This window comes from Halobacillus sp. A5, from assembly GCF_024189315.1.
GTDB lineage: Bacteria > Bacillota > Bacilli > Bacillales > Halobacillaceae > Halobacillus_A.
This window is the reverse complement of record NZ_JAIZEO010000006.1, coordinates 170,879-228,549: the sequence shown is the minus strand read 5'-3', so window position 1 is coordinate 228,549 and position 57,671 is coordinate 170,879. Positions and strand designations below refer to the sequence as shown.

General features: G+C 43.2%; 53 protein-coding genes and 8 tRNA genes (2 of these 61 running past the window's edge). 43 read left to right on the top strand and 18 right to left on the bottom strand.

Translation table 11 applies throughout. The annotated features are described in order from the left end of the window. The 11 genes from LF822_RS21240 to rocF form a co-directional block, all read left to right on the top strand. Positions 1–3,860, top strand: the 3' portion of a protein-coding gene (locus tag LF822_RS21240) for a S8 family serine peptidase (protein ID WP_253926096.1). Its footprint begins 490 nt before the window's first position; the window shows 3,860 of its 4,350 coding nt (coding positions 491–4,350); its start codon lies off the left edge, out of view; the stop codon is at positions 3,858–3,860. A gap of 168 nt (positions 3,861–4,028) precedes the next feature. Further along, positions 4,029–4,103 (top strand) — tRNA-Glu (locus LF822_RS21235). 35 nt (positions 4,104–4,138) lie between these two features. Next, positions 4,139–4,214 (top strand) — tRNA-Val (locus tag LF822_RS21230). Between the two features lie 4 nt (positions 4,215–4,218). Further along, positions 4,219–4,294 (top strand) — tRNA-Thr (locus tag LF822_RS21225). Between the two features lie 17 nt (positions 4,295–4,311). After that, a tRNA-Tyr gene (locus LF822_RS21220) sits at positions 4,312–4,397 on the top strand. Positions 4,398–4,455: 58 nt separating this feature from the next. Continuing rightward, positions 4,456–4,530, top strand: a tRNA-Gln gene (locus LF822_RS21215). A 102-nt stretch (positions 4,531–4,632) separates the two neighbouring features. After that, positions 4,633–4,705: transfer RNA gene (locus LF822_RS21210), tRNA-Lys, on the top strand. Positions 4,706–4,746: 41 nt separating this feature from the next. Then, positions 4,747–4,821: transfer RNA gene (locus LF822_RS21205), tRNA-Gly, on the top strand. A 6-nt stretch (positions 4,822–4,827) separates the two neighbouring features. After that, positions 4,828–4,903: transfer RNA gene (locus LF822_RS21200), tRNA-Ala, on the top strand. 103 nt (positions 4,904–5,006) lie between these two features. Next, positions 5,007–5,525 carry an HAD-IIIA family hydrolase gene (locus LF822_RS21195; protein WP_253926095.1) on the top strand — a complete coding sequence of 173 codons (519 nt, stop codon included), beginning with the start codon at positions 5,007–5,009 and terminating at the stop codon, positions 5,523–5,525. An 88-nt stretch (positions 5,526–5,613) separates the two neighbouring features. Beyond that, positions 5,614–6,516 carry an arginase gene (gene rocF, locus LF822_RS21190; RefSeq protein WP_253926094.1) on the top strand — a complete coding sequence of 301 codons (903 nt, stop codon included), beginning with the start codon at positions 5,614–5,616 and terminating at the stop codon, positions 6,514–6,516. A 14-nt stretch (positions 6,517–6,530) separates the two neighbouring features. Here rocF and LF822_RS21185 read toward each other — a convergent pair whose 3' ends face one another. Next, a complete protein-coding gene (locus tag LF822_RS21185; protein ID WP_253926093.1) occupies positions 6,531–6,722 on the bottom strand; it encodes an aspartyl-phosphate phosphatase Spo0E family protein in 192 nt (63 codons plus the stop codon). Between the two features lie 155 nt (positions 6,723–6,877). Here LF822_RS21185 and sigW point away from each other — a divergent pair, with 155 nt between their 5' ends. The 9 genes from sigW (at position 6,878) to LF822_RS21140 (ending at position 17,182) form a co-directional block, all read left to right on the top strand. Next, entirely contained in the window at positions 6,878–7,441 is a 564-nt protein-coding gene (gene sigW, locus LF822_RS21180) for an RNA polymerase sigma factor SigW (RefSeq protein WP_253926092.1), read from the top strand. A gap of 15 nt (positions 7,442–7,456) precedes the next feature. Continuing rightward, positions 7,457–8,104: a zf-HC2 domain-containing protein gene (locus LF822_RS21175; RefSeq protein WP_253926091.1), complete on the top strand. Its 648-nt coding sequence runs from the start codon at positions 7,457–7,459 to the stop codon at positions 8,102–8,104. 144 nt (positions 8,105–8,248) lie between these two features. Then, entirely contained in the window at positions 8,249–9,067 is an 819-nt protein-coding gene (cdaA, locus tag LF822_RS21170) for a diadenylate cyclase CdaA (RefSeq protein ID WP_253926090.1), read from the top strand. Beyond that, complete coding sequence (locus tag LF822_RS21165; RefSeq protein ID WP_253926089.1) at positions 9,060–10,031, top strand: CdaR family protein; 972 nt, start codon at positions 9,060–9,062, stop codon at positions 10,029–10,031. The genes cdaA and LF822_RS21165 overlap by 8 nt, the downstream gene beginning before the upstream one ends. Before the next feature lie 28 nt (positions 10,032–10,059). Continuing rightward, positions 10,060–11,409 carry a phosphoglucosamine mutase gene (glmM, locus tag LF822_RS21160; protein WP_253926088.1) on the top strand — a complete coding sequence of 450 codons (1,350 nt, stop codon included), beginning with the start codon at positions 10,060–10,062 and terminating at the stop codon, positions 11,407–11,409. Positions 11,410–11,891: 482 nt separating this feature from the next. After that, positions 11,892–13,691 (top strand): glutamine--fructose-6-phosphate transaminase (isomerizing), encoded by a 1,800-nt coding sequence (glmS, locus tag LF822_RS21155; protein WP_253926087.1) that lies wholly within the window; start codon positions 11,892–11,894, stop codon positions 13,689–13,691. Between the two features lie 148 nt (positions 13,692–13,839). Further along, complete coding sequence (locus LF822_RS21150) at positions 13,840–14,115, top strand: hypothetical protein (protein WP_253926086.1); 276 nt, start codon at positions 13,840–13,842, stop codon at positions 14,113–14,115. 302 nt (positions 14,116–14,417) lie between these two features. Further along, complete coding sequence (locus LF822_RS21145; protein WP_253926085.1) at positions 14,418–14,786, top strand: ArsR/SmtB family transcription factor; 369 nt, start codon at positions 14,418–14,420, stop codon at positions 14,784–14,786. Between the two features lie 29 nt (positions 14,787–14,815). Then, entirely contained in the window at positions 14,816–17,182 is a 2,367-nt protein-coding gene (locus LF822_RS21140; protein ID WP_253926084.1) for a heavy metal translocating P-type ATPase, read from the top strand. 29 nt (positions 17,183–17,211) lie between these two features. On the opposite strand, the gene LF822_RS21135 is transcribed toward LF822_RS21140, so the two are convergent. From LF822_RS21135 to LF822_RS21125, 3 genes are all read right to left on the bottom strand, one after another. Beyond that, positions 17,212–18,213 carry an NAD-dependent epimerase gene (locus LF822_RS21135; protein WP_253926083.1) on the bottom strand — a complete coding sequence of 334 codons (1,002 nt, stop codon included), beginning with the start codon at positions 18,211–18,213 and terminating at the stop codon, positions 17,212–17,214. A 113-nt stretch (positions 18,214–18,326) separates the two neighbouring features. After that, the gene (locus LF822_RS21130; RefSeq protein WP_253926082.1) at positions 18,327–19,364 is read right to left on the bottom strand and encodes a glucose-1-phosphate thymidylyltransferase; all 1,038 of its coding nucleotides are present in this window, start codon (positions 19,362–19,364) and stop codon (positions 18,327–18,329) included. A gap of 27 nt (positions 19,365–19,391) precedes the next feature. Continuing rightward, a complete protein-coding gene (locus tag LF822_RS21125; protein WP_253926081.1) occupies positions 19,392–20,684 on the bottom strand; it encodes a UDP-glucose dehydrogenase family protein in 1,293 nt (430 codons plus the stop codon). A gap of 188 nt (positions 20,685–20,872) precedes the next feature. On the opposite strand from LF822_RS21125, the gene LF822_RS21120 reads away from it, so the two are divergent. Both LF822_RS21120 and LF822_RS21115 read left to right on the top strand, forming a co-directional pair. Beyond that, positions 20,873–21,973 (top strand): CotS family spore coat protein, encoded by a 1,101-nt coding sequence (locus LF822_RS21120; protein WP_253926080.1) that lies wholly within the window; start codon positions 20,873–20,875, stop codon positions 21,971–21,973. Next, positions 21,973–23,907, top strand: coding sequence for a glycosyltransferase family 4 protein (locus LF822_RS21115; RefSeq protein ID WP_253926079.1), 1,935 nt, complete (start codon positions 21,973–21,975; stop codon positions 23,905–23,907). The genes LF822_RS21120 and LF822_RS21115 overlap by 1 nt, the downstream gene beginning before the upstream one ends. A 63-nt stretch (positions 23,908–23,970) precedes the next feature. On the opposite strand, the gene LF822_RS21110 is transcribed toward LF822_RS21115, so the two are convergent. Next, entirely contained in the window at positions 23,971–24,936 is a 966-nt protein-coding gene (locus tag LF822_RS21110; protein WP_253926101.1) for an L-lactate dehydrogenase, read from the bottom strand. 254 nt (positions 24,937–25,190) lie between these two features. Between LF822_RS21110 and LF822_RS21105 the strand changes: the two genes are divergently transcribed. After that, entirely contained in the window at positions 25,191–25,292 is a 102-nt protein-coding gene (locus LF822_RS21105) for a putative holin-like toxin (protein ID WP_256522567.1), read from the top strand. 190 nt (positions 25,293–25,482) lie between these two features. On the opposite strand, the gene LF822_RS21100 is transcribed toward LF822_RS21105, so the two are convergent. The 5 genes from LF822_RS21100 to LF822_RS21080 all read right to left on the bottom strand — a co-directional run bounded on the left by LF822_RS21100 (position 25,483) and on the right by LF822_RS21080 (position 29,673). Next, entirely contained in the window at positions 25,483–26,094 is a 612-nt protein-coding gene (locus tag LF822_RS21100; protein WP_253926078.1) for a class I SAM-dependent methyltransferase, read from the bottom strand. Positions 26,095–26,265: 171 nt separating this feature from the next. Next, positions 26,266–27,135 carry a DMT family transporter gene (locus tag LF822_RS21095; protein ID WP_253926077.1) on the bottom strand — a complete coding sequence of 290 codons (870 nt, stop codon included), beginning with the start codon at positions 27,133–27,135 and terminating at the stop codon, positions 26,266–26,268. Between the two features lie 376 nt (positions 27,136–27,511). After that, entirely contained in the window at positions 27,512–27,934 is a 423-nt protein-coding gene (locus LF822_RS21090; protein ID WP_253926076.1) for a universal stress protein, read from the bottom strand. 23 nt (positions 27,935–27,957) lie between these two features. Beyond that, entirely contained in the window at positions 27,958–29,418 is a 1,461-nt protein-coding gene (locus LF822_RS21085) for a SulP family inorganic anion transporter (protein ID WP_253926075.1), read from the bottom strand. Positions 29,419–29,490: 72 nt separating this feature from the next. Continuing rightward, positions 29,491–29,673: a helix-turn-helix domain-containing protein gene (locus LF822_RS21080; RefSeq protein ID WP_253926074.1), complete on the bottom strand. Its 183-nt coding sequence runs from the start codon at positions 29,671–29,673 to the stop codon at positions 29,491–29,493. 273 nt (positions 29,674–29,946) lie between these two features. On the opposite strand from LF822_RS21080, the gene LF822_RS21075 reads away from it, so the two are divergent. Further along, the gene (locus LF822_RS21075; RefSeq protein WP_253926073.1) at positions 29,947–30,135 is read left to right on the top strand and encodes a helix-turn-helix domain-containing protein; all 189 of its coding nucleotides are present in this window, start codon (positions 29,947–29,949) and stop codon (positions 30,133–30,135) included. 175 nt (positions 30,136–30,310) lie between these two features. Here the strand turns inward: LF822_RS21075 and LF822_RS21070 are convergent, their stop codons facing one another. Further along, positions 30,311–30,670, bottom strand: a complete 360-nt coding sequence (locus LF822_RS21070; RefSeq protein WP_253926072.1) for a hypothetical protein — start codon at positions 30,668–30,670, stop codon at positions 30,311–30,313. Positions 30,671–30,814: 144 nt separating this feature from the next. Between LF822_RS21070 and LF822_RS21065 the strand changes: the two genes are divergently transcribed. The 4 genes from LF822_RS21065 to LF822_RS21050 are packed head-to-tail and all read left to right on the top strand — an operon-like array spanning position 30,815 to position 33,716. Next, positions 30,815–31,759, top strand: a complete 945-nt coding sequence (locus LF822_RS21065) for an MBL fold metallo-hydrolase (protein ID WP_253926071.1) — start codon at positions 30,815–30,817, stop codon at positions 31,757–31,759. 41 nt (positions 31,760–31,800) lie between these two features. Then, positions 31,801–32,232, top strand: a complete 432-nt coding sequence (locus tag LF822_RS21060; protein WP_253926070.1) for a VOC family protein — start codon at positions 31,801–31,803, stop codon at positions 32,230–32,232. A 15-nt stretch (positions 32,233–32,247) separates the two neighbouring features. After that, positions 32,248–32,691, top strand: a complete 444-nt coding sequence (locus LF822_RS21055) for a hypothetical protein (RefSeq protein ID WP_253926069.1) — start codon at positions 32,248–32,250, stop codon at positions 32,689–32,691. 17 nt (positions 32,692–32,708) lie between these two features. Next, the gene (locus LF822_RS21050; RefSeq protein ID WP_253926068.1) at positions 32,709–33,716 is read left to right on the top strand and encodes a Gfo/Idh/MocA family protein; all 1,008 of its coding nucleotides are present in this window, start codon (positions 32,709–32,711) and stop codon (positions 33,714–33,716) included. A gap of 41 nt (positions 33,717–33,757) precedes the next feature. Here LF822_RS21050 and LF822_RS21045 read toward each other — a convergent pair whose 3' ends face one another. Beyond that, positions 33,758–35,548 (bottom strand): LTA synthase family protein, encoded by a 1,791-nt coding sequence (locus tag LF822_RS21045; protein ID WP_253926067.1) that lies wholly within the window; start codon positions 35,546–35,548, stop codon positions 33,758–33,760. Positions 35,549–35,738: 190 nt separating this feature from the next. Between LF822_RS21045 and cydD the strand changes: the two genes are divergently transcribed. The 3 genes from cydD to LF822_RS21030 all read left to right on the top strand — a co-directional run bounded on the left by cydD (position 35,739) and on the right by LF822_RS21030 (position 40,001). Then, entirely contained in the window at positions 35,739–37,469 is a 1,731-nt protein-coding gene (gene cydD / locus LF822_RS21040) for a thiol reductant ABC exporter subunit CydD (RefSeq protein WP_253926066.1), read from the top strand. Then, positions 37,466–39,181 carry a thiol reductant ABC exporter subunit CydC gene (gene cydC, locus LF822_RS21035; protein WP_253926065.1) on the top strand — a complete coding sequence of 572 codons (1,716 nt, stop codon included), beginning with the start codon at positions 37,466–37,468 and terminating at the stop codon, positions 39,179–39,181. The genes cydD and cydC overlap by 4 nt, the downstream gene beginning before the upstream one ends. A gap of 187 nt (positions 39,182–39,368) precedes the next feature. Next, a complete protein-coding gene (locus LF822_RS21030) occupies positions 39,369–40,001 on the top strand; it encodes an SIMPL domain-containing protein (RefSeq protein WP_253926064.1) in 633 nt (210 codons plus the stop codon). Positions 40,002–40,038: 37 nt separating this feature from the next. Here LF822_RS21030 and LF822_RS21025 read toward each other — a convergent pair whose 3' ends face one another. Next, a complete protein-coding gene (locus tag LF822_RS21025; protein WP_253926063.1) occupies positions 40,039–41,250 on the bottom strand; it encodes a threonine synthase in 1,212 nt (403 codons plus the stop codon). A gap of 271 nt (positions 41,251–41,521) precedes the next feature. Here LF822_RS21025 and LF822_RS21020 point away from each other — a divergent pair, with 271 nt between their 5' ends. From LF822_RS21020 to LF822_RS20980, 9 genes are all read left to right on the top strand, one after another. Further along, on the top strand, positions 41,522–41,869 hold the full coding sequence (locus LF822_RS21020; RefSeq protein WP_253926062.1) for an ArsR/SmtB family transcription factor: 348 nt from the start codon (positions 41,522–41,524) through the stop codon (positions 41,867–41,869). 10 nt (positions 41,870–41,879) lie between these two features. After that, positions 41,880–43,175, top strand: coding sequence for an arsenic transporter (locus LF822_RS21015; protein ID WP_253926061.1), 1,296 nt, complete (start codon positions 41,880–41,882; stop codon positions 43,173–43,175). A gap of 166 nt (positions 43,176–43,341) precedes the next feature. Next, positions 43,342–43,764, top strand: a complete 423-nt coding sequence (gene arsC / locus LF822_RS21010) for an arsenate reductase (thioredoxin) (RefSeq protein WP_253926060.1) — start codon at positions 43,342–43,344, stop codon at positions 43,762–43,764. A 55-nt stretch (positions 43,765–43,819) separates the two neighbouring features. Beyond that, positions 43,820–44,173: an arsenite efflux transporter metallochaperone ArsD gene (gene arsD / locus LF822_RS21005; protein ID WP_253926059.1), complete on the top strand. Its 354-nt coding sequence runs from the start codon at positions 43,820–43,822 to the stop codon at positions 44,171–44,173. 11 nt (positions 44,174–44,184) lie between these two features. Next, complete coding sequence (gene arsA / locus LF822_RS21000) at positions 44,185–45,930, top strand: arsenical pump-driving ATPase (RefSeq protein WP_253926058.1); 1,746 nt, start codon at positions 44,185–44,187, stop codon at positions 45,928–45,930. A 16-nt stretch (positions 45,931–45,946) separates the two neighbouring features. Further along, complete coding sequence (trxB, locus tag LF822_RS20995; RefSeq protein ID WP_253926057.1) at positions 45,947–46,900, top strand: thioredoxin-disulfide reductase; 954 nt, start codon at positions 45,947–45,949, stop codon at positions 46,898–46,900. 154 nt (positions 46,901–47,054) lie between these two features. After that, positions 47,055–47,519, top strand: a complete 465-nt coding sequence (locus LF822_RS20990; protein ID WP_253926056.1) for an LPXTG cell wall anchor domain-containing protein — start codon at positions 47,055–47,057, stop codon at positions 47,517–47,519. Positions 47,520–47,591: 72 nt separating this feature from the next. Beyond that, a complete protein-coding gene (locus LF822_RS20985) occupies positions 47,592–48,191 on the top strand; it encodes a class D sortase (RefSeq protein ID WP_253926055.1) in 600 nt (199 codons plus the stop codon). Positions 48,192–48,370: 179 nt separating this feature from the next. Further along, the gene (locus LF822_RS20980) at positions 48,371–49,495 is read left to right on the top strand and encodes an NAD(P)/FAD-dependent oxidoreductase (RefSeq protein WP_253926054.1); all 1,125 of its coding nucleotides are present in this window, start codon (positions 48,371–48,373) and stop codon (positions 49,493–49,495) included. 8 nt (positions 49,496–49,503) lie between these two features. Here LF822_RS20980 and LF822_RS20975 read toward each other — a convergent pair whose 3' ends face one another. The 3 genes from LF822_RS20975 to LF822_RS20965 form a co-directional block, all read right to left on the bottom strand. Further along, positions 49,504–50,355 (bottom strand): STAS domain-containing protein, encoded by an 852-nt coding sequence (locus LF822_RS20975; protein WP_253926053.1) that lies wholly within the window; start codon positions 50,353–50,355, stop codon positions 49,504–49,506. Positions 50,356–50,488: 133 nt separating this feature from the next. After that, positions 50,489–51,154, bottom strand: a complete 666-nt coding sequence (locus tag LF822_RS20970) for a type 1 glutamine amidotransferase domain-containing protein (protein ID WP_253926052.1) — start codon at positions 51,152–51,154, stop codon at positions 50,489–50,491. A 69-nt stretch (positions 51,155–51,223) separates the two neighbouring features. After that, positions 51,224–52,681: a UDP-N-acetylmuramoyl-L-alanyl-D-glutamate--2,6-diaminopimelate ligase gene (locus tag LF822_RS20965; protein ID WP_253926051.1), complete on the bottom strand. Its 1,458-nt coding sequence runs from the start codon at positions 52,679–52,681 to the stop codon at positions 51,224–51,226. Positions 52,682–52,912: 231 nt separating this feature from the next. Between LF822_RS20965 and LF822_RS20960 the strand changes: the two genes are divergently transcribed. Next, complete coding sequence (locus tag LF822_RS20960; protein WP_253926050.1) at positions 52,913–54,406, top strand: UDP-N-acetylmuramoyl-L-alanyl-D-glutamate--2,6-diaminopimelate ligase; 1,494 nt, start codon at positions 52,913–52,915, stop codon at positions 54,404–54,406. Positions 54,407–54,621: 215 nt separating this feature from the next. On the opposite strand, the gene LF822_RS20955 is transcribed toward LF822_RS20960, so the two are convergent. Next, positions 54,622–55,161: an HD domain-containing protein gene (locus LF822_RS20955; RefSeq protein ID WP_253926049.1), complete on the bottom strand. Its 540-nt coding sequence runs from the start codon at positions 55,159–55,161 to the stop codon at positions 54,622–54,624. Between the two features lie 100 nt (positions 55,162–55,261). Here LF822_RS20955 and LF822_RS20950 point away from each other — a divergent pair, with 100 nt between their 5' ends. Then, positions 55,262–56,212: a bifunctional riboflavin kinase/FAD synthetase gene (locus tag LF822_RS20950; protein ID WP_253926048.1), complete on the top strand. Its 951-nt coding sequence runs from the start codon at positions 55,262–55,264 to the stop codon at positions 56,210–56,212. Between the two features lie 23 nt (positions 56,213–56,235). Beyond that, a complete protein-coding gene (locus LF822_RS20945) occupies positions 56,236–56,475 on the top strand; it encodes a YuzB family protein (RefSeq protein WP_253926047.1) in 240 nt (79 codons plus the stop codon). Between the two features lie 197 nt (positions 56,476–56,672). On the opposite strand, the gene LF822_RS20940 is transcribed toward LF822_RS20945, so the two are convergent. Further along, a protein-coding gene (locus LF822_RS20940; RefSeq protein ID WP_253926046.1) for an MDR family MFS transporter crosses the window boundary here: on the bottom strand, positions 56,673–57,671 show its 3' portion. 564 nt of this gene lie beyond the right edge of the window; the window shows 999 of its 1,563 coding nt (coding positions 565–1,563); the start codon falls outside the window, past its right edge; the stop codon is at positions 56,673–56,675.

The window sequence follows — 57,671 nt, the reverse complement described above, 5'->3', positions numbered from 1 at the left end:
AAGTGGAGAAAATCCTGCCCAACCGGACAAGGGAGATTTATCAACCGGTGGAAACACCAAAGAATGAGGTGAAGGCCGATACACTTGATGTCGCTTCCTGGGGCATAGACCGTATAGGTGCTGAACAGGTGTGGGATGAAACAGGAATAGACGGCTCGGGAGTAGTCGTAGCTAACATTGATACAGGAGTACAATGGGACCACCCGGGTCTTATGGAAAAGTACCGTGGGTTTAATGCGGAAAACCCAGAAGAGGTGGATCATGAATTTAATTGGTATGATGCTACCGCAGATGAACCGGAGCCTTATGATGACCAGGGCCATGGTACTCATACAATGGGGACTGTGGCTGGTTCTGAAGAGGATGACTCTAATCAAGTAGGAGTAGCTCCGGGCTCGAAATGGATCGCAGTTAAGGCGTTTACCGCGGCCGGAGGAACGGACGTAGATTTACTTGATGCAGCTGAATGGTTATTAGCACCTAAAGATGAAGAGGGGAATCCACACCCTGAAAAAGCCCCTGATGTAATTAACAACTCGTGGGGAGGTGGACCAGGTCTTGATGAATGGTATCGAGAAATGGTTCAGAACTGGAGAAACGCAGGGATCGCTCCTGTCTTTTCTGCAGGTAATGATGGAGAGTCGGGGGATGGAAGTATTGCAGCACCAGCTAACTATCCAGAGTCGATTGCTGTTGGTGCAACGGATAGTGCTGATGAATTAGCTTACTTTTCTTCAGTAGGTCCCTCACCGTACGATGGCGAGATTAAACCAGATATATCTGCACCAGGAGTAAACATCAACTCGACTGTTCCCGGCAGTGAGTATGATGATACGTATAGCGGGACTTCAATGGCGGGTCCGCACGTAGCGGGAACTGTAGCTTTACTGCTTGAAGCGGATCAATCACTAACCGTCGATCAAATTGAAGAACTGTTATATGATACAGCAGACCCGGCTACGAGTGACGACTACCCAGATGACCCTAATGAAGGGTTCGGAAATGGTATTACAAACGCCTATACGGCTGTTTCGGCCGTTGTTTCCGGTATAGGAGAAATCACCGGAAATGTATATGAAGAAGGGGAAGACACGGAAGCTCCGGTAATTGAACATGAGCCGCTGACAGAGTCGTACAAAGGCCTTGAACTGCCGATTGCAGCCGATATTTCTGACAATGTCAGTGTAGACCATGTTGAAGTGCAATATCGTGTTGATAGTGAAGATTGGCAGACAGCTGATGCAGAATTAATTGAAGGGGATTTTGAAAGTGGAACGTATCAAGCTTCCATACCGGGTGACAACCTGAATGGAGAATCACTTGAATATAAGTTGATTGCAACAGATTTTGGCGAAAATGAAGCAGAATCAGACGTTTACACCGTAACGTTACAAGATGGCATCACAGTAGGGTATTCAGAAGATTTTGAGAGCACTCCTGCTGGCTGGGTGTCATTTGGCGAAAGCAACTCATGGGAGTGGGGCGAACCGGATTCCGGACCTGATGGAGCAGCTTCAGGTGAAAAAGTTTACGCTACCAACCTTGAAGGTACTTATGAATCAAATGCTGATATGACATTAAGACTCCCGCCGGTAGAAGTACCTGAAGGAGATACGTATCTTCAATTCAAATCATGGTATGAGTTAGAAAGAAATTATGACTACGGACATGTTGTAGTCTCCACAGACAATGAAAACTGGGAACAATTGGCTGAATTTAATGAAGAGTCTGAAGACTGGACGGAGTCCGAGGTTGACTTATCTCAATATGAGGGGCAGACCGTATATGTTGGATTTCACGTGGAGACCGACGGGAGTGTTGTGAAGGATGGCTGGTATATAGATGATGTTGCTTTAACAGATCAATCATCGGATACTGCCGCAAAACTTCACAAGTCTGATACGAAGAAAACTTCAAAAATGGAGGAAAAGGACGCTTCTAAAGATGCCAAATCAGATAAAAAGAAAAAACGAGTGAAGTCTAAGAGTCTTTTCCCTGGTCCCTTTGAGAATGTAGAAGGACCGTTAATGCAGTCAGGTGAAGTAGACAACTCACCAATCAGTCCAAAAGTGCTGCCGCTTGAGGCAACGGTGAGTGTACTTGAAACTGATAAATCTGTAACTACAGATCCATCTGACGGAAGTTATCGGATTTTAACAGCTGCAGGCGACTATACGTTAGAAGCTTCAGCTTACGGATATAATTCTAGTACAGAGGAAGTAGAGGTTACTGAAGACGGGCAGGTAAATACTAATTTTACACTTGACCCAATGCCTTCCGGGGAAGTAACGGGTACAGTTACAAATGACAGAACAGGCGATCCTATTGAAGGAGCCACCGTATATGTAGTGGAAGACGCGGCTGTCACACCAGTGGAAACCGATGAAAATGGAGTTTACTCCTTGACGGCCTATGAGGGTGACTACACACTTGAAATTCGTGCGCCGGGATATAAAGGTGCAGAAGCTTCAGTAACGGTAGAAGGAAATGAAACAGTGACGGAAGATGTTCAGTTAGAACCGTTTATTGGCTTCCCGGGCGAAATAGGATATGATGATGGAACTGCTGAAAACGCCCGCGCTTTCTACGATGCGGGGAATTCCTGGGCCGTGAGGATGTCCTTAGAAGAGGGCCAATCCTCAGCGCTGGTTACGGGAGGTCTATTTAGATTTTGGGAAGAAGACTTTCCTGTACCGGGCGGAACAGAATTTGAAGTAGCTGTTTATGACTCTAATGGAGAAGACGGAGCGCCTGGTGACCGCCTGGCTGGCCCAATAGAGGCAGAAGCTCTCCGTAATGGGGAATGGACAGAGGTTGATGTGTCAGAAGAAGGAATTGTAGTCGACGACGATTTCTATATGGTTTATATCCAAACTCACCCTAATCCAGATACTCCTGCGCTTGCAACCGATGAAAACGGTGAAAATGCCGGTCGCAGCTGGCAGCAGGTAGGCGGAACATGGAGTCCTTCTCCTAGTGAGGAAGGAAACTATATGATTCGTGCCACGGTCGATTATGAAGCTGAAGCTCCAGTTATTGAATCGCCGGCTGACGGAGCTTTTACAAATGATGAAAGCATTACAGTAGAAGGAAGCGGCTCACCATCGTCTACTATTGAAATTTACAATGGAGAAGAGGAAGCTGCTGCTGTAGAAGCAAATGAAGAAGGAGAGTTCGCTGCGGACCTTGAACTGAATGAGGGAGCAAATGAACTTACTGCGGTAACCGTAACGGATAATGGAAATACAGAGCCGTCTGATCCTGTTGTCGTAACGCTGGATCAAACTGATCCAGAGCTTTCTATTACATCTCCAGAGAATGGAGACAAAATCAATAGTGAGGTTACTACTGTGGAAGGTACGGTAAATGAAGAAAACCTTGATCACGTTAACGTTAATGGGGAAGAAGCGAGTGTGGAAGAAGATGGATCCTTCTCAAAACGATTGATTATTGAAGAAGGGGAAAATGTAATAGAAGTCGAGGCATTAGATCAAGCAGGCAACAGTGTGACAGAAGAAGTTACTATAGAAGCTGATTATACAGCTCCGGAGCTCACAGAGATAAAGCCGGATGAGGACTTATCTCTGCAATCTGGTGAAAGTGTGAAGATAGAATTTGACTCCGAAGCTGGATTGGATGCTGCATTCTATATTAAAATGCCATTGACCAACTTCTCAACACAATCAGATCAGGCTACAGAACTTCCTATGACAGAAACAGAAGACGGTCACTATGAAGGGTACTGGACGGCGACCTCTAACCTGGTGGCTGAAGGTGCCGAAATCGTAGTGATGGCTGAAGATGATTTTGGAAACATCTCTGAATCAGCAGCAGAAGGCAAACTTGATATAAACCAATAATCACTTAAAAAGGCTGCCGGATTACATTCTGGCAGCCTTTTCTATTCTTAAGTTTTTTGAATATATAGACTTTAAAAATTCCTCTTTACAATACGCTGTTAGATTGTATATAATTATAATCGTCAGTTTGAACGGGTAACACTAGAAAAACGACAAAACATGTTGACTGGCCCGTTGGTCAAGTGGTTAAGACACCGCCCTTTCACGGCGGTATCACGGGTTCGAATCCCGTACGGGTCACCACTATAATTGAAAATAGATTATTCACTTTGACTATTGGAGGATTAGCTCAGCTGGGAGAGCACTTGCCTTACAAGCAAGGGGTCGCAGGTTCGAGCCCTGCATCCTCCACCATGTCGCCGGCCTAGCTCAACTGGTAGAGCAACTGACTTGTAATCAGTAGGTTGGGGGTTCAAGTCCTCTGGCCGGCACCATTTCCATTTTTAAATGTGGAGGGATAGCGAAGTTGGCCAAACGCGGCGGACTGTAAATCCGCTCCCATCGGGTTCGTAGGTTCGAGTCCTACTCCCTCCACCATTTTTTTAAAAAAGTTGGAATAATTCATAAGAAACAGTAAATAATACTTAATGAACATTGGGCTATAGCCAAGCGGTAAGGCAACGGTTTTTGGTACCGTCATGCGCTGGTTCGAATCCAGCTAGCCCAGCCATTTTCATACTTGCTATAATCTGTAGCTCTTCTTTATAATTAAAGGATGGCTATTTTATTTTAGTGCGTCTAGAAATAGATTTATGGATCGCCTATTTATTAGGAGCCATTAGCTCAGCTGGTAGAGCATCTGACTTTTAATCAGAGGGTCGGAGGTTCGAGCCCTCCATGGCTCACTCAACACAGCGGACCACTGCCGTCCGCTGCTTTCCTTTAAGCGGGAGTAGTTCAGTGGTAGAACACCACCTTGCCAAGGTGGGGGTCGCGGGTTCGAATCCCGTCTCCCGCTCCATAAGCCGGGGCCTTAGCTCAGCTGGGAGAGCGCCTGCTTTGCACGCAGGAGGTCAGCGGTTCGATCCCGCTAGGCTCCACCATAAAATAATTTCCCTATATTTTGATACATAGCTGACATCTACGATGAGATGTCAGCTTTTTTAGTTTTGCGTTACTAATTCTTAGTTCAGAGGTGGAGTTTCTATGAAAGCTGTGTTTATTGATCGTGATGGGACACTTGGAGGTTCTGATCAAATTGAGTATCCTGGTCAATTTACTTTATACCCCGGGGTTTTGGAGAGTTTATTAAAATTAAAAGATCACGGCTGCCTCCTGTTTTCTTTTACGAATCAGCCGGGAATTTCAATGGGCAGATCTTCCGTTAAGGCATTTGAGAAAGAATTAGAAGGATTCGGTTTTGATGGTATTTTTTTATGTCCTCATCATCCGGAAGCGGGATGTGAGTGTAGAAAACCGGCTCCTGGAATGATTAATAATGCATGTCATGATTATAGGTTAAATCCTGGTGACTGCATTGTAATCGGTGATCGCTTGAAAGATATCGAAGCAGGTCAGAGGGCAGGTTGTGAACAGATTCTAGTACTGACTGGTGGAGGGAAGAGCGCCGTCCACGAATTACAAGTAAGTAATCACATTCGTAAACCTGGTTATATTGCGGAAGATTTAAATGATGCCATACGCCGGCTGATTAAAGATTCATAACGTATATATATACATAATTTTGTCTGGTTGAGTCATTTCAATGAAAACGTATACAATTGGAATAGTTTGAATAAAGGAGGAACGAAGAATGAATAAAAAGATTTCAATTATCGGAGTACCTATGGATCTAGGTCAGAACCGACGCGGGGTAGACATGGGACCGAGTGCGATACGGTATGCGGGGATCATTGATCGTTTGGAACAATTAAAATTAGATATTGAGGATTTAGGGGATATTGAAATAGCCAGACCAACACATAATGATCAGGAAAAAGTTGATAACCTTAGAAACCTTCTGGAAGTTGCAGAAGGGAGCATCCGATTAGCGGAAAAGGTAGATGAAGTTGTTAAAGACGGTGCTTTTCCTCTGGTCTTAGGTGGAGATCACAGTATAGCCATGGGAACGCTGGCTGGTGTGGCTAAACATTACAACAATCTCGGGGTCATCTGGTATGACGCTCACGGTGATTTAAACACAGGTGAAAGCTCTCCTTCCGGTAACATTCATGGTATGCCTTTAGCTGTAAGTCTTGGAATCGGGCATAAGAAGTTAACATCCATTCTGGACTATACTCCGAAAATCAAACCTGAGAATATTGTCATTATCGGTGCCAGGTCGCTTGATGAAGGAGAAAGAGCATTAATTAAAGAAAAAGGCATACAAGTATACACAATGCACGAAGTTGACAAGATGGGAATGCCTGCTGTAATGGAAGAAACAATTAAGTATTTAAAAGACCGTACGGATGGTGTACACTTAAGTTTAGATTTAGATGGTTTGGATCCGAATGAAGCTCCTGGTGTTGGAACGCCGGTAATGGGCGGGTTAAGTTACAGGGAGAGCCACTTAGCCATGGAGATGCTGGCCCAATCGAAAATGATTACCTCAGCAGAATTTGTTGAAGTCAATCCGATTCTTGATGAAAAGAACAAGACGGCTGGTATGGCTGTTGGTTTGATGGGATCTTTGTTAGGAGAGAGTTTATTATAGAGAGTTGACTGATATCAGCAGCTAACCTTGCGAAAGGGAGGTTGCTGATCCTTTTGTTTTATAGTTTCATATTCATTGAGTAAGTAATCCAGCTTTGAACTTACATAGACCACATGCTTAGAAGTTAAAGAGTAACGTTTGGCGAGCCGGTTCATTTCTTTACGGCACTCTTCTATTTCTGTTAAAAGCTTTAATTCAACATTCATACTTACACCCCTTGTAATTTAAAACTTCAGTCCCTAACTTATATCCTCTTTACATAAACTTTAAACGCTATTTTATAAAAATATAAGGATTTTTGAAACCTTTACTGTTCTTCATACGTAAGGGTTATAACCGCACGACAAGCGGAGGTAGAGAAATGGAAACAATAATAAAGAAAAAAATTAAAGAGGTCAAAAAAGGGGATCAATCTGCGTTTGAGGACATTGTATCCTTCTACCAGAACAAAGTTTATCATATTTGCTATCGAATGATAGGAAATGCTTATGAAGCTGAGGACTTGGCTCAAGAGGCTTTTATCCGCGCATATACGAATATTGCAAGCTTTGATGAGCGGAGGAAATTTTCTACATGGCTTTATCGAATAGCAACTAACTTAACGATAGACCGTATTAGAAAGAAGAAGCCGGATTACTATCTGGATGCTGAAGTTAAAGGTACGGATGGGCTGGATATGTACTCCCAGTTAGCTATGGATCAAGCGCTGCCGGAAGAAGAGGTGGAAAGCCTTGAATTACAGAGCTATATTCACCGTGAAATTCTGGCTCTGCCTCCCAAGTATAGAAGTGTCATCGTCCTGAGATATTTAGACGAACTGGCCCTGCAGGAAATTGCGGAAGTACTTGATGTGCCGATCGGCACCGTAAAGACAAGGATACACCGGGGCAGGGAAGCCTTAAGGAAAAGGCTTCGTCATGTGTAAAGGAGTTGAGAGGGAATGAATTGTAAACAAGAAGCTGTAATCCTTATGCATAAGCATTTAGATGGTGAATTAGAAAGAGAAGAAGAGAGACGACTGCGCGACCATCTACAAGCTTGCACATCCTGCCAAAAACATTTTCATGAATTAAAGCGTTCGACAGCGTTAATAAAAGACACCGGACCAATAGCGGCACCATCGAATTTCACGGCTGATGTGATGGCAGCTCTCCCAAAAGAGAAAAAAAGACGCAATTATATAAGGAAATTGCAGCGCCATCCGATTATCACTGCTGCGGCGATCTTCTTTTTACTGATGTTCAGCGGTATTTTCTCTGCCTGGAATCAGGACCAACAGGTTTCTGTATCAAAACAGGAAAATTTAATTATTGAAAACAATACGGTTATTGTTCCTGAAAACATTACAGTGGATGGAGATCTGGTTGTCCGTAATGGAGACCTTAAAGTAGAGGGTAAGATTGATGGAGATATCACATTGATTAATGGAGATTTCATAACAGATGATCCAGAGAATGAACTAGCAAATGGTGAGAATTATCAAGCCTATGCCAGCGGCGAAGTAAATGAAGTAAATCAGGTTTTTGAGTGGATGTGGTACCATACAAAGAAATTTGTAACGGAAATCTTTTCTTTTGCTGCTGAATAACCTGAATTAAACCACTGTGACTGTGACAGTGGTTTAAGTTTTTGTATCCAGTATTTAATAACTGAAAAAATAGAAATGTGTTATAATAATACAGGCTATGGCAATTTTTAGCGTAGCTGAATTTCTTTAAAAGGAAGTGTGAGCATGCTTGATGGGGGACTGGATGTATTAGATGTACTATTAATTGCAATTGATATCGCCCTTGTCTGGTTTGTTGTATATAAATTAATCATGCTGATCCAGGGAACGAAGGCCGTTCAATTGTTAAAAGGCATCTTCGTTGTACTGGGTATATGGTTATTGAGTAATTTATTCGGACTGTCCACGCTCAGGTGGTTAATGTCACAAGCCATTACTTGGGGTTTTCTCGCTATTATAATATTATTTCAGCCTGAATTAAGACGGGCGCTTGAACAGCTGGGACGTGGAAGCTTCTTCAGTCGTACCACAGGAGAAGAAGAGGATACGGATAAATCCATTCAAGCGATCATTAAGTCGTGTAACTACATGGCTAAGCGTCGTATAGGCGCATTAATTACTATTGAAAGAGAAACCGGCATGGGAGATTATGTAGAGACTGGAATTCCTATAGGCGGCCAATTATCCAGCGAGTTATTAACTAACATATTTATTCCAAATACACCGCTGCACGATGGTGCTGTGATACTTAAAGAAGATAAGATTATCGCCGCCGCTTGTTATCTGCCTTTATCAGAGAGTCCGTTTATTTCCAAAGAATTAGGGACGAGACATAGAGCAGCCATGGGCATTAGTGAAGTGACTGATGCAGTAACTATTATCGTATCTGAAGAGACCGGCGGCATTTCCTGTACAAAGAATGGGGAACTTCACCGCCAGCTCGATCAAGAGAAGCTTGAAGAAATCCTGAAAAGTGAGCTGGACTACCGCTCTAAAACCCCTGCAGCAAAATCATGGAATTGGAGGGGGAAAAAGAATGGATAATTTATTTAAAAATAAATGGTTTATTCGTATTATCTCCTTGCTTCTGGCTGTACTGCTGTGGGTTTCTATAAATGTAGATGATAACCTGGACAGCGATTCACAGTGGTTCAATGACACTTCATCGGTTACTGAGGTAATGAACGACATTCCTTTAGAAGTTCAATTTGACAGTGAGGAATATGTAGTCAGCGGACTTCCGCAAAATGTGGTAGTATCTGTTGAAGGGCCAAACAGCGCAGCTGCGCCTGTTGTAAGGCAGCAGAATTTCACAGCATTCGTCGATCTAAATGATTTAGGACCCGGCACCCACGAAGTGACTGTCCAGCATTCAGGTATTTCTAATCAATTGTCGGTGAATATAGAGCCTCAAGTTGTCGAAGTTACGATTGAAGAGAAGGAAAGTCAGAACTTCCCTGTTGATATTGATTACATTAATGAAAGTGAAATCGAGAATGAATACACAATAGGGGATGCGGTGATTGAGCCGGAAGAGGTGACCATTACCGGCTCCTCTGAAGCAATAGATAAAGTTGCATCTGTAAAAGCTATAATTGACGTAGGTGAAGCTGAAGGCACATTGGAAGATATAGAGGCGCCTGTTAAAGTGTACGATGCGCAGGGCAATGAATTAAATGTTTTATTAGACCCCACCTCGGTGGACGTTACTGTGCCGATTAGAAGACCAGAGAAAGATGTATCGATTTCCTTTGAACCTGAAGGAGAGACTCCTGAAGGTGTGGAAGTAGATTCGATTACCTCTGAGACCGACAGTGTGACCATAAGAGGACCGAATGATGTGTTAGAAGAAATCGATAATTTCGATGATGTTCCAGTGGACGTATCTGATATTACTGAAAACGATACAGTGAATGTCGACGTCCCGCTTCCGGATGATGTTTCAATTGTCGAGCCTGAACAGGTGGAAGTTGACGTCGAAGTAGAAGAACCGGCCGAGGAACAATAGTAAAGAGATGAAAGAGAGGTCTTGTGAGATGGGTAAATATTTCGGAACGGACGGTGTCCGTGGTGTAGCTAATAAAGAACTAACCCCCGAGCTGGCTTTTAAATTGGGCCGTTACGGCGGATATGTAGTAACTAAAGGGGTAGAACGTCCAAAGGTATTAATTGGACGTGATACTCGAATTTCCGGAGAGATGTTTGAAGGAGCCCTGGCTGCGGGACTTCTCTCTATTGGTGCAGAAGTGATGAGGATGGGGGTCATTTCGACTCCCGGCGTAGCTTTTTTGACAAAAGCGCTTCAGGCGGAAGCGGGGATTATGATCTCTGCTTCTCATAATCCTGTGGAGGACAATGGAATTAAATTCTTTGGTCCGGACGGATTTAAATTATCAGACGCTCAGGAAGAAGAGATTGAGGCGTTAATTGATGCAGAAGAAGATACACTCCCCCGCCCTTCCGGAGCCGATCTCGGCCAGATTAATGATTACTTCGAAGGCGGCCAGAAGTACATGCAGCATTTAAAGCAGACAGTGGACTATGATTTTGATGGACTACATATTGCACTTGATTGTGCACATGGAGCGACATCTTCACTGGCCTCCCATTTGTTTGCAGATTTAGAAGCCGATATTTCATCTATTGGCTCATCTCCGGATGGATTAAATATTAACAAAAACGTAGGATCGACTCATCCAGAGGCCCTTCAAGCGCTGGTTAAGGAAAAGCAGGCGGATGTCGGACTTGCCTTTGACGGAGATGGAGATCGTTTAATCGCTGTTGATGAAAAAGGTAATATAGTTGATGGCGACCGTATTATGTACGTTATTGCTAAATTCATGAATGAGAAGGGGACACTGAAACATTCAACCGTCGTATCCACAGTGATGAGTAATCTGGGCTTTTACAAAGCGATTGAAGCACAGGGAATGAAGAGCGATAAGACGGCAGTGGGGGACCGCTACGTTATGGAGGAAATGCGCAGGGGCGGCTATAACCTGGGGGGAGAGCAGTCCGGTCATATCATTTTCCTGGAACATAATACTACGGGAGATGGAATGCTTACAGCCCTTCAGCTCGTCAATGTATTAAAAGAAACAGGAAGACCGCTGTCAGAGCTTGCAAATGAGATGAAGAAATTCCCTCAAGTACTGAAGAACATACGGGTGATCGATAAGCAGGCCGTTCAGACTCACCCGCGTATCCAGGAAACCATTCAAGCTGTGGAGGAAGAAATGGGAGAAAGCGGCCGCGTTTTAGTACGCCCTTCCGGAACGGAGCCGCTCGTACGCATTATGGTGGAGGCTCCAACAGAAGAACAATGTGAATCTTATGTAGAGAAAGTGGTACAAGTCGTAAATGAAGAATTAGGCATGAAAGAATAACCAGGACCATGGCGCAGGCCGGGCACTAAAGGCCCTCCTGCGCATAATTTATAGTGAGAAGGTTTTTATGAATTTCATTGACCCGTCAGCTTGTCTTCGGGTAAAATGAGGCATAGCCTTGAAAAAAATGGCGAAAGAAGTTTTACTTGGATTTCTTTCGTAAAATAAGTAAAGGCCTTTATTCATAAGGAGTAAAGGAGGAAAGTGAAAAAAGGGTTAAACAAGCGCCAGGGCTGTGCAGAACGGTATTTAAGCACAGTTGACGAGGTGGAGGTTCATCGAGTGTTCGGCGGATGCCTCCCGGTTGCTGCACTTCAACCGAATGTTTGTATGCTAAATCAGAGAGGCGACTCTCTGCCCAAATCATACAAACCAAGTGCTAAATAAAAAAACGGCAACGGGAGAGGGGCAAATGACGGCCCCTGCTAGTTTTAGTATGTTCGTTGTTTGCTCCTTTCTTTTATTTTAGGAGGAAAACAACTATGTGTGGAATTGTAGGATATATCGGACGAGAAGATACGAAGGAAATTTTATTAAATGGGTTGGAAAAGCTTGAATATAGAGGGTATGACTCAGCAGGAATTGCCACTTTAAACGGCGGAGTAAAAGTGTCTAAAGTTAAAGGGCGGATCGCCTCACTTCGGGAAGCAGTGGATCAAAGCGTCCACTCTACATTAGGTATCGGCCATACCCGCTGGGCGACACACGGAGCTCCGAGTGAAGAGAATGCTCACCCGCACCAGAGCACGTCCAGACGGTTTACAATCGTGCATAATGGTGTGATTGAGAACTATCTGGATGTAAAAAATGACTACCTTTCTAACGTAGAAATGAAGAGTGAAACTGACACGGAAATCATCGTTCAGCTCATTGAAGTTTTAAACAATGAACTTAATGATGTAGCGGCTGCTTTCCGTAAAGCTGTCAACCTTTTGACAGGTTCATATGCAATCGCTCTAATTGATGCGGAAGATGAAGATACCATTTATGTGGCAAAAAATAAAAGCCCATTACTTGTAGGACTTGGGGAAGACTTTAATGCTGTAGCCAGTGATTCAATGGCTGCACTTCACGTCACCGACCAATTCCTTGAACTAATGGATAAAGAGACTGTTTTACTGCGCCGTGATGAAGTAGTTATTCAATCTCCAGACGGGGAGAGAGTAACGCGTGAACCGTTTACAGCTGAGCTTGATGCGACGGATATTGAGAAGGGAACGTACCCTCATTTCATGCTTAAAGAAATCGATGAACAGCCTTTTGTCATTCGTAAAATCATTCAGGAATATCAGGATGAGAATGATCAAATCAAACTGGAACCGGAGATTCGTGAAGCGATGAAAGTCTGTGATCGTATTTATATCATCGCCGCAGGAACAAGCTATCATGCTGGGCTGCTGGGCAAACAATTCATTGAGAAATTAGCCAATATTCCAGTTGAAGTACACGTAGCCAGTGAGTTCTCTTACAACATGCCGCTGCTTTCTAAAAAGCCTTTATTCGTATATATCTCTCAAAGCGGCGAGACCGCCGACAGTCGTTCGGTCCTCGTCCAAACAAAAGAACTTGGACATCCGGCACTGACAATTACGAACGTGCCTGGATCCACCCTTTCCCGTGAAGCAGATTACACGATGCATCTGCACGCAGGTCCTGAAATTGCGGTAGCTTCTACTAAAGCATACACAGCTCAAATGGCTGTTCTGGCTATTTTAGCTGTTGATACAGCGCGCGCTAAAGGACTTGAATTAGATTTCGATCCAATGCAGGAACTTGGTATTGTAGCAAATGCTATGGAAGCTTTAACCGATCAAAAAGAAGCACTGGAGCAATTAGCGGCAGATTATCTGCCAACAACCCGCAACTGCTTCTTCATCGGCCGGGGCATTGATTACTATGTCGGTCTTGAAGGTTCTCTGAAATTAAAAGAAATTTCCTATATCCAGGCAGAAGGTTTTGCCGGCGGAGAGTTAAAGCACGGTACCATTGCTTTAATCGAAGAAGGTACGCCTGTAATTGCCCTGGCTACCCAGGAGAATGTTAACTACTCCATCCGCGGCAATGTTCAGGAAGTAGAAGCACGCGGAGCAAACAGCATGATTATCAGCATGAAGGGATTAAACAAGGAAGGCGATGCTTTTGTTATCCCGCATGTCCATGATCTTCTGACGCCATTGGTTTCAGTAGTACCGTTCCAGCTTGTCTCTTACTATGCAGCTCTTCACCGTGATTGTGATGTTGATAAGCCTCGTAACCTTGCAAAAAGTGTGACTGTTGAATAAGCAGAGGAGTCAGAAGCAGAAATTGTGTAGTAAATTAATATCCAAATATTAAAATCAATAAAAGATTTAACTAATAAAGGGAAAGCCCCAAAAGTCTATTGTAGACTTTTGGGGCTTTCCCTTTTTATATAAGAGTTTACTTTATTTAATGGGCAGTTTACCGGAAGACTCGTTCCCGAGATGGCTGGGTCGAAAAAGGGGGCGGCGGGGAACGACTCGCTTTCCACGTCCCCTTATCATGATTGCTTCTTGGAACCACGGGGATCCTGCTGGCGTTGAGAAGGTAAGAATCCCTCTGTTTGTTTTCTTCCTCGTTCCTGCTTTTGCAGCCGCGGTCTCCCCGGCAGAAAGCAAGTGGTTGTCCATCACCCATTTGTATCTACAGAATCCATGTCTATTCATGATTCAACTATCGGGGCATTAGTTGAATCACCCTTCCAGCCGCTTCCTTTGGGGAGCGGCTGTTTTTACACCTCCCGCAAATATTTGACTGTAATCAAATTGATACTGGTTTAGCAATTAGCAGCTTATAATTCGCCGCAGTATCTGGGCATAGCGAAGATAGTCCCCTGATATAGGAATGTTTGTTAGCTCATGAGTATTTTAAGAATTCGTAAGGAAACTATAGGTTTCACTGATCATTCAAATATATGTTTGACTAATTGGAGGAACCATCATACACTATAAACTAACAATCAAATAAATATTTGAATGAAGGTGAGAATAATGAGAGAAAAGAACGTAAATACGAAAGCTAAAGATACATGCGATACGTTTTGTTATGACGAACAGCTCGTCAGCCGCATCCAGCCGAAAATGGATGAAGTCCTTGGAGTGGAATTAATATTTAAAGCTTTATCGGATTCAACTCGTTTGAAAATTGCGTATGCATTAACGCTGGAGAATGAATTATGTGTGTGTGATGTCGCAAATATTATCAACTCGACAACGGCTACAGCCTCTCATCATTTACGTCTGCTGCGTAACATGGGGCTGGCTAAATATCGTAAGGAAGGAAAGCTGGTCTTTTACTCCTTAGCAGATGATCACGTCCACCAGCTTGTATCTATTGCCATGGTTCATGCTAAAGAATAATAGACTATCAAGAAATGCGGGGAATAATTATGAAACAGTCAAATGAGCGAATAAACGAAAGCTGTTGTGCGAAAGAAGAGGAAAATGCTGTATCGGCTGTGGAATATAATGTAGCAGGAATGGACTGTCCTTCCTGTGCAGACACAATCGAGAAAAGCCTGATGAAAGAAGAGGGCATCCGTAAGGCGCGGGTGAACTACGGGTCGGGGAAGCTGAGTGCTGAGGTAGAGAGTTCTTTAAACAGTGATCATATTCCATCGCACCTTAAGAAGCTTGGCTTTCACGCTGATCCTATAGAGGACTCAAAGTCTATGGAAACTTACAGAGTGGATGGGATGGATTGTGGTTCCTGTGCGGACACGATTGAGAAGCACCTTTTGAACCACCCTGCTGTTAACGAAGTACGTGTGAATTTTTCTACCGGCAGGATGCAGGTAGCTCACGAAACGACTGAAGAGGTTATTCGAAAGGAAGTAGAAAAGTCAGGCTTCCAGGCCGCTCTTGAAGGTGGTCAGAAGGAGGAGCAAAGATCAGTTCATAAGAGCCTGAAGCATTTGACAACGACAATGTCAGGTCTGCTGTTAGGGGCCGGATTTATTGGTTCGTTTACGAGTCTTCCGCAAGTATTTATTATCATGATTTATGCAGCCGCTATAGTTGTAGGAGGGTATAAGCCGGCGAAAAGTGCTTTTTATGCGATAAAAAGCAGATCCCTTGATATGAACGTATTAATGGTCTCGGCAGCTGTGGGGGCTGCTTTGATCGGGGAATGGTTCGAAGGCGCCACGGTCGTCTGGTTATTTGCTTTAGGAAATACACTGCAAAGCCGCTCCATTGAGCGTACGCGCGAGTCTATTCGTAACTTATTTAAATTAACTCCAAGTGAAGCCACGGTAAAAATAGAAGGAGAGTGGGTTCGAAAGCATGTGGAGGATATTGCGGTACATGACACGATATTGATTAAGCCGGGGGATAAGCTCCCCTTAGACGGGAAGATAATCTCAGGAGTTTCCAGTATAAATCAAGCTCCGATTACGGGCGAATCCATGCCTGTTGACAAGAAAGCAGGGGATAAGGTTTATGCTGGAACGGTAAATGAACACGGATCGTTAGAGGTACAGGTGACGAAACTGGTTAAAGATACAACGATAGCCAAGATTATTCATCTTGTGGAAGAAGCGCAGGAGAAAAAGGCACCCACTCAAGCTTTTGTTGATCGCTTTGCAAAAGTTTATACTCCGATCGTCTTCGGTCTGGCTCTTTTTATCATGATTTTCCCTCCGCTTATAGGGATGGGGGCCTGGAGTGAATGGTTGTATAAAGGATTGGCATTACTCGTTGTAGCCTGTCCGTGTGCTTTAGTCATTTCTACCCCCGTAGCCATTGTATCTGCGATCGGGAATGCGGCTAAGAACGGTGTACTCATTAAAGGGGGAACGTTTTTAGAGAAGGCGGGTTCCATTACTGCCATGGCTTTTGACAAAACGGGGACCCTGACAGAAGGTAAGCCTAAAGTATCTCATATCTTTACGGTAAAGGGAGAAGAAAAAGAATGGCTGAGTATTGCTCGTACGATTGAAGAACACTCCACTCATCCTATCGCACAAGCTGTTCTTTCGTATACAGAGGAGCGGTCTATTCCTGCAAAGGAGGGAGCTGCTTTTGAATCGATTGCAGGTAAAGGTGCAAAAGCCGTCATTAACGGAGTAGAATATTTTGCAGGGAATCCTGCGATCTATCAAGAGTTTAACGTCTCATTGAAATCGATAGAGCAGAAAATGGTGGACTTACAACAAGAGGGCCACACTCTGATTATTGTTGGGACGCGGTCGGACATTTTTGGTGTTATCGCAGTAGCCGATACCATTCGGGAGATTACAGTTCAGTCTATACAAAAGCTTAATCAGGCAGGTATGCAGGAGATTGTCATGTTAACAGGGGATAATGACGGGACCGCCGGGAAAATAGCCCGTCAGACAGGCGTAGAACGATATTTCGCACAGCTGCTGCCTGAAGACAAAGTAGGAGTCGTTGAAAAACTGCAGAAGGAAGGGAAACGAGTGGCTATGGTAGGAGATGGTATAAATGATGCTCCAGCGCTTGCCACAGCTGACTTAGGGATTGCGATGGGAGGAGCGGGAACGGATACAGCGATGGAAACAGCGGAGATTGTGCTGATGGCTGATAATCTGGAGAAACTTCCTCATACGATTGATTTAAGCCGGCGGACCTTGACCATAATTAAACAGAACATATGGTTTTCCCTGCTCACTAAAATAGCAGCGTTATCTTTAATATTTCCTGGATTTTTAACGTTATGGATGGCTGTCCTCAGTGATACAGGAGCAGCACTGCTCGTCATATTAAACAGCTTAAGGCTGCTGAATCAGAAATAGAGAGGTTCCTCAATGGATCTCTCTATTTTTTATACTCCATAATAGGCTCTATACCAGTCAATAAACTTTCCTACTCCTTTATCAATTGGAGTATTGGGCTTATACCCTGTGTCGCGAATAAGGTCTTCGACATCTGCATACGTAGCAATAACGTCACCGCTTTGTAAAGGTAAGTATTCTTTATGTGCTGTAATGGAGAGTTTGTTTTCAATGGCAGTAATGAAATCCATCAGCTTAACAGGTTTGCTGTTCCCCATGTTATAAATACGGTAAGGAGCTGAGCTTTTACTCGGGTCAGGAGTCTCTCCCTTCCATTCCGGGTCAGGAGAAGGCTTAGTTTTGATTAATCGTACGATTCCTTCTACGATATCATCGATATACGTGAAGTCTCTCATCATGCTGCCTTGATTAAATACTTGGATTGGTTTTCCTTCCAGGATAGATTTTGTAAAAGTGAACAGGGCCATGTCTGGGCGCCCCCAGGGTCCATACACAGTAAAAAATCGTAATCCGGTAGTCGGCAGGCTGTAAAGGTGACTGTACGTATGGGCCATTAATTCGTTTGCTTTCTTTGTTGCGGCATATAAGCTTACAGGGTGGTCCACGTTATCCTTAACGGAGAAAGGCATCTTCGTATTCGCACCGTAAACAGAGCTCGAAGAAGCGTAGATAAGCTGCTCTGCCTTATAATGACGACAAGCCTCTAATATGTTTAAAAAGCCGGTTATATTTGAATCGACATAGGCTTGGGGGTTCTCAAGACTGTATCGGACTCCGGCTTGAGCAGCCAGGTCAATAACTAAAGAAGGCTGATGCTTCTTAAATAATGCATCTAAGCGGTTTTTGTCCACCCGGTCCACTTGTTCAAAAGTGAAATTTGGATGTTGAATCCAATCTAAACGGTCTTCTTTTAATTGAACATCATAATAGCTGTTTAAATTATCGATTCCAAGCACGTTATGGTCTTTAGAGAGCAGGCGTTTCGCAAGGTGGGCTCCGATAAAGCCGGCAGCTCCTGTTAGTAAAATCATAGCTTCACCCCATACAGTTTTATAATCATTCCATACGTACTATATGTATGTAAGAGGGAGAGAGTTCACATGAAAAAGCTGTGAAGGGAGGTGGTCTTCACAGCTTTACGAATTTATTTTTTCTTTTTCCCGCCATAAGAATTGGAGAAGATGAAGGAGGTGTCATCTCCAAACATTCCATGGATGAATCGGTCCTTGGTATCTTTAGCGACGAACTTTGTGTTTTCTCCAAAAATACTATCGATAATTTCATAAGGGATATTTTTAAAAACAGAATCCTGCAATATGATGCTGTTTTTTATGTGGCAGTTTTTAATGGTAGTACCTGATTCTATAGAGACGTAAGGGCCAATAACAGCATTTTTTATTTTGCACTGTGCTCCGATTTTTACAGGAGGGATAATGATTGAATTTTTCACTTTTTTATGATGCTTAAGGTCGGGGTTCTGCTCCAATACCCATTGATTCGCTTCCAGCCATCGCTCCATTGTTCCTACATCAAAAGTGGGGCGCTCCGCTTTAATATAATTAACGGACAGATTGTGATCAATCATCCATTGAATGGCGTCAGTGATCTCGTATTCCCCCCGGGCAGAGGGTGTGAGTGAGTCAATCGCCTTAAATATGGCCGGGTTAAAGAGGTAGACGCCGATAATAGCTAAGTTGGATTTCGGCTGGGCTGGTTTTTCTTCAACCTTTATAATTCGATCTTCCTTTATTTCTGCGATCCCGTAGTCTTCAGGTTTCTCTACCTCAGTCACCATTACGGTACCGTAAGTTCCTGATGAAATCGCGGCTTCTTTTAAAGAAACTAACGATTCGTTAATCAGGTTATCACCTAAGAGTAGAATAAAAGAATCTTTTCCAATAAACGACTCAGCCTGCTTTACAGCGTGTGCGATTCCTTTTTGTTCATGCTGATATATATATTTGAATTGAACGTCTGTAAAGTGGTCCAGCGTTTGTTCGAAAATTTCTTTAGATCCAGGCTGGATGACGAGTCCGATTTCTCTTATACCTATTTCGCGCAGCCGCTCTATTCCATACTGGATTACAGGCTGATTGGCCACGGGAAGCAATGGTTTAGGCCGGGTATGAGACAGCGGACGCAGTCTTGTTCCTTTTCCGGCTGTTAATATTAATCCTTTCATTTCTTCCTCCTTTCTATCGTAAGCCATTTATGAATAGCCGATTCCCTGATACTTAAATTTAAGGTTCTTCATTTCTTCTGCATCCAGCATGTTTCTGCCGTCAAATAGATAAGGGTGAGCGACTAGATCTTGTACTCTCGCCCAATTCATCTTTTCATAGTGAGGCCAATTGGTTGTAATGATAATAAGATCGCTGTTTTTAACGGCAACATACGGGTCCCAGCATTGGGTGACCCCTCGTTTCAGCCACTCTGTTGATAGATTCACAACAGGGTCGTGAGCAATGATGGACGCTTCTTCCTTTAACAGCTGATCCATGACAGGGTAAGCTACAGATTCACGGATGTCGTCTGTGTGTGGTTTGAAAGACAGCCCAAGGACCGTTACTTTCTTTCCTTTTAATGAAGGGTACACTTCCTTTACCCTGTTAATGAAATAGTGAGACTGTAGCTGATTTACCTTCTCTACGTCTTCAAGAATCGTTAAAGGCACCCCTAACGATTGAGCGGTTTCAGTAAATTCTTTGACGTCCTTTGGAAAGCAGGAACCACCATATCCGAGTCCTGCCTGTAAGAAAGCGGGTCCGATCCGCTCATCCATCCCCATTCCTTTAGCTACATCCGTGACCTGCACACCTACTTGATCACATAGCTTAGCCACTTCATTAATAAATGAGATTTTTGTTGCCAGAAAAGCATTCGATGCGTATTTAATCATTTCTGCTGCTTTTGTAGATGTCACAAGCAGAGGACAGGAAAAAGGACTGTATAATTTTTTTAACTCACTTACGGCGGCTGAGCTCTGGCTTCCTATGACAATACGGCTGGGGTGCAGAGCATCGTATAAGGCGCTGCCTTCACGTAAGAATTCAGGATTCATTGCTGCATGAATGGCCGAGGGATCATTGGCAGATTGATGAATCCATTGTTCCACTTTATCAGTGGTCCCTATGGGAACCGTGCTTTTCACAATGACGACCTTTTCGTTATTCTTGTAGCGGCCGATCATTTCCGCTGCACTCTTTACATATGTTAAGTCTGCTTTTCCATTATTTAAGGAAGGAGTTCCTACAGTAATAAATAGGAGGTCGTGGTTTTCGATTGCGGAATTAGGATCTGAAGTGAATTGCAGACGGCCGTTTTTCATTTGATCCAATAACATCTCTTGAAGTCCCGGCTCGTGAAAATATAGTTTTCCTTTTCTAAGCGACGTTATTTTACTTTCATCAATATCCAGCCCTGTTACTTCATGCCCCTGCTTCGCAAACACGACGCCCGTTGTTGTACCTACATACCCCATCCCTATAATTAGTATTTTCATAATTTCATTCCCCTTGTAATTGCTGAGCCGTTATACAAGTAATATATTAGGAAGCTTGAATATAGTAACGGCTATTAACAGGGATAGAGGGAAAGTCTTCAAAAAGATTGATCTAAAGTCAATCAGCCATCTCCCCATACAAACGTAATGACTGTTGAATAGAATATGGATACTATGGAGGTGAAAAAATGAGTAATCAAATAATTCAACCATGGTTACATGAAAACCTAACCGGGGAACTATATGTACCCACATATGTTGAAGAAATGGCCGATATAGTTTTACTCGAATATGATTTGTCAGTAAAAGACAGAACATTAATTGCAACAAAAGATGAACAAGGCGGAGCAATTTGGAAAATTAATACCGATAAAGGACCTTTTAGTTTAAAGCTGCTTCACCGTCGGCCGACTAAGAGTAAATTCAGCTTAGGGGCGCAGGAATACCTTGTTGAAGTGAGAAAGGCAAGAGTTCCCGCAATTTTTAAAACAAAGCAAGGTGAGAATTATGTGGAAAGGGGAGGAAAGCTTTGGTTTGTAGCCGAGTGGAACGAAACCCTTTACCAACTGCCGGAAGACTTAGAAGGTACAAAGAAGCTGTGTTATGCACTGGGAGAATTTCACCAATTAACAAAAGGATACGTTCCGCCGGGGGATGCTGAGTTCGTATCTCGTTTGCACCGTTGGCCAAGAGCTTATGAACGTATTGAGAAGAAAATAGGATGGTTCCGTGATATTGCAACGGCATACAAGGAATATCCGGCAAGCGGCATCATACTCGATTCAGTAGATGTTTTTCAAGAGCAGGCTCGTCAAGCACGAATCCGTTTAGAAAATTCATCGTATGCTGATATCCTGGCAAAAGGAACGGAGGAAGCCGGACTGGTACACCAGGATTATGGCTGGTCCAACGCACAGATGGGCGATGATGGCGTCTGGGTAATTGACTTAGACGGTGTTTCCTTTGATATTACTATCCGGGACTTACGGAAGCTGATTGCTGGCTGTATGAATACAATGGGGAGATGGGATGTCGATTTCGCCAGGGAAATGATCAAGGCTTATGATGAAGCCAACCCTATCTCAGACGAAGTTTATGAACTATTAATGATAGATTTGTCACTGCCGAGCTTATTTTATAAAAACGTGAAAGATATTGTCTATTCCCCAACTACTTTTATGACTGTGGAATTAGAGCAGGAGATTCAAAAGTATATTGAAATGGATCAACAAAAATGGCCGGTGTTAGAGCAGCTGGCACTAGATAGGAAAGGAGGTCAATCTGAGTAATGAAAGTCTTAATTATATGTACAGAGAAATTACCTGTGCCCGCTATTAAAGGCGGAGCTATCCAAACGTATATCGATGGCGCACTCCCTGTATTAAAGCAGAAGCATCAAATAACAGTCCTTGGAAGAGAAGATGAATCACTTCCCGGGGAAGAAATACGTGAAGGAGTCCGTTATGTCCGTGTAGAAGGCGGTATTCTAGAATCGTATCGGGAAAATGTTGTTCAGTTTTTGCAGGCAGATCAGCAAAGCTATGACATTATTCATATCTTTAACCGCCCTCGTCTAGTAAACAAAGTACGTCAGCTGGCTCCCGATGCCAAAATTATTTTAAGTATGCATAATGATATGTTTAAGCCGGAGAAACTGCGTGCGGAAGAAGGTACTTTAGTTGTTCAGAACGTGGATCGAATTATTACAATCAGTCAGTATATCGGCCAGACGATTCGCGACTTTTACCCTGAGGCCGCACCTAAGATTCAAACTATTTACTCCGGAGTAGACCTGGATCGTTTTGTGCCTTCTTATTCACAGGCAGCTAAAGAAATGAGAAATCGTTTAAGGTCGGAACATGGCTTGGAAGGAAAAAAAGTTATCCTCTATGCAGGGAGGCTATCGGCTAATAAAGGCATTGATGTGCTTGTCCGCGCGATCCCCGCTTTAGCTGAAAAGCATGACAATATTGCTTTAGTTATTATGGGCAGCAAATGGTTCAGTAATAACGATGTAACCGACTATATCGCTTATGTGCGTGCCTTAGCAGAACGGTTGCCTGTGCCCGTGATTCAAACAGGATTCGTAGCTCCGGATAAAATTCAAGAATGGTTTGCCGCTTCAGACATTTTTGTTTGTACGTCTCAGTGGCAGGAACCTCTGGCCCGTGTCCATTATGAGGCAATGGCGGCTGCGCTTCCGATAGTCACTACTGACCGCGGCGGAAATACAGAAGTAATCGAACCCCATAAGAATGGAATTATCGTTGAGAACCCGGCTGATCCAGGAGAGTTTGTCCAACATTTATCTTACCTTTTGTCAAATTCAGGTATTGGAGAAGAAATGGGAAGGTACGGACGCTCTTTAGCAGAGAAGCATTATACCTGGGGTCGAGTAGTATCTGATATTTTATCCGCTTGGCAGCAGGTAGAGCGAGCAGAGGTACTCGATATACCTGGTGTAGAAGTTGCAGAAGAACAACTGACTGCAGAAGTCACGGATGCTGTAGAGCCAGCTGACGTTTCAGCAGAAGAAATCGTTGAAGAACCTTCTGTTGCGCCAGAACCTGTCACAGAAGAAACCTCTGAAGATGTTATAGAAGAAGCAGAGGACCAGGTAAATGAAACAGAAGAAATCGCAGAAGTAATCAAGGAGGACAAAGCCGAAGAAGAAGCTGCGGCAGAAGAATCAGAAAACACGGTTCAAGCAGAAGAAGTTACAGAACCAGTTATGGAAGAAGCAGAAGAAATCACAGAAGTAATTAATGAGGAAAAAGTCGAAGAAGAACCAGAAGAAGTTACAGAGTCAGTTATTGAAGAGGAAGCAATTGCAGAAGTATCCATTGAGGAAGAATTAGATTCAGTGGAAGCTGTTGAAGAAGCCATAGAGGATTCCGAACCATCTGTAGAAGAAAAAGAAGAACCAGAAGAAGCAGCAGAGTATGCAGAAGAACAAGACTCAGTAGAAGAAGAGCTGGAATTACCTTCTCAAGAGGAAGAAAAAGAAACTTCAGCAAACCCTGTAGAGGAGAAGCTTGTGGCTTTCACCAATGTCATGAAAGAAGCATTGGGATCTCAAGACTCCGTAAAAAGAAAGAAAACAAAGAATTCATCAGGATTTAAGGAATATCCAGTTTCTTTAAATGCCAATAACAAAGAAAATGCTACCAACTTATTTTTACTGCTGGCATTATTCTATATGAAAGAGAAAAAGTGGATCTAACCGTTAAAAACACTCCGGGATTATTAATAATTCCGGAGTGTTTATCTATTACAAATAATTAAATTACAGGGATAACTTCTCAAGAGCAGGGTTCATTGTCTCTTTCAATGTTTTGACACTATGATGAAACTGCTGCTGTTCTGTATCAGATAACTCCATTTCCAGCACTTTTTCTACTCCACGCCGATTGACAATAGTGGGGACACCAACATATACATCGTGTGCACCATATTCACCATTAAGGTGAGTGCTGACAGTAAGAATACTATTTTCATTACCCAGGATAGCTTTCGTGATTCGGACTAAGCTCATAGCGATACCGTAGTGAGTCGCACCTTTCTTCTGAATAATCTGGTAGGCTGCGTCTCTTACGTCTTCAAATAAATGGTGAAGATCCTCCCTCTGGTAAGCTTCGTTTGTTTCTAAATATTTAGAGACCGGCACGCCTCCAATTGTAGCGTGACTCCAGACAGGAAGCTCAGTATCCCCGTGCTCACCAATAATATAAGCATGAACGTTTTGTGTAGCAACATTGAAATAATCACTCAGCATATAACGGAATCGTGCTGTATCCAAAGTTGTGCCGCTTCCAATTACTCTTTCTTTAGGGAGACCGCTAAAAACTTGAGTAGCATGCGTTAAGATATCAACCGGGTTGGTGGCAATTAAGAAGATCCCATCAAACTTATGGTCCATTACTTCTCCAACAATTGTTTTAAAAATCTTCATGTTCTTTTCTACGAGATCAAGACGAGTTTCGCCTGGCTTCTGATTCGCACCTGCACAAATGCAGACAATATCGGCATCCCCGCAGTCACTGTAGTCTCCATACCAGGTGTTGGTTGAAGAAGGAGAGAAGGCTTTCCCATGATTTAAGTCCATTGCATCACCGATTGCTTTTTCTTTATCCAGGTCAATAATGACTAATTCTTCCGTTACGGCCTGGTTAATTAACGCGAAAGCATAGCTGCTTCCGACTAAACCTGCACCAATCAATACTACTCGGTTTACTCTATCCTTTTTATTCATGTTCATCACAATCACTCCTATATGAGATGGAAAGTATAATGTGAATTACTTCACAATTATATTGTGCAATATTTCACAAATAATTGCAAGCGATATTTTTAAAAAATAAACTTTCATGCTCTGTTCATGAATTTAGAGGTAAAACAGGAACGTATGTTCTTATAAGGGGTAGGACAAGATTTAATTTTGTGATAAAATAAAAGCAGATAATGTTCTTTTAGGGTGGTCGGCTAACCCCATGACAGAAGGGGGTGATGCCTATCAGCGTGTATGAGGTGATGATGGTTCTGTTTTCATTTGGAACACTGCTCATTACTTTGCTCGCATTGATCATTGATTTGATCAATAAAAAATAGACCTCCCTATTAACCTGCAAAGTTGATTGGGTGAGGTCTATTCTCCAAAGAATAGCTGATCCCCTGGGGAATCATTATCTAACGGGCCGCAGTGGCAGCTGCGGCCTTTATTATTTTATGTCCTTCTACATGTATGATACCATCTTTGTTACTTTTTTACCACAAGTGTAAGGTTTTAAAACGCAAAACTTTACTTTCGGCAGACAGCAACGCCGAGTGGATAATACACACCACTTCTTGGAGGTTCAATCGTAACTCCATTTTGATAAAAAATTTCTACTTCACTAAATTCGGCAAACAGTCCTTCAAACTCTGCCGGTGTCATTTGAAAGTAATGAAAAGGAGAGCCGCTCGGGTGATTCAGCCCTTTACCAAAAGGCGTGGAAAGGAGCAGGCATCCTCCGGGGGCTAACAACTGGTGCATATGGTTCATGAACTTATTTACATCAGGTACATGCTCAATCGTTTCAAAACTGACAATGGTATCAAACTGCCCCGCACCACTCACCCATTCCTCAGCTAAAATATCTCCTGCTTTAAAAGTAAGCAGAGGATGGTAATAGTTGTGAATGGCATATTGAATGGTCTCTATACAAATATCTACACCGAGAATTTCATCAATCGTGTGTTTTTTTGTTTTGGCGAGATGGGCTGCTCCATATCCTACTCCGCAGGCAATGTCCAGTACTCTTCCTTTGATATAAGGTTCAGAGAAGTGATAGCGTGCTACGTGCTCAAGCAATAATCCATTCATAGCGTCCATTTCTTTTGGAATGACACGTTCTCCAGTATCCTCTAACATTACGTTTCACCGCTTTTTGTTTGAATGTAACTTATTATAACATATTAGGTCTTCGGCTCATTTAAACAAAAGTGTTGATATGTGTTTATAATGGCCATTTGTTTAAAAGAATAACATGCCAAATGTTCATCGAAAGGGCAGGGTTACTGAAGGCTATATTCAGGAACCTACTCAGTCGGACTGCTTCACACTAAGTACGGTGACCGTACTCAGAATAAGTGCCATTCCGAGAAGCTGCATGGTAGTCAAATGATCTCCGATAAGCAGAACGCCAAATAATGAAGCTGTCACCGGCTCTACCATAGCGACCATTGAAGCAGTGGTCGGGGTAGTCCTTCGAATGCCAATCACATAAAATATAAAAGAAATTCCAGCCCCTACGATTCCTAATAAAAGAAACCATCCGATGTCGCTTGACGCCAGCACCTCAACTGTCTCTTTTTTGTCCGAAATGAGAAGTAGAATGAGGCAAAATGAAAAAAAGGCGATAGTTAAGCTGGCCTGCGGTTTTCCAATAGAGGAGGCATTTTTAAACCCGAATATAAACAACGCATAAGAAAGACCGGCAGCAAGCCCCGCTGCCACCCCTGGTAAACTCACGGTAACCGACTCAAGGTTGTAAGCACCGGTAAGCAGGATAATTCCCATAAGTACACCGGAAATGCACCCCCATTTAAACCAAGTCGAACGTTCCAGCCGAAATAAAAAGGAGATGAAAAGGACAAATACAGGTGCGGTATACATTAAAGTAGCAGCAACAGCAATGCTTGAGGCCTGGATACTGAGAAAATAAAACGTGAAATTTCCAGCAACACCAACACCCGCAAGTAAAGACCATATGTATAAACGTGTAGAGAAGATCCAATTTTGTCTTAAGCGAAAGAGAAACCACGCAAAAAAACATATAAAACCGACAGCCCCCCGGTAAAGTGAAATCACGATAGGATCCCACCCCCTGGTCATTAAGATATCGGCAATTCCTCCGCTAATGCCCCAGCATATAGCGGCCAGCATCACTAAACCTACACCTGCGAATTTCATCATGTACCTCCTAAAATAAGTAAGGATCGTATATTTAATCACGCTATTTGAAATCTATCACCTTAACGTAAATTTAAGGGCCAAACAATTCTTCGTATGCTCCTAATCAAACATATGTTTTAAAAAAGTATTAAAGGTAATTCCTTTAAATTCTCATATCTAAACCTAAGTCAGCTCGCATGCAATATGAAAGGACTAAAACAACAGTAAGTATTGTAATTAAAAAGAGAACCATGAATTATAAGGGGGATAACCATCTGCGGAATCGTACTTGGTTAACTTGATTTTTTACAGATGAATCAACAGCAGCAATTAGTATTGCCATTTATAATTGAAAAAAGCACCGCCGAAGCTCGACGGCGATGCATTTATTAGTTTATTTAACAACCATAACCGGACATTTAATATATTTCATCAGCTTGTGACTGACACTGCCTAAGATTAAAGTCTGAAGCTTATTACGACCGCGGCTTCCTACGACTACACAATCATAGTTCCGCTCATTAGCGTACTCAATAATCGTTTCAGCTGGATCGCCATGAAGTATAGTGATACCCGTCTTTACCCCGGAAGCTTCAATTTCTTGAATGACTTCAAAGAATCTTTCTTTCCTTTTAACAGCAGCTGTACTCGAGTCCCCGTGTTTAAGGATATCTTCTTTAGAGGTATCCCCATCAACAGAATAGACAAGCTCCAATGTAACTTGATCTTTATAAGGAGCTGTCATTTGAATTGCCTGTTCGATCGCACGCTTAGAATGGTCCGAACCGTCAGTGGCAAGTAAAATATTTTTAAACATAGTCGATCTCCTTTTTAAACAATTTAGTGACTTGCACCTTTGGAGATGCCGCCTAAACGGTTAAGCAGCCGTGTACTTTCCCCGTTTAACCCTTTAAAATGAACTTCAATTCCTCTTTGTTCGAATTTAGCTTCAATACTATCGAGAGCTCCAATAGCTGAATCATCCCAAAGATGAGACTGAGTAAGATCAATTTCTACCACATCAACGTTATCTTTAAAGTTAATGGAAGACACAAAGTCTGTGACCGAGGCGAAAAATAACTGTCCCTGCACATAATAAATTTTCTTTCTGCCTTCATTGGCGTAAAGGGGCAGGACACGAACCTTGGAGATCTTCACAGCAAAAAAGATCATACTGAGGACTACGCCGGCCAGCACACCATAAGCTAAATTGTGTGTGTAGACAACGGTGACAACAGTGACAATCATAACGGCTGCATCAGTTTTCGGGACACGATGCAGGTTTCGTAAAGAACTCCAATCAAAAGTTCCGATAGAAACCATAATCATAACTCCGGCGAGGGCAGCCATAGGGATTTGAACGACAACATTTCCGAGAGCAAGTATTAAGAATATCAAGAAGACTCCAGCTACAAGAGCAGATAAACGCCCGCGCCCGCCAGATTTTACGTTGATTACTGACTGCCCAATCATGGCACAGCCGGCCATGCCTCCGAAGAAACCAGCTACGATGTTGGAGATACCTTGACCGCGGCTTTCCTGGTCTTTATTACTCTCAGTGTCCGTCATATCGTCGACGATGGAAGCGGTAAGCAGTGATTCAAGCAGCCCGACGATCGTTAAAGCGAGTGCATAAGGGAGAATGATCATAAATGTTTTCATATTTAAAGGGATATTAGGAAGAGCAAATATAGGCAGAGTTTGACTTAAGTTACCCATATCCCCCACATTACGAACCCCTGCATTCATATAAATAGCAATAAAAGAAACAACTATAATGGCCACCAGTGGGGAAGGTACGGACTTCGTTAATAAAGGAAATAAATAAATGATGGCTAAAGTAACCCCTACTAATACATAAATAATCCAGGACTCATCTACAAAGTGCTGCAGCTGAGAGGTGAAGATTAAAATAGCTAATGCATTGACAAAGCCTACCATGACCGATCGTGGAATGAACTTCATAAACCGGGCGAGTTTAAAAACGCCAAATAGAATTTGGAATATTCCAGTTAAGATGGTGGCGGCTAACATGTACTCAAGACCATGCTCAGCTACAAGAGTAATCATTACAAGCGCCATAGCTCCAGTGGCAGCAGATATCATGCCGGGACGTCCCCCGACAAAAGCAATAACGACAGAAATACAGAAGGAAGCGTAAAGCCCTACCATAGGGTCTACTCCCGCAATAATTGAGAATGCGATGGCTTCTGGAATAAGAGCTAATGCTACTACAATTCCCGCCATAACATCTCCTTTGACATTCCCAAACCATTGTTCTTTCAAAGTTTGTGCAGGCATGTTTTACCTCTTTCTTTATAATATTTTCAGATTGCCGACTCTCACAGCAATCAAGTTAAGTACCAGTAGAATTTATAGACGTTCACCTTTTTTTAATCGTTCAATACATTCGTGCAAATCTTCTTTTTTTACACGCCAGTGAGTGCCGATTTTAAAAGCAGGTATCGTGCCCTTTTGTACAAGCTTATAAGTAGTCATTTCACTTAACTGCAAATATTCAGCAACCTGGCTGACGGTCATAATTTCTCGCTGCATAAGATTCCCTCCAAACTGCTGCTAATCGAGTAGTGCAAGATAGATTGATTTATAGCTGTTTATAACCAACTATAATAGATTATAAGAAAACACATCATAATGCAATGCCTTATTAGAGAATGTGAGTAATTGTGACAGTTAGTTGACGTTGATATCTATATTGGTTTAGCGCTTACAATAAGATAAGTAAATAAACTTTATTATCTGGTGATTGTAGTCTGCGGCTGGAGAATATAAACTAAAGACAGGCCAGACATTTAAAGGAAGGTTCAAATGGAACAAGAACATGAAATCATGACGATTGCTCAAGTTGCGGAATATTTACAAATTAGTGAAATGACCACATATAAGTTAGTTCAGGAGGGCAGGATCCCGGGGTTTAAGATCGGGAGTCATTGGAGAGTGAAGAAGGAAGATTTACGAGACCACATTTCCAACCTCACACATGGAGAACAAATATAATAAAAGGATGAAGCTGCTAATATGAGCTTCATCCTTTTATTTTCTATTATTCTATTATAAGTTTTTTGTTCCATTATGATTTCAGAGTCCGGGTTATATTAGCGAGGTGCATCTACGTCCCCGAATGGCAGTAAAAAGCAAAAAGAAGAGGGGGTGAGTGTTCCCTCTCCAGCAATTAATAATAAGGATAATAAGGGTAGTAAGGATAATACGGTCTGCCGTATGGATATAGTAATAATGAAGTTAACGCAGCCAGGGGAAGAATTGTTCTTCGGAAGCGGCGTGCTCTCCTTCTGCCGTAACCTCCGTAAAACTGCCTGCTTTCATCTTCTGCATTTCCGTTTTCGTCGACCATAACATCTTCACTCATCATCATTTCTACTTCATCATCATTTACATCCATAATAATTCCATCGAATGAGTTGCCGTCCTCTGTCGTTCCCATTACGTGATAGTATTTATACTTCTTGCATTGGTGATGAGTAGGCTTCATCTGCTGTTGGTACGGGGAATACATATTCCGGTTTTCTGTCATGTTCATCAACTCCTCAAACTCATGATACGCACCCAGTTCAGAAGTGTGACAAAATCAAAAAACAGAATTGTACGACATTATCAATTACATAACCATCCATTATTTAGTAAACTAGAAGCAAGACTAGTAAAGAGGTGATCTGAGTTGAAGAAAAAAGATCCAATTCATCTTGACAACCGCATTCATTTAATCGATGGTTTTGATTTAGGTGTACCGGGGCGTACGGGCACTTATGTGATTAACGAAGATCATTTAACACTTGTGGAAACAGGGCCAAGTCCTTCAGTGCCTCGCATACTTGAGGGACTCGCTGATTTGGGGTTCGACGCAAAGGACGTTCGTTACATTATTTTGACTCATATTCATTTGGATCATGCGGGCGGGGCCGGTCTGCTTATTAAGGAATGTCCGGAAGCAGAAGTGATTGTACATAAGAGAGGGAAGCGTCATTTAGCGGATCCCGCTCGGTTAGCAGATGGGGCCAGAGCCGTATATGGTGATGCATTCAATGAGTTGTTTGACCCGGTTCTCCCAATAGATGAAGAGAAACTGATAGTAAAAGAGGATGGTGATACTTTAGAAATTGGCAGGGGATGTTCACTTGAATTTTTGGATACGCCCGGTCATGCCAAACATCATTTAGGTATTTACGATCCAGTTAGTAACGGTTTATTTACTGGAGACACTGCGGGAATCCGTTACCATCAGACAGAGGATAAAGGAATCACATTTTACCTGCCTTCTACTTCACCAAACCAGTTTGATCCAGAGGCCATGCAACAGTCTATTCACCGGTTTAAAGGACTGAATTTAGAACGCATTTACTTTGGACACTTTGGAAAATCAGAGGAACCGGATCAGGCGCTGGACCAAGTTCTGGACTGGATACCTGAGTTTGTAGAGGCCGGGGAAATGGCCTGTAACAAAGGAGAGGGGGTTGAAGGTGTTAAGAAACGTCTTCACGACAAAGTGAGCAGCTATCTTCGAGGCTTTCAAATTCCTGACGACCACCCTGTTTATGAAGTGCTTGAATTAGATTTTGAAGTGTGTGCTATGGGATTGATCGATTATTTAAATAAGCAAGGGTAAGGTTAGAGCTTTACCTTGCATAAATAAAGGAGAAATGAGCTGTGAACAGAGTCAATTTGATTACCGTTGGAGTGAAGGATATGAAAGAATCTGTTAAGTTCTACCGTGATCAGATGGGTTTCGCAACTTCGGAGACAAAGAACGATCCAGAGATTATTTTCTTCCAAAACCCCGGATCAAAATTAGCCCTTTACCCTATAGAAGAACTGGCCAAGGATATCAATGAGGCACATCCGCCGGAGAGAAGCGGGTTCTCCGGAATTACCTTAGCTTACAATGCGAAGTCTGAACAGGAAGTAGATGAAATTATGAACAGGGCTGAATCAGCCGGAGCTCAAATTATAAAGCCTGCTCAGAAAGTTTTTTGGGGAGGCTACAGCGGGTACTTTGCCGATCCTGATGGATACCATTGGGAAGTTGCATATGGAGAAATGTGGGAGTTTGATGAGAATGAGATGCTGATCATCCCATAAAAAAGGGTGGGAAAAATGAACTTTGTATATAAAAACTATCCCTATGCTCCCAATAAAAAATGGATAAAGAAAGCATGGGGGTCGTTATGGGGAGTTATCTCAAGCGCCGGCTTTCTTTTAATCGAAGCTGTGAATGATACTCTGCCCTCTGTTCTTGTTTTTCTTGCAGCAGTTATCTTACTCAGCGGCGTATGGCAGATGGTTGGATATTTTCGTATGCCAGAGAAGGATTATGTTCGATTAGAAGAGGAGCGGATGACGTTTGACAAAGGAACGGTTCTGCCTAGAAAATCGGTAGAATATGAGAAGGTGGACAAAATGTCAGATATGGAAGACCTTATTCTTCTGAAATTGAGGGATGGCCAGGAGCAGGAAATCCATACAGACTGGTTAGAGGAACAAGATTATAAAGAGCTTAGACAGACTTTAAGCGAAAGAATTACGATATCAAATACATAGGTTAAAGGGTGGTCCATATGATAAATGCAGCGTTGTTAAGCAATTGGCATGTACATGCGGCAGACTACGCCAAACAGGCGGTGGAGCAGGAGAATATTTCACTTCAAATGGTTTGGGATGAAGATCGGGCCAGAGGAGAAGAACGGGGGCGAGAGTTGAATGTTCCGTTTGAAGCGGATCTCCAGGCTGTGTTATCAAATCCGTCGATTGATGGTGTGATTGTCACTACTCCTACGGTTGATCATAAGGAAGTGATTATACAGGCGGCGAAGCATGGGAAGCACATTTTTACAGAGAAAGTGTTGGCATTAACTGTAGAAGAATGTGATGAGATTCTTGCCGAGGTTGAAAAGTCTGGTGTAGAGTTTATGATTTCACTGCCCAGATTAGCAGAAGATTATTATTTATATGCTCAGCAGGCTGTCGACAAAGGCTGGTTGGGTCAAGTGACAATGATCCGGTGCCGTGTCGCTCATAACGGGGCTGTAGCTACAGTTGGTAAGCCGGATGGGTGGCTGCCTCAGCATTTTTATAATAGGGAAAAGACCGGAGGCGGGGCATTTATTGACCTTGGTGCCCACCCGATATACTTGGCAAACCGATTAGCAGGCAACCCTGTCGCAGTAACTGCACGGCTTCAGTCTGTTTTCCACGAGGGCGTGGATGATCAGGCAGTTGCGTTAGTTGAATATGAAAAAGGGGTGCTTGGCGTACTGGAAACAAGCTTTGTTTCTTCAGGCAGCCCATTTCAACTCGAAGTGTATGGTACAGAGGGTACTCTGCTCATAGAACAAAAAGAGGTACGCATAAAAAGCACTCAATTCGAGAGTGATCATTGGGTATTTCCTGAGCTCCCGGCAAAACAGCCAATGCCTATGGAACAGTGGTGCAAAGCTATTGCAGGGGAAGAAGCGCCTGCCATCACTAAAGAAGATGCCATTAAGCTTACGCTCGTAAATGAAGCGGCAGCACTGTCTCAAGTGAACGGGGCCAGAATTGACGTAAATGACCTTAAAAGAAGATAAAAAAGAGGAGCCCTGTTTATGTTTGCAGGGCTCCAGGTCAGCTAGTCTGAAGAGTGATTGAAATTAGACTTGATCAGCTGTTCTGATACATCTAAGATATTTAAATGATCAGGCTCGTATTCAGTCACTTGACCGTCCGGCTGAATAACGATACGTTCCCCGTAATCCCCTCTCAGTAAGAAGACGTCTTCATTCCTGTAACGGTTGATATTATGGCCGAGAGCTGTAGGATGTTCGGGAAGGCCGAACCAATCTCTGAGCGTAGGAGCCGCATCAATTTGTCCAGCTATGTCCTTAACCTTTAAGGGGTTCTTTAAGGAAGGGCTTGCAACGATAAACGGGACAGAAGAGTACTCCGTCCGCCACTGGTCTTCTGAAATGTCGGAGGCGATCCATTCCTCTACTTCACTTTTAGATTCTTTAAATACTCCGTTATGGTCTCCGTAAATGACAACTACAGTTTCGTCAAGCTGTCCGCTGCTGTTGAGACGATCGAGAAACCGGCCCAAATAGTGGTCGGTATAATGGATACTCTCAAAATAATTTCCGAGCGCAGTATGTTTCACATCTCCTGTATCGATTAATTTCTCTTCTTCAGGTAATAAGAATGGCGTGTGGGATGTTAGTGTAATAAGACTGGATAAATAGGGCTGCTGAAGCTTCATTAAATGTTCAGCTGTCTGCTCAAAGAAGGCTTCATCGCTTAGCCCCATACCTAAGGCATGCTTTTTGGTATCCCTATAATTGGAAATGTCATAATAACGGTCAAACCCCATGAACGGAAATACAGCATCACGGTTCCAGAACGTCCCCTCATCACCGTGGAATGCAGCCGTTGAGTAGCCTGAGTCCTTAAAGTCCTTAGCCAGCGATGGATAATCCACTGCAGGGTAGCGGAAAAAAGTACTTCCTTCCTTTAAAGGGTATAGGCTGTTGAAAGTAAGCAGCTCGGCATCTGAGCTATTTCCTTCAGCTGTTTGAGGGTAATAATTCTCAAATGAGAGTCCGTTTTCAACTAAACGGTTCAAATTTGGAGTGATTTCCTGCCCGTTTACTTTCTCGCCGATTACAAACTGCTGAAGGGATTCAAATTGAATCATGATCAAGTTTCTGTCTTCAAATATTCCAGGCATTAACAACGGATCTTCTCTGGGTGTGACGCGGTCTTCATTATCAAGAAGGGCGTTAATTTCTTCTTTCTCCTCCGCTGACAATTCAAGAACTTGCTGGGAAGTTAAGAATTCCATCCAGTCGATCGCTTGATGCCCAATGACACCGTAGTTACTTAAATGAGAGTCGGAGGTGTATTTTTTCAGTAATAGATGCCCTTTACCATTCATCTGCATCGATATCGGCTTGAGCGATAAGAAAAGCACAGCTGCAGCAAGGACCACGGCAAAAAGCTTTACGCTGCGTGTTAAAGCTGCTGGAGCATGAGATCCTGCCCATTTTAAGTACACCATCCATCCGGAAAATAAAACAAGATCCGTAAAGAATACAATGTGCCATCCCGCCATCTGGCTGAATATGCTTTCTGACATGCCGGATAAGTTGGATGTTTGTAAAGCTACATAGGAAGAGAACGGGGTATGAAAATAGTCCATATACAAATAAGAGGACCAGCAATAAAAGCTGAGCCCTAAAGAAACAATGGCTCCGTACCATAGGTGATATTTCTTCATGAGCAGCATGAGGCTGAAGATAAGCAGGGAGAAGCTCAATGAAACTAACAATGCCCCTTTGGAGATATTCTCAAGCAGGTAGTGACTAACAGCGGCAAGTTTTAAAAAAGCGGCCAGAGTAAACAGTGCAAACCATATATAGCGGGTCAAATCGAACACACGTCCTTTATCGTAAGTGATTTCCGTATTCAAGAGTCGGCAGAAGACTCGAATATAAAAGTGATCCTTTTGATAGAATGGAGATAAGTAAACAAAACGATTCACAAAAAGCAGTATTCTATAATATAATCACTATGTGAAACATTTCACGAATTGAATTTTTAGATAGGAGCTATTCCTTATGAAGCACCTAAAACAAATCGCTTTCTCACAACGGTCGATCATAATTACGCTTATCTGCACATCGCTTTTAATGGGAGCGGCGATTATAGGACAGGCTTATTATTTCGTTACTGTTATTGAAGGTGTTTTTTTAAATAATGTATCGTTTGAATCTGTCATACCTTTACTGTTTGGTTTGTTAGCAGTACTTGCTGTGCGGGCGGCACTTACTTACTTTTCAGGACGTTCAGGTGTAAAGCTGGCATCGATCGCAAAAAGTGATTATAGAAAATCTCTATTAAGTAAGTATTCCAAGAACCCTGTTCAGGCATCGATGCAGGGGCAGTCAGGAAGAAAAGTAAGCGTGCTGATGGATGCCGTCGATGATGTAGATAGTTATTTCAGCAGCTATATTCCTCAAATGATTCAAACGGCTGTAGTCCCTGTCATCATTTTGGCTGCGGTGTTCACTCAACACATCTATTCGGGATTAATTATGCTCATTACCGCGCCGTTTATACCTTTTTTCATGGCATTGATTGGTGTGATGACGAAGAAAAAATCAGAAGAACAGCTGGAGAAACTGGCTGCTTTTTCGGGGAGCTTTTTGGATACGCTGCAGGGTTTAACTACGTTAAAGCTGTTTGGTCGAGCGAGGAAGCAGAGAGAGCTGATTGAAGAAAGCAGTCTCGGGTTCCGCGATGCTACGATGGAAGTACTGAAGGTAGCCTTTGTATCCTCTTTGATGCTGGAGTTTATTTCCATGCTCAGCATAGGTTTAATTGCGATGGAAATTGCCATTCGTCTCGTTGTATATGAAAGTATCACTTTTTTTTCTGCCTTTTTCATTTTAATTTTAGCTCCGGAATTCTATCAATTGTTAAAGGATGCTGGCAGTGCTTTTCATGCAGGGAGAGGAAGTATGGCAGCTGCTCAAAAGGTGACAGAGGAGTTAGAAGCAGACTCGATGCGTATAAAGTGGGGTCATACTTCATTAGAGAAGTCCGATGTTCCGCCGGTCGTTAAACTTGAGGAAACGAGTTTCCGCTATAACGATAAAGGATTTGTACTTCACCCTTTGAGTGTATCCTTTCCACCGCACAGCCAGATCGCGATAGTCGGGCGCACAGGTTCGGGGAAATCCACTCTACTCCATATGATTGCGGGGTTGGTGGTGCCTGAAGAAGGGCAAGTTAAAGTAAATGGGAAATCGCTGTTTGAGTATGAGGAACACCAATGGTTTGATCGTCTGAGCTTTATTTCACAGCACCCTTATTTATTCTCAGGAACCATTGCCGATAATATCGCTGTGGGTTCAAAAGAGGCTACTAGGGAAGAAGTGGTTGAAGCGGCTGAGAAAGCAGGAATCGCCGAATTTATTGAGTCACTGGAAAATGGGTATGAAACAGCCATTGGGGAAGCGGGGCGCGGGCTTTCAGGCGGGGAAAAGCAGCGTGTTGCCTTAGCCAGGGCTTTCTTAAAGCGTCCGTCTGTTATATTGTTCGATGAACCAACAACTGGACTTGATCTTCAAACCGAAAAAATTCTCCAGCGATCCCTGGAGGAATTGTCACGATCATCAACGGTCATAACGGTTGCGCACAGGCTGCACACGATTCAATCTGCTGATCAAATCCTGCTGCTTGAAGAAGGCCGTCTGATTGGAAAAGGAACCCATGAAGAGCTGGTCCAAAGGGTCACTTACTATAGGGACATGGTGGCTGTCCAGCAGGGAGGGGAGGCGCGATGAATGATTTACGTACAGTGGTAAAGCTGGTCATGCTTGAGAGAAAAGACATTCTACTGTCCATATTGTTTGGGTTCTTAGCCGGAATTGCTGCCGTAGGTTTGTTTGCATCGAGTGGATATTTAATATCACGTGCTGCTTTTATTCCCCCATTATACGCCTTAACGGTAGTTATAGCGGTTCTAAAGTTATTTGGTTTTACGAGGGCAGTCAGCCGTTATGCCGAACGATACTTTTCCCACCGGGCGACGTTTACGATTCTGAGTCATCTGCGTGTGTCCTTTTACAACAAAATCGAACCACTCGCCCCGCAGATCTTTCAAAAATATCGAAGCGGAGATTTACTTTCCCGGATAGTCGGAGATGTAGAAAGCCTGCAGAATTTCTTCCTGCGGGTGTATTATCCACCGATTGTATTAGTTATCGTATTTTTAAGTACCATTGTGTTTACGACGTTCTACTCGGTGGCTTTAGCGATTGTGTTATTTGTTGGACTGCTGCTCACCGGCTTAATCATACCTGCTGTATTTGCCGTAAGACAGAAGCGTCTGAATACCCAGGTGCGTGAACGAAGAGGCGAGCTTTCCACCGAGGCCGCTGAATTGCTTTATGGTTACCGTGATTTAAAAATTTATCAAAAGGCAGAGGAGAAAGAAAGTCAGCTTCTCCTGGCTTCCCGTAATTATGTGAAGGAGCAGGAGAAGGAGGGTCTGCACTCCACCTTAAGTCACTCCATGAATACGATGGTTTCATTATTCATTTCCTGGTTTGTGCTGGGGCTGGGTGCCTGGCTTGTAGTGGAAGGTGAGTTAAACGGTATATTCCTGGCTATGCTGGTAATGGTCTCGCTTACTGTATTTGAAAATGCCACCCCAATGGCCGTTTTTCCAGTGCATTTAGAAGACAGCAGACGTGCATCAAAACGATTATTCTCCGTAGTGCGTGAAGAACCATATCAAGAGCCTGAAGCTCCTGTGAACTTTCCTGTAGAGCAAGCACCTTCTGTCAGGTTTACGGATGTCACCTTTGCTTTTAAAGGGGAAAACTATGCAGCTGTGCAAGGTGTGGATCTGCACATTCCTCAAGGGTCAAAGACAGCTGTAGTAGGCGCCAGCGGATCAGGGAAATCGACCCTGCTGCAATTGCTGTTAAAAATCCACCCTGTGTACGAGGGTGACATTCACCTTGGCGGGGTGAATGTCGAAAGTATGGAGCGTGAGGATCTGTGGGCTCACACGAACGTGGTTCTGCAGGAAAATCACTTTTTTTACGGAACGATACGGAATAACTTAGAGCTCGCTTGTGACGGGGTGCCTGCTGAACTCCTCACAGAAGTACTGCAAAAAGTAAAGCTCGAACATTTTTCCCTGGAGGATGAAGTGCTCGAACGTGGAGAGAACCTGTCCGGCGGGGAAAAGCAGAGACTGGCGATTGCCAGGGCTATGCTTAAGGGTGAGCATTTATGGCTGCTTGATGAGCCGACGTCTTCGGTGGACGCACTGACTGAGCAGGCGCTATATGATGAGTTGTTTGCTCAAGCGGCCGATGACACGGTAGTGCTCGTGAGCCACCGCCTGGCTGGTCTGGAAAAAATGGATCAAATCATCGTAATGGACCATGGGAAAGTGGTGGAAACAGGAACGTTTGACGAACTTATGGCACGACAAGGCTACTTTTATGAGATGAAACAGATTGAGAAAAGCGTGTTTCTATAAGGAAGCAGTACGACGGTCGTCGTTCTGCTTTTTTGGTGGGAGGAATAGACTGGTTATGGGCGGTTACGAGTGGTTTATGGGTGATTATTAGGTTTTATGGGCGAAAAATTACGGTTGTGGGCGCATTTTGAAATTTATGGGTTGTTTTGTATCTTTTATGGGCGAAAACAAAACAGGGGGCCGTTTAATGTATCCAACGACTAGACGCAATCGGGTCATGACAGTCAGCGGAACCGGGAAGGTAAAGGCGCAGCCTGATATGGTCACGATTGAATTAGGGGTGATGACTGAAGGACGGGAGCTTAGGGAGGTGCAGGAGGATAATGCCCGGGTGATGCAGCAGGTAATCGAATCAATTGTGAAAATGGGGGTTCCGGAAGAGTCGATCCAGACAGTCGAATACTCGGTGGTGCCACGATACGATTATGATAACGGACAGCAGGTTTTCAGGGGCTATCAAGTAACCAATCGAGTATCCATTACGATCGAAGATATCCCTCTTACGGGAGCTATTGTAGATTCAGCCGTTCAAAGTGGAGCTAATCAAGTGTCGGGTATCACTTTTTCTGTTAAAAATCCTGATATGTTGTATCAGCAGGCTTTATCGGAAGCTTTGCGGGATGCCTATGGAAAAGCGGTGACTATGGCACAGGCGATGAGACTTCAACTCGATCCATCGCCTATCAAAGTCATCGAACGCGGGGAGGAAAACGCCGTTCCGCTGGCTAAGGCTGGAACGTTTGCCAGTGCCACTCCCATTGAGCCGGGAGAGCTGCAAATTGAGGCAGCTGTCGAAGTTCAGTTTCAATTTTTCGCATGAATAAAGCCACAGAGTGTGTCTGTGGCTTCCTCAAATTTTAAATAGAGTCTCCAGGTTCCAGGGTAGGGACTTCAATATCCACCGTGTCCGGGTATTTGATGCCTGCACCTGTATTTAAAACGACGACTTGCTCCTCTTCCTTAATCCAGCCATCCTCCCTCAGCTTACGCGCAGCAAGAAAGGCAGCAGCACCCTCAGGACAGACAAACGAGCCTTCGAATCGGGCGATACGCTCCTGTTCTTCTAAGAGTTCCTCATCCTTTACAGCAATGGCACAGCCATTTGTTTCATAGATCGCATCAAGTACAAGGAAGTCTCCAATCGCTTTAGGCACGTTAATGCCAAAGGCGATCGTTTCAGAGTTTTCGAAGAAGCTTGATTCCTTTTCACCCTTCTTCCATGCGTCCACAATCGGGGCACAGCCTTCTGACTGAACGGCTGCAAGACGCGGCATTTTTTGCTCTGCGGAGATCCAGCCTAATTGCTTAAGCTCCTGGAGGGCTTTATAAATACCAATCAGCCCGACCCCGCCGCCAGTGGGGTAAAGAATAACGTCAGGCAGCTGCCAATTCAGCTGTTCTGCAAGTTCAATTCCCATCGTTTTCTTTCCTTCTATCCGGTAAGGTTCTTTCAAAGTGGAGACATCGTATAATCCTTTTTCCTTTACAGCTTCGGCTACAATTTTTCCGGCGTCACTGATTAAGCCGTTAACGAGAAATAAATTAGCTCCTGAGAGGGCACATTCATTTCTTGTAATACTTGGAGCGTCAATCGGCATGATGATAGTAGAACTCATCTGGGCTCGTGCTGCGTAAAGCGACCAGGCAGCTCCAGCATTACCGTTAGTCGGCATTGCCAGTTCCTTCACACCGAGCTCTTTTGCCTTTGAAACTCCAACAGCAGCCCCTCGTGCCTTAAAAGCCCCGGTTGGAATCACGCCTTCATCTTTCATAAGCAGACGCGGAATGCCCATATCTTCTCCGAGAGAGGGAAAATCAACCAACGGAGTCATTCCTTCGCCCAGGCTGACTACGTTCTCCTTATGCTGGACAGGTAATAGTTCATGGTAACGCCATAAATCGGGTGCTCTCTGTTTAAGAACGTCCGGAGTGAAGTGGACGGCTAGCTCATCAAGGTTGTATTCAACGAGAAGAGGCGAGCCGCAGGTGCATAAGTGATTCTCTTCTTCAGCAGAGTACGTTTTCGAACATTTTGGGCAGTACAAGTGAGATACATAACTATATTTCAATGAAATATCCTCCTCTATAAAATGTAAATTAAGCGTATCATACTGCTCTATCTTTTATTAATCAAACGTTTGTTTAGGACCGCATAATTATCTATCGAACTCTACTATTAATAGAATAATAGAATTTGATTTACAAAACCTTAACAATCCAGCTGTATACATTAGCATATAAGTATATTATTATGTGTTGGGGGCAGATTAATAAGAAACTTTAAGCATTAGACTTGCATATATAAGCATATGCTTATATAGTGATGAGTGAGGTGAGGTTATGGAAAAAACTATTATCGATTTAGAAACAGCTGCACAGACGCTGAAGCTGTTAGGTGATAAAACACGGTTAACGATTATCGGCTTAATCAGCGAAGGAGAGTGCTGCGTTTGTGAATTTGTGGAGGTACTGCAAATGAGCCAGCCTTCCGTCAGTCAGCATTTGCGCAAACTGCGTGATGCTGGTTTGGTGAAAGAGAAGAGGAAGGGGCAGTGGATTTATTACTCATTAAATAAGGATCATGCAACGTACCCGATCGTTCAACAGATTATAGAACAGATCCCGGATCAGATAGAAAAATTACATGCATTGGAGCAGGCAGGTTTGCGCATTCAGTGCGATTCATAGGGGGATTCACTTGGTCTCAGCAATTTTAGCTACAGTTATATTTTTACTTACATTATTATTAGTCATTTGGCAGCCGAAGAACTTAGGGATCGGCTGGTCGGCCTGCGGGGGAGCAATATTAGCTCTCATTGTCGGAGTCGTGGATTTTCAAGATGTCATTGCGGTAACCGATATTGTGTGGAATGCTACGCTTGCCTTTATCGCGATTATTATTATTTCACTCATACTCGATGAAATAGGTTTCTTTGAATGGGCTGCCCTTCACATGGCCAGGGTCGCTAAAGGGAACGGTACAAAAATGTTTGTGTACGTCACCTTACTTGGGGCTGTCGTGGCTGCATTGTTTGCGAACGATGGAGCGGCTCTAATTTTAACGCCAATTGTACTTGCGATGGTGAGAAACTTGAATTTTAAAGAAACAATGGTTCTGCCATTTATAATGGCGAGCGGATTTATAGCCGATACCACCTCTCTTCCGCTTGTCGTTAGTAACTTAGTGAACATTGTTTCGGCGGATTTCTTTGGAATTGGATTTGCGGAATATGCTTCACGGATGATTGTTCCAAACTTCTTTTCACTCGGAGCCAGTATTCTAGTGCTTTATATTTTCTTTAGAAAAGATATTCCGGGAAATTATAAGTTAAGTGACCTAAAACAACCAAAAGAGGCATTGCTGGATCATAAGATGTTCCGCCTCTCCTGGGGTGTTCTGGCTGTCCTGCTCGTTGGTTACTTCGCGAGTGAGCCGCTTGGAATTCCGGTATCCATTATCGCCGGAATCGTAGCCATCTTCTTCTTATTTATGGCACGCCGGAGTCCTGCAGTCGAGACGGCCGTTGTTGTAAAAGGAGCACCCTGGGCGATCGTGTTTTTCTCGATTGGGATGTACGTGGTCGTCTACGGGCTGCGAAATGTAGGTTTAACCGATGTATTGGCCGGCTTAATTCAATACACAGCTGACCAGGGTATGTTTACTGCTACGGTATCGATGGGTTTTATTGCCGCGATCTTGTCGTCTGTGATGAATAATATGCCGACTGTTATGATTGATGCGATGGCGATTGCGGAGACGAACACGTCAGGCACGATGCGTGAAGCATTAATTTATGCGAATGTGATTGGTTCTGATTTAGGACCTAAAATCACACCTATTGGTTCACTGGCTACATTGTTATGGTTGCATGTCCTTTCTACAAAAGGGGTAAAGATTTCATGGGGCTATTATTTTAAGATAGGACTTGTGCTTACTGTCCCAACGCTGTTTATTACGTTAGTCGGTCTGTATTTATGGCTGCTGATTATATAATGATACTCTAAATAGGACGTTGACAGTATTCAATAACCCGAATCCGTTACGTTTGGAAACGAATCGCTTCCCGCGGTCCTTTGTCTGAAATTAATTCGATGGAACCTTTGCTTGGGGAAAGACCTGCCGGGAACATTAAATATCACTTAAAAAGGAGAAATGTAATATGTCTAACAAACCAGTAATTTACTTTCTATGTACAGGAAACTCCTGCCGCAGCCAAATGGCTGAAGGGTTTGGCAAAAAATATCTTGGAGATGAGTTTGACGTTCGCTCCGCCGGAATCGAAGCACATGGCTTAAACCCCAAAGCTGTAAAAGCAATGAATGAGGTTGATATCGATATCAGCGATCAAACCTCTGACATTATTGATCCTGACATTTTGAATAATGCCGCATTTGCCATTACTCTTTGCGGTGACGCGAATGATAAATGTCCGATGACTCCGCCGCATGTCACACGCTTCCACTGGGGATTTGATGATCCCGCTAAAGCAGAAGGCACAGATGAAGAGAAGTGGGCTGTATTCCAAAGAGTGCGGGATCAAATCAGCGACCGCATTCAGAAGTTTGCTGAAGATAAAGAATAAATCATAAAGCCGGGAGACTCTCTCGGCTTTTCTTAAAAAAGGAGAGTTTTTAGATATGAAGAAAATTGAAATCTTTGATCCAGCAATGTGCTGCTCCACAGGTGTCTGCGGACCAAGCGTAGACCCTGAACTGACGAAGGTCGCCTATAACCTCGGGGTTTTGGAAAAAGAGGGGATCGAAGCTGTACGCTACAATCTTTCAACAGAGCCGCAGCAGTTCGTAGAAAATCCGGTAGTTCGAAAACAACTTGATGAACGGGGAGATCAGGCTCTTCCATTAGTGATGATTGACGGGAAAATAGTAAAAGCAGGGGAATATCCAACGGCAGAGGAGTTCTCCACGTGGTCAGGAATTGAAAAAGCTAAATTCTCAGCTCAACCTAAATCTCTATTTACGATTCTCGAATAAGGAGCATTCCTATGTATGAAGTGTTCGACCCTACGAAGCAAACATACCCCCGGTTTCTCTTCTTTACAGGGAAAGGCGGGGTGGGTAAAACCTCCACTGCTTGTGCCACGGCTGTTTCTTTAGCCGATCAAGGCAGAAAGGTGCTGCTTATTAGTACGGATCCAGCCTCTAATTTACAAGATGTTTTTGGGGAGAAACTCACCAATGAGCGACGGTTCCTCAAGGGGGTTCCGGGTCTGGCAGCAGCCAATCTTGACCCGGAAGAAGCGGCGGGAGACCATCGAGAGAAATCAATCGCTCCCTATAGAGGAAAGCTTCCTGACAGCGTCATTGCTTCAATGGAAGAGCAAATGTCAGGTGCGTGTACAACTGAGATTGCGGCTTTTGACTTGTTCACTACATTTTTAAGTGACGAGCAGCTGCATGAAGAATTCGACCATATCGTATTTGACACGGCTCCTACAGGCCACACTCTACGTTTGCTGCAGCTTCCGCAGGCTTGGTCAGGGTTTATGGAAGATCATCCGAACGGAGCTTCCTGTCTCGGACCGATGTCTTCTTTAGCTGGTAAGAAGCAGATCTATGATCAGGCCATCCGCAGCTTAACCAGCGAAGAGAAAACAATTCTCTTTCTTGTCAGTCGTCCGGATGATACGGCCTTGTATGAAGCAGACCGCTCGTCCAGGGAGCTGGGAGAGATTGGTATATATAACCAGCATTTAATAATAAACGGATTAATCTCACAGCCTGTGGTCAAAGGGGACGAGGTTTCTATGAGCTTTCGCAATACCCAGCAGCGAGCTCTGAAGCAGCTGTCGTCTCATTTGAAAGCCTTAAAAACATATGAGCTTCCTTTTGCCCCGTTATCCTTAACAGGTGTGGATTCATTACGTGAGTGGATGCAGGGGAATGTAATATCAAGCACAAAAGATGAGCAGGCATTTGATATTGAAGAGGCCCAGGGATTACAGGAGATGGTCGATGATTTTGCAAGGATGAATAAAGGTCTGATTTTTACTATGGGTAAAGGAGGAGTCGGTAAAACGACAACGGCTGCTTCGATTGCCAAAGGATTAGTTCAAAAAGGGTACAGGGTTCATTTAACCACTACAGACCCAGCTGACCACCTCAGCCGATTATTCACTGACTATGATGAGGAACAACTGACCATCAGCCGTATCGACCCTCAAGCGGAGACGGAAAAGTATAAGGATAAAGTACTTGCTGAAACGGGTAATACGTTAAATGAGGAAGAGTTGAATTTTCTAAAAGAGGATTTAGATTCACCTTGCACAGAGGAAATTGCTGTCTTTCGCGCTTTCGCTGATATTGTTGATTACTCCGACGAAGATTATATCGTGATTGATACTGCTCCAACAGGGCATACTTTATTATTATTAGATGCTGCACAGTCTTATCATAAGGAATTGGAACGAACGACAGGAAATGTACCTGATTCAGTAAGGAAGCTGCTGCCGACCCTTCAGGATGAGACGTATACAAGAATATGTATTGTTACTCTCCCTGAAGCTACACCTGTATATGAAGCAGAGCGGCTGGAAGAGGATTTGCGGAGAGCTGAACTGCATCCGGGCTGGTGGGTTATGAATCAATCTTTCCTTGCCTCTCCAACAGCAGATCCTTTATTACAGGCGAAGGCTCAAGAAGAAAGTAAATGGATCAGACGAATAATGGAAGAGAGATATCAAGTTGCTGTACTGCCCTGGAGCACACCATCTAACTCTTCAGGTTTGTAAAAAGGAGGAATTATTGATGCCACATCAAGCAATCATTTTAGGAACAGGTCCCGCTGGATTAACTGCGGCTGTTTACTTGGCGCGTGCGAATATGGAGCCGCTCGTTATTGAAGGACCGGAACCCGGAGGTCAGCTTACCTTAACGACAGAAGTAGAGAACTTCCCAGGCTTTCCCGATGGAATTATGGGACCGGAACTAATGGATAACATGAAAAAACAGGCCGAACGTTTTGGAGCTACCTTTAAAAGAGGCTGGGTGACAGATGTAAATGTTGATCAGCGTCCTTTTACATTAAATGTGAACGGTCTTGGCGAATTAAAGACTCAGTCACTTATTATTTCTACTGGAGCTTCAGCTAAACTTCTCGATATTCCAGGAGAGAAGGATAATATCGGCAAAGGCGTCAGTACATGTGCTACGTGTGACGGTTTCTTCTTCCGCGGCAAAAAAGTATTGATTATAGGCGGGGGAGACTCTGCTATGGAAGAAGCCAACTTCTTAACTAAATTCGCTGATGAAGTACAAGTGGTGCACCGCCGTCACGAGCTGCGCGCTTCTAAAATAATGCAGGATCGTGCTCAAGCGAATGATAAAATAACCTGGGCGCTTAATAAGAAGCCTGTTGAAATGATTTCAGACGGAATGAAGATTACAGGACTTAAAGTGAAGGATTCTGATTCCGAGGAAGAAGAGCTCATTGACGCGGATGGGATTTTCGTTGCCATCGGTCATAATCCAAATACAGAATTCCTTAAAGGAAAGCTGGACATGGACGAGAAAGGTTACCTGCTCGTTGAACCCGGAACAACGAACACAAACATTCCAGGCGTCTTCGCATGTGGGGACGTACAGGATCAGAAGTATCGCCAGGCGATTACAGCTGCAGGGACAGGATGTATGGCAGCGATGGACACGGAGCGGTTCTTAGAAGGGGAAGCCGTTATTGATTGGAGTCAAACCCTTTCCTAAAGTTTAAAACATGGGTTCTTTCAAAGAACTCATGTTTTTTTGTTGTATAAATATCAGAAAATTCTGTTTTTGTGTATACTTACTAACTATATTGCTGTATTATGACGTTATATAGGGGTGTTGGGAAAAATTTCATTAAAAGGGGTATTTTTCAATGAAAAAGCTGTTGATGGTTTTATGCAGTCTAGGTTTCCTGGCTGGCATCTTTCTAGGTTCCGGCCCGGTCTTTGCGGACCACAATGGGGATATGAATTGTGATGATTTTGAAACAGGCGAAGAAGTAATGGAGTTCTGGAATGACCACGATTATTCCGAGAACAATGATCCTGATGATCTCGACCGCGACAGTGACGGACAGCCCTGTGAAAACTTAACAGATGGGGTTTACGACGGAGGTGATGGGGAAGAGTCAACTGAAGATGATGACTCAACTTCAGAAGAAGCTGATGAAGAGGATTCTGATGAATCCGCTGCTTCAGATGGAGGTGATAGCGGGTCTTCTGAGGAAGAAGGAGGGGAACTGCCGGATACAGCTACCAACAACCCGCTTATGATAGTCATGGGAGCTTTATTTGCAGGTGCCGGCGTGCTGTTCCTTCGTAAGAATTCAGTTAACTAATCATTTAATTCCCCATCCCTAAAGGAGGCAGGCTTTAAATCCGCCTGCCTTCATTTCTATGGAGGTCTGGTTATGAGGAAAAAAATAGGCATTATCCTGATTGCTGCCGGTTTATCAATTGTCGCATATTTTGGGTATGAATGGTGGGAACAGCGTCAGGTTATCCAGTCTATGAGTGCAAGTGAGCTTAATGATTACCTGGAATATGATGATAAAGTCCTCGATTCAGAGAGTCTTCCAAACGAAGACGTCGAGAATAATTTTGAAAAAGGAGAGGAAATGGCTGAGTTGAAAATACCATCCATTGAGCAGAAGTATCCCGTATACTGGGGAACAGACGAAGAGACATTAACTCAGGGAGTGGGAATGCATGAGAGTGAATGGACCGTCACACCGGAAGAGAACGGACACACTCTTCTGTCCGGCCACCGTGATACGGTTTTTACTGAAATGGGAGACTTAAAAATTGGCGATCTTATTTATGTGGATTACGAAGGTAAAGAATATGCTTATCAAATCCGAGAGCTTTTCATTGTGGAAGAGGATGACAAAAGTGTTGTAGTAGAGAAGGATCAGGCTGGCCTGACCATTTCAACCTGTTACCCCTTTCAGTTTGTGGGTGATGCACCTTACCGTTATATTGTAGAAGCAGATTTAGTAAAAGCAGAGTAAGCAGCACTGTAGGTTCTTGAACTACAGTGCTTATTGTATGCAGGGCTGCCGGCATTGAATTCCTTCTATAATTTTTTCCTGTAAGTCTATCCGCAAATCCTCCCCCAGATAGAAAAAACTCCTTATTTCTTGTAAAATGAATGCGGAACTAAAATTCAAAATAGAAAAGGTGTTCTGGATTGAAATCATATATTGTAGTAGGAGCAGGCATTCTCGGGGCTTCCACTGCTTATTATTTAGCTAAAGCAGGTGCTGAAGTTACAGTAGTCGACCGCAAAGATACCGGCCAGGCCACTGATGCCGCGGCAGGGATCATTTGTCCGTGGCTCTCCCAGCGCAAGAATAAAGCGTGGTATAAATTAGCTAAAGGTGGAGCACGATACTATCCTTCATTAATCAAAGAACTGGAAGCAGATGGCGAGATAGAAACTGGTTATCAAAGGGTTGGCGCTCTACGTCTTCATACTGAAGAAGAAAAAATAAATGAAATGATGGAACGGGCTCTTGAACGTAGAGAAGCAGCTCCAGAAATGGGCGAAATTCAAAAGCTGTCACCTGAGGAAACAAAAGAAATGTTTCCGCCGTTAGATGAAAGCTACAGCTCGATTTTTATAAGTGGAGCGGCCAAGGTGGACGGAAGAGCCTTGCGGGACGCTCTAATAAGCGCTTCTAAAAAAAGAGGGGTTGAGTTTGTTCAAGGAGATGCTGAACTGAAAGTAGAGAATTCGCGTGTAGTAGGAGTGAATACAGCTGACGGAACATTATATGGAGAGAAAGTAATCGTTACCGCTGGTGCCTGGGCGAAAGAGCTTGTACTTCCGCTTGGGGAAGAGTTTCTTGTTCATCCGCAAAAAGCTCAAATTGTTCACCTCGAACTTCCCGATATAGAGACTGCACACTGGCCTGTCGTCATGCCGCCGACTAATAAATATCTGTTGTCATTCGATCAGGGCCGGGTTGTTGTTGGGGCGACACATGAAACGAAAGAAAAATTTGATTCTAGAATAACCGCTGGAGGTCTGCATGAGATTTTTCATAAAGTTTTAGGAGTAGCTCCCGGCCTTGCGAAAGCTACTTTCAAGGAAACAAGAGTCGGCTTCCGTCCATTTACGCCTAATTCTCTGCCGGTTTATGGACCGCTGCGGAATTATGAAAGTTTGTATTTAGCAAATGGACTTGGAGCCTCAGGATTGACTTCCGGCCCGTTCATTGGAGCGGAATTAGCCCGGATGGTATTAGGGGAGGCGACGGAACTCGAGCCGGAGCATTACCGGATTGAACTGGCTTTAGCAAAGAAAAAATGAAGCATGGCTTATCGCTGTGCTTCATTTTTTATGAGCGTAAACCCAATTCGCTGCAGGGCCTGCTCTAGACTAGAGGCTATAATTATATTTTTAAACTTCGCGCCTTGTTTCACCTGTGCCATAGCCATGTCTGGCCGTATGCCTGTAATTACAGCCTTCACTCCCATTAATTCTAAGGAATCAATAATGTTCATGAGATGGTTAATAAACAGGTTGTTAAATGTGACAAGTCCTGATAAATCTAAAATAAAATAATCTAATTCATTCTGTTGTACCTGGCGTAGAATATTGCCTAAGAGCTGGGACGAACGATCTTCACTCATATACCCTACGATGGGAAGGACAGCGACTCCTTCAGTAACAGGAACAATAGGTGTCGACAAAAGGTCAACTTGCTGCTGAGTTTGATCGAGGTTGATGATGAAATTAAACATCTTCCCAATAGATTGTAGAAATGAGATCTCCTGGTTTGAGAATTCTTTCGCTTCCGTATCCAGCACGCACAATGTACCAAACTCCTGGTTATCTTTATCGTAAAGCTTAACCCCCATGAATGCTTTTGCACCAAGTTCCTCAGCCAGCTTCATGTGACTCGTAGCCTCATCCTCGCTTAAGTTAAACGTCTTAAAGTGAGCATCGTCGGACGAAATAACATATTGGCAGTAGGAGGAGTCATAATCGACTTGTAAGTCGGAATCAACAATTTGCTCACCTTTATTGTAGGCATCCATTACCTGCATATAATCTTCTTCTTTTTTTGCAATGTAGACTGTATTCACACCTATAAACTCACTTATATGTACTAATAATTCGTTCGCTGCTTGTTCAACAGACTCGTATTCTAAGTCACTCATGTTCATAAAAAGGCGGCTCCTTATCATTTTAGTTAGAGGATATTTTCATAATATAATATTACCAAAATGCTGAAGACCTTTAAACGATTTCGATTTCTAATAAATAAAAACCGGTGCGGACGATCGCACCGGTTTTACTTTAGGATTGGTTTAATTGTTTAATGGATTCTTTTGACACTGCCAGAGTAGACTGGGGATTTTGACCGGTGATTAAACGGCCGTCCACTTCTACATGCTCGGACCAGTTTGGACCGGAAAGAAATTCAGCGCCTAATTCACGCAGCCTGCTTTCTAGTAAGAAGGGCATGTGCTGATCAAGCGTAGTATCGACTTCTTCTGAATCTGTAAATGCGTTAACTCGTTTACCCTTAACCAACGGCTCTCCGTTCGTAAGGGTGGCACCCGCCAGCCCTGAAGGTCCGTGACAAACGGCTGCAACGACTTTATCGGCTTCATAAAAATCACGGAGCAGCTGCTGAAGCTTCTGATTATCAGGGAAATCAAACATTGTACCATGTCCGCCAGGCAGAAAAATGGCATCGAATGCTTCAGCGGAGATTGATTCGAGCGGTACGGTGTTCTCCAAATGCTCTTTCGTATCCAATATTTCCGCAGGCTCATCATCGCTGACACTGTTAGGGTCTATTGGCGATTGACCGCCCCTCGGACTTGCTACAGTTACTTCATAACCATGTTGTTTAAATTCATTATATGCTTCACCAAATTCGGACAGCCAGATGCCGGTAGGTGTGTCTTCGTTTATTTTGTCGTGATTAGTTACGACCATTAATACTTTTTTAGACATGAAAAAGACCTCCTGAAAGGGTTTGGTTTTATTCCAGATAATTCCCTCGAATTCAAAAGGTCAAACGTATTATTTTTCAGGTGCCCGCTCTTTCAATAACAGAACGGTTTCTTTATCAGAGCTGGCTGGGTGCTGGTATTCGTGCTGGTAAGTCTGGTGGCCTTTACCTGAGATTACAATCCAGTCACCTTCTTTACTTAGAGACAGCGCTTTTTCTATAGCCAGCGTGCGATCGTTAACAATTTCACCTTTGGCATTTCCGTAATTGTCTTGTAAGTCATACAGGGTTTGAATCATTTGTTCTTTAGGAACACTGTTCAGGTTATCCAATGTCAGAATATAATAGTCACTCATCTCGGCGCTGATTCGTACCATTTCTTTTCGTTTTTCTGTATCTTTATCCCCTTTAAAACCAAACACATGATATAAGCTCCCTGATTTTGACTCATAGGAAGTCTGTAAGCAGTTGATTATGGCGTCCGGAGTATGAGCATGGTCAATGACTACGGTCGCCCCATTAGGGAAATCAATCATATTAAACCGGCCTTCCACCCCTGGAAAACGTTCAATTGCTTCACAAATGGCATTAGGAGAAGCATGAAGAACTTTAGCACAGGCGTAAGCAATAGCCACATTAAACAGGTTATGATAACCCGGAATAGGAGAGGTGACATTACAGGATTGAATTCCTTCATTTAACCGCACCGAATAAGGATAGGATAACTTAAAGTCTGTCATCTGAATGACTGCATCCGGATTTTCACCAAATGTCACAACAGAGAGGTCCTTGTTTCTTAGTCGATTAGAAAGTTTCTCGCCGTAATGGTCATCGGCATTAATAACAGCCGTTCCCTGAGGTTTTAACTTAGAAAATAACATGCTCTTAGCTTCAAAATATTGATCAAGAGTCCCATGATAATTCAAGTGTTCGTGAGAGAGATTAGTAAACAGACAAATATCAAATGAAATTCCTTCTAAGCGAAACTCAGCCAGTCCTTGAGAAGAGGCCTCCATGATTACAACGTCATCGTTACTCTGAGATAATAATTGATTAATCTTCAAAGCGTTCGGAGTAGTATTCTGCGTTGTCGTCTTTTCCCCGTTCACAATGTTTTGAATGGTCCCTATGAGGGAACATGAATAACCTATCTCCTCTAATATATGTTTGACAAGATAGCTTGTCGTTGTCTTTCCATTCGTACCTGTAATTCCTATCATCAGCTTTCTTTGGGAAGGGTCCCGGTAGAAAGCAGCAGATACAATCCCCAGCGCTTTTTTACTATTTACTACTTTAATATAAGGAATGGAAATGCCCGGTTCATCATTTTCTCCGATGACCGCTGCAGCTCCTCTTGAAATGGCATCTTTAATATAGTCGTGCCCATCCGATTGATATCCTTTAATTGCCACAAAAATGTAACCCGGTTCTACTTCCGTGGAAGCGTCGGTTATTCCGTTAATGCGGATATTCGTTAAAGGATGGTGGCAGTCGAACAATAATTGATCTAATAGCTGTTTTAATTCCATGGGTATATGTTCACGCCTTTTTTATCGAAGGTTAGGTAAGTTTATAACAATTTTATCAAACTTTCATTGGCTGCACGCTGATTTTTATAGAAAATGATTCAATTGATTCATGGCAGCCAGCGGAAAAAAGTGGAGCACTTAAAAATAAGTATACTGTCTATAATATATAGCAAAACATAAAAAGACAAAGAAAATGACATCGAAGACTAAAAACGTGAGTGGGGAAGAACCATGAAAACAATATCGTTCCAATATCTTAATCAAGCTGGCGTCCTGCATGTATTCGGGCCGGAAGCACAGTCTGTTACAGGTTTAGCATACCATTCGAAGTTAGTAACAGAAGGGGGCGTATTCTTCAGCATCAGGGGAGAGAATAATGATGGCCACCTCTATATAGACGAAGCGCTCCAAAATGGGGCCGCGGCTGTAATCGGCGATAGTCATAGTCACCTGAAGAAGCTGAGTACAAGTTATCCGGACTGTTCGTTTGTCGTTGTTAAAGACGTCCGACAGGCTATGGCGTTACTTGCTAAATTCTATTATAACCATGTTAGTGAAGAGATAAAATTAATAGGGGTAACTGGAACTAATGGAAAAACTACAGTTTCGTCTTATGTACAATCTCTTTTAAATCTGCTCGGAACACCGACTGGTTTAATCGGCACTACGGGCATCTATAACTCCCGTCAGAAAATCCCTTATAATAAAAGTACACCTACTACGCCGGAAGCTGTCGACCTGCATCATATTTTTTCAAAATTACGTTCCCACGGAGACGCGGCAGCTTCCATGGAAGTTTCTTCAATTGCACTGGATCAGAAGCGTGTAGAAGGTATTAAATTTGACGTAGCGATTCATACGAATTTTTCTGAAGAACATTTAGAATATCACCATACATTGGAGCACTATAAAGCATGTAAGCTGAAATTGTTTAAACAGGCAACATGTGCCGTTATAAATTTGGATGATGATGGGATGGGGAAGGATATCCCGGATTTATTTGATGGACCGGTCATTAGGTATAGTTTACAACAATATAGTGACGCTGATCTTACGGCAGGTGAATTAGTAACTTCAGAAGAAGGCTCGCATTTCACCCTCACATACTTAGGAGAAAAATATCGGGTATATGTCCCAGTCTATGGTACGTATAATATCTCCAATGTACTGTCTTCAATAGGGACTGCTCTATTATTAGGCTATCCAATTTCAGAAATTCTAAGTGCTTTAGAAAGACTACAAAGTCCAGAGGGAAGATTTCAGGTTATCAAAGCACCTGATCAGACAAAAGTAATTTTGGATTATGCCCATACCCCTGTAGCGCTTACAAGGCTGATAGAAGAAGTAAAGAAGCTGTCGTATGACCGCTTAATCGTGATGATTGCAGGAATAGGAATCCGGGATTTTAAAAAAATGCCAAAGATGGCTTCTATTATAGAAGGAAAAGCCGATGAAATTATCGTAACCGTGGATCACCCAGGGTTTCATGAACCTCAGTTAATCGTAGATCAAGTGATGAGCGGATTCACCAATCCTGAATCCCCCAATATTCATGCGGCTTTAACGAGGGAAGAAGGAGTAAGAAAAGCCCTTCGGCTTGGACAGCCTAATGATATTATTTTGTTAACGAGCGGATGTATCAATAATGCTCAAATTATAAAAGGAAAAGAAATCCCGCACTCGGATGAAGATATTATAAAAAAGCATTTCTTACAATCCTCTTAAATGCAGAAAGGCCGGCGCGGCAGCTTTTCGGTTATCGAAAGTCAGAGTAAGAGACGCAGGAACTTTATCGCTCTGTGCGGGAATGACTCTGCAGAGCGAAGCCTGAAGTGAACACCATACCCCCCCGTCTCTTTTCTTTTCATTCATACTATTCGATTGATTATGACCATTCGAAAATATAATTCTTCCAAGTGAATATAGGCATCGTTACGATTTTATTTAAAAAAACGTTCCACTGCCTGAGCATAGGAAGTAAAAAAGGAAGGGGTATCTTTTTCAATTATCCCTGAATGCATATGAGCAGCCACAGACTGGTAATACCATTTCTGCTTTTTACAGCCTGAGTTGAAGTAATTCCAAACGGCATTACCAATTTGATGGTAGCTTTCTTCTATTGAAAGAAGGTTGTCCAATTTATCGGCTACAATAAGAGACTTGACGTCAAGGCTTCCTGTTTTAACGACTTCAATAGTGTGTGCTTTGCGCTCATCCCATGGTTTAGATTTATCCTCTGTGTGGGCGGCTACGATATTTCTTACTTCCCCGCCGAATTCCCTCTCAATATCTTCAAGTTCATAAGCCGTATCTTCTACAACATCGTGAAGCAGACAGGCACATATTAAACTTTCAGAACCGCCGGCGTCCTTTAATATACGTGCTACACGTATAGGATGATTAATATAATCTTCATCAGAACTTTTACGCTTTTGACCTTTGTGGGCCACCTCGGCAAATTTTTGGGCTTTATCAATCATCGGTATGTCTCCTTTCCTTATGCAGAATAGTTGTGTACTGCTGTAGTTGGTTATACTATGACAATAGAGTAGTGGGAGCAACAATGGGGAGGATAGAGAAATGGAAACAATAGACGTGTCAGCTGTACCACCGAAAAATAACAAACGAACGATTTTATTAATTGGGAAATTTGATGGTTTACACTTAGGGCATCAGAAGCTCTTAAGTCGGGCACGTGCCCTTCGCCAAAAAGATGAAGAGATCGCTGTTTTTGGTTTTTCGGATCATCCGCTCTGGGTGTTAAAGGGCGAAGCGGCCTATGAGAAATCTCTATCCTCCTATCAAGACAAACTGCAGCTTTTAGAAAAAGCGGGTGTGGATCGATACTATCATATTAATTTTACTAAAGAATATGCACAGATTACACCGGAACAGTTTGTGAAAGAGCAGATCGGACAACTGAACGTAAGCTGTATTGTGATAGGAGAAGGCTTTCGGTTCGGTAAAGGAAGACATGCAGACGTGAATGGATTAAAGGAGCTTTGTTTAGAGCAGGAAATAAAAGTTGCTATTGTGCCGCATGTTTCTTTTCAGCATGAAAAAGTGAGCAGTACAACTATCCGTCATCACACGGCAGCAGGGAGAATGGAAGCCGCTCAATCGATGCTTCACCGTCCCTTCGAAATGACGGGGGTCGTGGAAAAAGGAGAAGCACTGGGAAGGCAGCTTGGATTTCCCACTCTGAATGTTGGCCGGATTGACGAGTATGTGCGTCCTAAGCCGGGAGTCTACATTGGTGTCGTTCAAGTCCAAGGCAGTGCCTCAGATGAGTACTATTACACTTTAATCAGTGCGGGCTATAGGCCGACTGTAAATGGAGATTCGTATAAAGTAGAGGCCTACCTTCTTGATTTTTCAGGAGATTTATATGAACGGACTGTAACTGTTCAATTCTTACGTTTTATGCGCGGAGAAGAGAATTTTGACGGGCTGGACGAGCTCGTACAACAGATGGAGAAGGATGAAGAAGAAGCGCGGGGCATTCTAGGTCTTCCCAACAACGAGAAATAAAGGAGTTATGACATCATGGGGTAGTGGTTGTAGAGGTATGTGACGGAAATTTAATTAACGAATTAGATATCGAGACGATCCTGGAAGAAGAATATCCGGATGTTGCGGTACTCATGAATGAATGTCTTTCCTTCTGCGGATTGTGTGCAATTAAGCCTTACGCAATGGTGAATGGAACGAGAGTGTTTGCGGATACTCCCGAGGAAGCGATTGATAAAATCCGGCTTAAAATTGAAGAAGAGCTGGCTTTTTACGCTGAATAATTGAAGGAGCGAAAGAACAGCTTGATGTAAGCATCTTTGAATGAAGGCAAGTTGACTTATCTAATAGAAAAGAGTAATTGGAACGCAGCTGCGCAGATTAAATAGAACTGCAGGGGCTGCGTTATTTCTGTACTTGGAAACCCAGTGTTTCTCGCAAGCTCAACAGACCGCTTCAGAGCGGCCTGTTACATTAGAGGTCAGGAGCTTAACTTCTCTTCTTTTTTTTCTTCAGCTGGCTGGTTCGTTAAACGCAGTGGGATCTCTTTTAAAAATAATATTAAAATCCATGCTCCTATTAATATGAATGTGCCAAATAAAAATGATCCATTTAAAGCATGGCTTAATATCTCCCTCATTGATGAGATGACTTGGTCAAATTGCGCAGAAGAGAGGGATGAGGCGTTTTCTCTCAGCGCACTGATTTGATTGGGATCCATTAATACCTGGGGATCCCGAAGGTCTGCGGGCGCATCAGCGTTCAGTTGAGACATTTCCCTGCTCATAATCATATTCATAATTGAACCCATGATAGAGACACCCATCGTTCCCCCGGCCTGCCTGAAAAATTGGGAAGCTGAGGTGGAGACTCCAAGGTACCGGTGATCAACGGCATTCTGCACTGTCAAGGTTAATACTGGGAATGTCAGCCCGAGCCCCAATCCTACTAAAATTAGATTGCGCACAACCCCGGCTGCACTTGTATCTATCGTCATTAGGGACATGGAGTACATCCCCCCGGCCATAATGAGCAATCCGAGGATAGCAAATATTTTATAGCGGCCGGTTTTTGTAATAAGCTGACCGCCAACTGTACTGGTGAAAACCATGCTCAGCATCATCGACATCATAATAAAGCCGGTTTTTGTAGCAGAAATACCAAGCACTCCTTGAATGAAAAAAGGCATATACATAATAGCCCCAAACATTCCCATCCCCATCAACAGACCGCTCATATTGGAAATAGAGAATACACTGTTCTTAAAAAGATGGAGAGGAATAACAGGATTCTCTGCTTTTCGTTCGATGATAATAAATAAAATTAATGTGATGACCGACCATGAGAAGAGGCTTATAATAATGGCTGAATTCCATGCGAAATTTTGACCAGCCCAGGAGAATGCGAGCAGTAAAGGCACAATAGTTACGGTAAGAACAATGGCTCCAAGAAAATCTACTGACGTTTTTTCATTTGGAGG

What these genes read in the sequence shown, in the direction of transcription:
- LF822_RS21195 (WP_253926095.1), top strand. Translation starts at nt 5,007, where the DNA reads ATGAAAGCTGTGTTTATTGATCGTGATGGGACACTTGGAGGTTCTGAT.
- rocF (WP_253926094.1), top strand. Translation starts at nt 5,614, where the DNA reads ATGAATAAAAAGATTTCAATTATCGGAGTACCTATGGATCTAGGTCAG.
- LF822_RS21185 (WP_253926093.1), bottom strand. Translation starts at nt 6,722, where the DNA reads ATGAATGTTGAATTAAAGCTTTTAACAGAAATAGAAGAGTGCCGTAAA.
- sigW (WP_253926092.1), top strand. Translation starts at nt 6,878, where the DNA reads ATGGAAACAATAATAAAGAAAAAAATTAAAGAGGTCAAAAAAGGGGAT.
- LF822_RS21175 (WP_253926091.1), top strand. Translation starts at nt 7,457, where the DNA reads ATGAATTGTAAACAAGAAGCTGTAATCCTTATGCATAAGCATTTAGAT.
- cdaA (WP_253926090.1), top strand. Translation starts at nt 8,249, where the DNA reads ATGCTTGATGGGGGACTGGATGTATTAGATGTACTATTAATTGCAATT.
- LF822_RS21165 (WP_253926089.1), top strand. Translation starts at nt 9,060, where the DNA reads ATGGATAATTTATTTAAAAATAAATGGTTTATTCGTATTATCTCCTTG.
- glmM (WP_253926088.1), top strand. Translation starts at nt 10,060, where the DNA reads ATGGGTAAATATTTCGGAACGGACGGTGTCCGTGGTGTAGCTAATAAA.
- glmS (WP_253926087.1), top strand. Translation starts at nt 11,892, where the DNA reads ATGTGTGGAATTGTAGGATATATCGGACGAGAAGATACGAAGGAAATT.
- LF822_RS21150 (WP_253926086.1), top strand. Translation starts at nt 13,840, where the DNA reads ATGGGCAGTTTACCGGAAGACTCGTTCCCGAGATGGCTGGGTCGAAAA.
- LF822_RS21145 (WP_253926085.1), top strand. Translation starts at nt 14,418, where the DNA reads ATGAGAGAAAAGAACGTAAATACGAAAGCTAAAGATACATGCGATACG.
- LF822_RS21140 (WP_253926084.1), top strand. Translation starts at nt 14,816, where the DNA reads ATGAAACAGTCAAATGAGCGAATAAACGAAAGCTGTTGTGCGAAAGAA.
- LF822_RS21135 (WP_253926083.1), bottom strand. Translation starts at nt 18,213, where the DNA reads ATGATTTTACTAACAGGAGCTGCCGGCTTTATCGGAGCCCACCTTGCG.
- LF822_RS21130 (WP_253926082.1), bottom strand. Translation starts at nt 19,364, where the DNA reads ATGAAAGGATTAATATTAACAGCCGGAAAAGGAACAAGACTGCGTCCG.
- LF822_RS21125 (WP_253926081.1), bottom strand. Translation starts at nt 20,684, where the DNA reads ATGAAAATACTAATTATAGGGATGGGGTATGTAGGTACAACAACGGGC.
- LF822_RS21120 (WP_253926080.1), top strand. Translation starts at nt 20,873, where the DNA reads ATGAGTAATCAAATAATTCAACCATGGTTACATGAAAACCTAACCGGG.
- LF822_RS21115 (WP_253926079.1), top strand. Translation starts at nt 21,973, where the DNA reads ATGAAAGTCTTAATTATATGTACAGAGAAATTACCTGTGCCCGCTATT.
- LF822_RS21110 (WP_253926101.1), bottom strand. Translation starts at nt 24,936, where the DNA reads ATGAATAAAAAGGATAGAGTAAACCGAGTAGTATTGATTGGTGCAGGT.
- LF822_RS21105 (WP_256522567.1), top strand. Translation starts at nt 25,191, where the DNA reads ATGCCTATCAGCGTGTATGAGGTGATGATGGTTCTGTTTTCATTTGGA.
- LF822_RS21100 (WP_253926078.1), bottom strand. Translation starts at nt 26,094, where the DNA reads ATGTTAGAGGATACTGGAGAACGTGTCATTCCAAAAGAAATGGACGCT.
- LF822_RS21095 (WP_253926077.1), bottom strand. Translation starts at nt 27,135, where the DNA reads ATGAAATTCGCAGGTGTAGGTTTAGTGATGCTGGCCGCTATATGCTGG.
- LF822_RS21090 (WP_253926076.1), bottom strand. Translation starts at nt 27,934, where the DNA reads ATGTTTAAAAATATTTTACTTGCCACTGACGGTTCGGACCATTCTAAG.
- LF822_RS21085 (WP_253926075.1), bottom strand. Translation starts at nt 29,418, where the DNA reads ATGCCTGCACAAACTTTGAAAGAACAATGGTTTGGGAATGTCAAAGGA.
- LF822_RS21080 (WP_253926074.1), bottom strand. Translation starts at nt 29,673, where the DNA reads ATGCAGCGAGAAATTATGACCGTCAGCCAGGTTGCTGAATATTTGCAG.
- LF822_RS21075 (WP_253926073.1), top strand. Translation starts at nt 29,947, where the DNA reads ATGGAACAAGAACATGAAATCATGACGATTGCTCAAGTTGCGGAATAT.
- LF822_RS21070 (WP_253926072.1), bottom strand. Translation starts at nt 30,670, where the DNA reads ATGACAGAAAACCGGAATATGTATTCCCCGTACCAACAGCAGATGAAG.
- LF822_RS21055 (WP_253926069.1), top strand. Translation starts at nt 32,248, where the DNA reads ATGAACTTTGTATATAAAAACTATCCCTATGCTCCCAATAAAAAATGG.
- LF822_RS21050 (WP_253926068.1), top strand. Translation starts at nt 32,709, where the DNA reads ATGATAAATGCAGCGTTGTTAAGCAATTGGCATGTACATGCGGCAGAC.
- cydD (WP_253926066.1), top strand. Translation starts at nt 35,739, where the DNA reads ATGAAGCACCTAAAACAAATCGCTTTCTCACAACGGTCGATCATAATT.
- cydC (WP_253926065.1), top strand. Translation starts at nt 37,466, where the DNA reads ATGAATGATTTACGTACAGTGGTAAAGCTGGTCATGCTTGAGAGAAAA.
- LF822_RS21030 (WP_253926064.1), top strand. Translation starts at nt 39,369, where the DNA reads ATGTATCCAACGACTAGACGCAATCGGGTCATGACAGTCAGCGGAACC.
- LF822_RS21020 (WP_253926062.1), top strand. Translation starts at nt 41,522, where the DNA reads ATGGAAAAAACTATTATCGATTTAGAAACAGCTGCACAGACGCTGAAG.
- arsC (WP_253926060.1), top strand. Translation starts at nt 43,342, where the DNA reads ATGTCTAACAAACCAGTAATTTACTTTCTATGTACAGGAAACTCCTGC.
- arsD (WP_253926059.1), top strand. Translation starts at nt 43,820, where the DNA reads ATGAAGAAAATTGAAATCTTTGATCCAGCAATGTGCTGCTCCACAGGT.
- arsA (WP_253926058.1), top strand. Translation starts at nt 44,185, where the DNA reads ATGTATGAAGTGTTCGACCCTACGAAGCAAACATACCCCCGGTTTCTC.
- trxB (WP_253926057.1), top strand. Translation starts at nt 45,947, where the DNA reads ATGCCACATCAAGCAATCATTTTAGGAACAGGTCCCGCTGGATTAACT.
- LF822_RS20990 (WP_253926056.1), top strand. Translation starts at nt 47,055, where the DNA reads ATGAAAAAGCTGTTGATGGTTTTATGCAGTCTAGGTTTCCTGGCTGGC.
- LF822_RS20985 (WP_253926055.1), top strand. Translation starts at nt 47,592, where the DNA reads ATGAGGAAAAAAATAGGCATTATCCTGATTGCTGCCGGTTTATCAATT.
- LF822_RS20975 (WP_253926053.1), bottom strand. Translation starts at nt 50,355, where the DNA reads ATGAACATGAGTGACTTAGAATACGAGTCTGTTGAACAAGCAGCGAAC.
- LF822_RS20970 (WP_253926052.1), bottom strand. Translation starts at nt 51,154, where the DNA reads ATGTCTAAAAAAGTATTAATGGTCGTAACTAATCACGACAAAATAAAC.
- LF822_RS20965 (WP_253926051.1), bottom strand. Translation starts at nt 52,681, where the DNA reads ATGGAATTAAAACAGCTATTAGATCAATTATTGTTCGACTGCCACCAT.
- LF822_RS20960 (WP_253926050.1), top strand. Translation starts at nt 52,913, where the DNA reads ATGAAAACAATATCGTTCCAATATCTTAATCAAGCTGGCGTCCTGCAT.
- LF822_RS20955 (WP_253926049.1), bottom strand. Translation starts at nt 55,161, where the DNA reads ATGATTGATAAAGCCCAAAAATTTGCCGAGGTGGCCCACAAAGGTCAA.
- LF822_RS20950 (WP_253926048.1), top strand. Translation starts at nt 55,262, where the DNA reads ATGGAAACAATAGACGTGTCAGCTGTACCACCGAAAAATAACAAACGA.